Annotated in this window: 59 protein-coding genes, 1 tRNA gene and 1 pseudogene (1 of these 61 running past the window's edge); 40 read left to right on the forward strand and 21 right to left on the reverse strand. The window is 63.1% G+C overall.

Features of this window, described 5'->3' with window-relative positions:
• Window positions 1-862: alpha/beta hydrolase (locus VNH11_01880; protein ID HVA45110.1), on the forward strand; the 862-nt coding region annotated here is incomplete at its 5' end.
• Between the two features lie 264 nt (window positions 863-1,126).
• Here the strand turns inward: VNH11_01880 and VNH11_01885 are convergent.
• Window positions 1,127-1,360, reverse strand: a complete 234-nt coding sequence (locus tag VNH11_01885) for a hypothetical protein (GenBank protein HVA45111.1) — start codon at window positions 1,358-1,360, stop codon at window positions 1,127-1,129.
• Window positions 1,361-1,923: 563 nt separating this feature from the next.
• Here VNH11_01885 and VNH11_01890 point away from each other — a divergent pair.
• The 3 genes from VNH11_01890 to VNH11_01900 all read left to right on the forward strand — a co-directional run bounded on the left by VNH11_01890 (window position 1,924) and on the right by VNH11_01900 (window position 4,357).
• On the forward strand, window positions 1,924-2,319 hold the full coding sequence (locus tag VNH11_01890) for an ankyrin repeat domain-containing protein (GenBank protein HVA45112.1): 396 nt from the start codon (window positions 1,924-1,926) through the stop codon (window positions 2,317-2,319).
• A gap of 368 nt (window positions 2,320-2,687) precedes the next feature.
• On the forward strand, window positions 2,688-3,704 hold the full coding sequence (locus VNH11_01895; protein ID HVA45113.1) for a Gfo/Idh/MocA family oxidoreductase: 1,017 nt from the start codon (window positions 2,688-2,690) through the stop codon (window positions 3,702-3,704).
• Window positions 3,705-3,757: 53 nt separating this feature from the next.
• Entirely contained in the window at window positions 3,758-4,357 is a 600-nt protein-coding gene (locus VNH11_01900; GenBank protein ID HVA45114.1) for an isoprenylcysteine carboxylmethyltransferase family protein, read from the forward strand.
• 1 nt (window position 4,358) lies between these two features.
• Here VNH11_01900 and VNH11_01905 read toward each other — a convergent pair whose 3' ends face one another.
• The 4 genes from VNH11_01905 to VNH11_01920 all read right to left on the reverse strand — a co-directional run bounded on the left by VNH11_01905 (window position 4,359) and on the right by VNH11_01920 (window position 8,134).
• Window positions 4,359-5,465, reverse strand: a complete 1,107-nt coding sequence (locus VNH11_01905; GenBank protein ID HVA45115.1) for a glycosyltransferase — start codon at window positions 5,463-5,465, stop codon at window positions 4,359-4,361.
• Window positions 5,465-6,922 carry a glycosyltransferase gene (locus VNH11_01910; GenBank protein ID HVA45116.1) on the reverse strand — a complete coding sequence of 486 codons (1,458 nt, stop codon included), beginning with the start codon at window positions 6,920-6,922 and terminating at the stop codon, window positions 5,465-5,467. Before VNH11_01910 ends, VNH11_01905 begins: the two co-directional genes overlap by 1 nt.
• 85 nt (window positions 6,923-7,007) lie before the next feature.
• On the reverse strand, window positions 7,008-7,400 hold the full coding sequence (locus VNH11_01915; GenBank protein HVA45117.1) for a DUF309 domain-containing protein: 393 nt from the start codon (window positions 7,398-7,400) through the stop codon (window positions 7,008-7,010).
• 5 nt (window positions 7,401-7,405) lie between these two features.
• Window positions 7,406-8,134, reverse strand: a complete 729-nt coding sequence (locus VNH11_01920) for a Bax inhibitor-1 family protein (protein HVA45118.1) — start codon at window positions 8,132-8,134, stop codon at window positions 7,406-7,408.
• A 156-nt stretch (window positions 8,135-8,290) separates the two neighbouring features.
• Between VNH11_01920 and nth the strand changes: the two genes are divergently transcribed.
• From nth to VNH11_01960, 8 genes are all read left to right on the forward strand, one after another.
• A complete protein-coding gene (gene nth / locus VNH11_01925) occupies window positions 8,291-8,959 on the forward strand; it encodes an endonuclease III (protein HVA45119.1) in 669 nt (222 codons plus the stop codon).
• A 2-nt stretch (window positions 8,960-8,961) separates the two neighbouring features.
• On the forward strand, window positions 8,962-9,540 hold the full coding sequence (dcd, locus tag VNH11_01930; GenBank protein HVA45120.1) for a dCTP deaminase: 579 nt from the start codon (window positions 8,962-8,964) through the stop codon (window positions 9,538-9,540).
• A gap of 3 nt (window positions 9,541-9,543) precedes the next feature.
• Window positions 9,544-10,128, forward strand: a complete 585-nt coding sequence (locus tag VNH11_01935; GenBank protein ID HVA45121.1) for a hypothetical protein — start codon at window positions 9,544-9,546, stop codon at window positions 10,126-10,128.
• A gap of 2 nt (window positions 10,129-10,130) precedes the next feature.
• A complete protein-coding gene (locus VNH11_01940) occupies window positions 10,131-10,865 on the forward strand; it encodes an SMC-Scp complex subunit ScpB (protein HVA45122.1) in 735 nt (244 codons plus the stop codon).
• Window positions 10,866-11,102: 237 nt separating this feature from the next.
• Complete coding sequence (locus VNH11_01945; protein HVA45123.1) at window positions 11,103-15,158, forward strand: chemotaxis protein CheB; 4,056 nt, start codon at window positions 11,103-11,105, stop codon at window positions 15,156-15,158.
• The gene (locus tag VNH11_01950) at window positions 15,145-15,825 is read left to right on the forward strand and encodes a response regulator transcription factor (protein HVA45124.1); all 681 of its coding nucleotides are present in this window, start codon (window positions 15,145-15,147) and stop codon (window positions 15,823-15,825) included. Before VNH11_01945 ends, VNH11_01950 begins: the two co-directional genes overlap by 14 nt.
• A gap of 270 nt (window positions 15,826-16,095) precedes the next feature.
• On the forward strand, window positions 16,096-16,575 hold the full coding sequence (locus tag VNH11_01955) for a hypothetical protein (protein ID HVA45125.1): 480 nt from the start codon (window positions 16,096-16,098) through the stop codon (window positions 16,573-16,575).
• 130 nt (window positions 16,576-16,705) lie between these two features.
• Window positions 16,706-17,770, forward strand: a complete 1,065-nt coding sequence (locus VNH11_01960; protein HVA45126.1) for a hybrid sensor histidine kinase/response regulator — start codon at window positions 16,706-16,708, stop codon at window positions 17,768-17,770.
• 24 nt (window positions 17,771-17,794) lie between these two features.
• Here VNH11_01960 and VNH11_01965 read toward each other — a convergent pair whose 3' ends face one another.
• On the reverse strand, window positions 17,795-18,253 hold the full coding sequence (locus VNH11_01965) for a universal stress protein (protein HVA45127.1): 459 nt from the start codon (window positions 18,251-18,253) through the stop codon (window positions 17,795-17,797).
• On the opposite strand from VNH11_01965, the gene VNH11_01970 reads away from it, so the two are divergent.
• The 6 genes from VNH11_01970 (at window position 18,254) to VNH11_01995 (ending at window position 22,669) form a co-directional block, all read left to right on the forward strand.
• Window positions 18,254-19,018 carry a hypothetical protein gene (locus tag VNH11_01970; protein ID HVA45128.1) on the forward strand — a complete coding sequence of 255 codons (765 nt, stop codon included), beginning with the start codon at window positions 18,254-18,256 and terminating at the stop codon, window positions 19,016-19,018.
• 548 nt (window positions 19,019-19,566) lie between these two features.
• Complete coding sequence (locus tag VNH11_01975) at window positions 19,567-20,139, forward strand: universal stress protein (protein ID HVA45129.1); 573 nt, start codon at window positions 19,567-19,569, stop codon at window positions 20,137-20,139.
• A gap of 36 nt (window positions 20,140-20,175) precedes the next feature.
• Window positions 20,176-20,388 (forward strand): hypothetical protein, encoded by a 213-nt coding sequence (locus tag VNH11_01980; protein ID HVA45130.1) that lies wholly within the window; start codon window positions 20,176-20,178, stop codon window positions 20,386-20,388.
• Window positions 20,389-20,645: 257 nt separating this feature from the next.
• On the forward strand, window positions 20,646-20,999 hold the full coding sequence (locus tag VNH11_01985) for an Hsp20/alpha crystallin family protein (protein HVA45131.1): 354 nt from the start codon (window positions 20,646-20,648) through the stop codon (window positions 20,997-20,999).
• A 740-nt stretch (window positions 21,000-21,739) separates the two neighbouring features.
• Window positions 21,740-22,177 carry a CBS domain-containing protein gene (locus VNH11_01990; GenBank protein ID HVA45132.1) on the forward strand — a complete coding sequence of 146 codons (438 nt, stop codon included), beginning with the start codon at window positions 21,740-21,742 and terminating at the stop codon, window positions 22,175-22,177.
• Window positions 22,178-22,246: 69 nt separating this feature from the next.
• Window positions 22,247-22,669 carry a DUF2267 domain-containing protein gene (locus VNH11_01995; protein HVA45133.1) on the forward strand — a complete coding sequence of 141 codons (423 nt, stop codon included), beginning with the start codon at window positions 22,247-22,249 and terminating at the stop codon, window positions 22,667-22,669.
• Here VNH11_01995 and VNH11_02000 read toward each other — a convergent pair.
• Window positions 22,606-24,273 (reverse strand): PEP/pyruvate-binding domain-containing protein, encoded by a 1,668-nt coding sequence (locus VNH11_02000; GenBank protein ID HVA45134.1) that lies wholly within the window; start codon window positions 24,271-24,273, stop codon window positions 22,606-22,608. The two genes, VNH11_01995 and VNH11_02000, sit on opposite strands and share 64 nt — an antisense overlap.
• 13 nt (window positions 24,274-24,286) lie before the next feature.
• Window positions 24,287-26,251, reverse strand: coding sequence for a hypothetical protein (locus VNH11_02005; protein ID HVA45135.1), 1,965 nt, complete (start codon window positions 26,249-26,251; stop codon window positions 24,287-24,289).
• Between the two features lie 493 nt (window positions 26,252-26,744).
• Between VNH11_02005 and VNH11_02010 the strand changes: the two genes are divergently transcribed.
• From VNH11_02010 to VNH11_02025, 4 genes are all read left to right on the forward strand, one after another.
• On the forward strand, window positions 26,745-26,957 hold the full coding sequence (locus VNH11_02010) for a hypothetical protein (GenBank protein ID HVA45136.1): 213 nt from the start codon (window positions 26,745-26,747) through the stop codon (window positions 26,955-26,957).
• A 32-nt stretch (window positions 26,958-26,989) separates the two neighbouring features.
• Window positions 26,990-27,511: a hypothetical protein gene (locus VNH11_02015; protein ID HVA45137.1), complete on the forward strand. Its 522-nt coding sequence runs from the start codon at window positions 26,990-26,992 to the stop codon at window positions 27,509-27,511.
• 79 nt (window positions 27,512-27,590) lie between these two features.
• A complete protein-coding gene (locus VNH11_02020) occupies window positions 27,591-27,917 on the forward strand; it encodes a hypothetical protein (GenBank protein HVA45138.1) in 327 nt (108 codons plus the stop codon).
• Between the two features lie 72 nt (window positions 27,918-27,989).
• The gene (locus VNH11_02025; protein HVA45139.1) at window positions 27,990-28,358 is read left to right on the forward strand and encodes a universal stress protein; all 369 of its coding nucleotides are present in this window, start codon (window positions 27,990-27,992) and stop codon (window positions 28,356-28,358) included.
• 39 nt (window positions 28,359-28,397) lie between these two features.
• On the opposite strand, the gene VNH11_02030 is transcribed toward VNH11_02025, so the two are convergent.
• The gene (locus VNH11_02030) at window positions 28,398-29,051 is read right to left on the reverse strand and encodes a BON domain-containing protein (protein HVA45140.1); all 654 of its coding nucleotides are present in this window, start codon (window positions 29,049-29,051) and stop codon (window positions 28,398-28,400) included.
• Window positions 29,052-29,207: 156 nt separating this feature from the next.
• On the opposite strand from VNH11_02030, the gene VNH11_02035 reads away from it, so the two are divergent.
• Window positions 29,208-29,927, forward strand: a complete 720-nt coding sequence (locus VNH11_02035; GenBank protein HVA45141.1) for a protein-L-isoaspartate(D-aspartate) O-methyltransferase — start codon at window positions 29,208-29,210, stop codon at window positions 29,925-29,927.
• A gap of 112 nt (window positions 29,928-30,039) precedes the next feature.
• On the opposite strand, the gene aroE is transcribed toward VNH11_02035, so the two are convergent.
• Entirely contained in the window at window positions 30,040-30,894 is an 855-nt protein-coding gene (aroE, locus tag VNH11_02040) for a shikimate dehydrogenase (protein HVA45142.1), read from the reverse strand.
• Between the two features lie 192 nt (window positions 30,895-31,086).
• Here aroE and VNH11_02045 point away from each other — a divergent pair.
• From VNH11_02045 to VNH11_02055, 3 genes are all read left to right on the forward strand, one after another.
• Window positions 31,087-31,160 (forward strand) — tRNA-Arg (locus VNH11_02045).
• A 272-nt stretch (window positions 31,161-31,432) separates the two neighbouring features.
• A complete protein-coding gene (locus tag VNH11_02050) occupies window positions 31,433-32,467 on the forward strand; it encodes an aliphatic amidase (protein HVA45143.1) in 1,035 nt (344 codons plus the stop codon).
• 59 nt (window positions 32,468-32,526) lie between these two features.
• Window positions 32,527-32,940, forward strand: coding sequence for a hypothetical protein (locus VNH11_02055; GenBank protein ID HVA45144.1), 414 nt, complete (start codon window positions 32,527-32,529; stop codon window positions 32,938-32,940).
• Between the two features lie 4 nt (window positions 32,941-32,944).
• On the opposite strand, the gene VNH11_02060 is transcribed toward VNH11_02055, so the two are convergent.
• Both VNH11_02060 and VNH11_02065 read right to left on the reverse strand, forming a co-directional pair.
• Window positions 32,945-33,754, reverse strand: a complete 810-nt coding sequence (locus VNH11_02060; GenBank protein HVA45145.1) for a DUF4058 family protein — start codon at window positions 33,752-33,754, stop codon at window positions 32,945-32,947.
• 75 nt (window positions 33,755-33,829) lie between these two features.
• On the reverse strand, window positions 33,830-35,782 hold the full coding sequence (locus VNH11_02065; protein HVA45146.1) for a sigma-54-dependent Fis family transcriptional regulator: 1,953 nt from the start codon (window positions 35,780-35,782) through the stop codon (window positions 33,830-33,832).
• 299 nt (window positions 35,783-36,081) lie between these two features.
• Between VNH11_02065 and VNH11_02070 the strand changes: the two genes are divergently transcribed.
• Together VNH11_02070 and VNH11_02075 are read left to right on the forward strand one after the other, a co-directional pair.
• Complete coding sequence (locus tag VNH11_02070) at window positions 36,082-36,903, forward strand: enoyl-ACP reductase (protein ID HVA45147.1); 822 nt, start codon at window positions 36,082-36,084, stop codon at window positions 36,901-36,903.
• Between the two features lie 47 nt (window positions 36,904-36,950).
• Window positions 36,951-37,364, forward strand: coding sequence for a (deoxy)nucleoside triphosphate pyrophosphohydrolase (locus tag VNH11_02075; GenBank protein HVA45148.1), 414 nt, complete (start codon window positions 36,951-36,953; stop codon window positions 37,362-37,364).
• Between the two features lie 141 nt (window positions 37,365-37,505).
• Here the strand turns inward: VNH11_02075 and VNH11_02080 are convergent, their stop codons facing one another.
• Window positions 37,506-38,411 carry a hypothetical protein gene (locus VNH11_02080; GenBank protein HVA45149.1) on the reverse strand — a complete coding sequence of 302 codons (906 nt, stop codon included), beginning with the start codon at window positions 38,409-38,411 and terminating at the stop codon, window positions 37,506-37,508.
• A gap of 8 nt (window positions 38,412-38,419) precedes the next feature.
• A complete protein-coding gene (locus VNH11_02085; protein HVA45150.1) occupies window positions 38,420-39,127 on the reverse strand; it encodes a hypothetical protein in 708 nt (235 codons plus the stop codon).
• A gap of 575 nt (window positions 39,128-39,702) precedes the next feature.
• On the opposite strand from VNH11_02085, the gene VNH11_02090 reads away from it, so the two are divergent.
• The 3 genes from VNH11_02090 (at window position 39,703) to VNH11_02100 (ending at window position 41,078) form a co-directional block, all read left to right on the forward strand.
• Window positions 39,703-40,383, forward strand: a complete 681-nt coding sequence (locus VNH11_02090; protein ID HVA45151.1) for a metallophosphoesterase family protein — start codon at window positions 39,703-39,705, stop codon at window positions 40,381-40,383.
• 322 nt (window positions 40,384-40,705) lie between these two features.
• Window positions 40,706-40,909 (forward strand): hypothetical protein, encoded by a 204-nt coding sequence (locus tag VNH11_02095; GenBank protein HVA45152.1) that lies wholly within the window; start codon window positions 40,706-40,708, stop codon window positions 40,907-40,909.
• 10 nt (window positions 40,910-40,919) lie between these two features.
• Window positions 40,920-41,078, forward strand: coding sequence for a hypothetical protein (locus tag VNH11_02100; protein ID HVA45153.1), 159 nt, complete (start codon window positions 40,920-40,922; stop codon window positions 41,076-41,078).
• 47 nt (window positions 41,079-41,125) lie between these two features.
• On the opposite strand, the gene VNH11_02105 is transcribed toward VNH11_02100, so the two are convergent.
• Entirely contained in the window at window positions 41,126-41,350 is a 225-nt protein-coding gene (locus VNH11_02105) for a hypothetical protein (protein HVA45154.1), read from the reverse strand.
• A gap of 173 nt (window positions 41,351-41,523) precedes the next feature.
• Here VNH11_02105 and VNH11_02110 point away from each other — a divergent pair, with 173 nt between their 5' ends.
• Entirely contained in the window at window positions 41,524-42,321 is a 798-nt protein-coding gene (locus VNH11_02110; protein HVA45155.1) for a hypothetical protein, read from the forward strand.
• A 19-nt stretch (window positions 42,322-42,340) separates the two neighbouring features.
• On the opposite strand, the gene VNH11_02115 is transcribed toward VNH11_02110, so the two are convergent.
• Complete coding sequence (locus VNH11_02115) at window positions 42,341-42,529, reverse strand: hypothetical protein (GenBank protein ID HVA45156.1); 189 nt, start codon at window positions 42,527-42,529, stop codon at window positions 42,341-42,343.
• Between the two features lie 34 nt (window positions 42,530-42,563).
• Between VNH11_02115 and VNH11_02120 the strand changes: the two genes are divergently transcribed.
• Window positions 42,564-42,776: a hypothetical protein gene (locus tag VNH11_02120; GenBank protein ID HVA45157.1), complete on the forward strand. Its 213-nt coding sequence runs from the start codon at window positions 42,564-42,566 to the stop codon at window positions 42,774-42,776.
• Here the strand turns inward: VNH11_02120 and VNH11_02125 are convergent.
• The 3 genes from VNH11_02125 to VNH11_02135 form a co-directional block, all read right to left on the reverse strand.
• Window positions 42,773-43,333, reverse strand: a complete 561-nt coding sequence (locus VNH11_02125) for a hypothetical protein (protein HVA45158.1) — start codon at window positions 43,331-43,333, stop codon at window positions 42,773-42,775. The genes VNH11_02120 and VNH11_02125 overlap by 4 nt on opposite strands.
• Window positions 43,334-43,387: 54 nt before the next feature.
• The gene (locus VNH11_02130) at window positions 43,388-43,876 is read right to left on the reverse strand and encodes a hypothetical protein (protein HVA45159.1); all 489 of its coding nucleotides are present in this window, start codon (window positions 43,874-43,876) and stop codon (window positions 43,388-43,390) included.
• A 111-nt stretch (window positions 43,877-43,987) separates the two neighbouring features.
• Window positions 43,988-44,740 carry a GYF domain-containing protein gene (locus VNH11_02135; protein ID HVA45160.1) on the reverse strand — a complete coding sequence of 251 codons (753 nt, stop codon included), beginning with the start codon at window positions 44,738-44,740 and terminating at the stop codon, window positions 43,988-43,990.
• 654 nt (window positions 44,741-45,394) lie between these two features.
• Between VNH11_02135 and VNH11_02140 the strand changes: the two genes are divergently transcribed.
• The 7 genes and pseudogenes from VNH11_02140 (at window position 45,395) to VNH11_02170 (ending at window position 54,389) form a co-directional block, all read left to right on the forward strand.
• On the forward strand, window positions 45,395-46,087 hold the full coding sequence (locus tag VNH11_02140; protein HVA45161.1) for a hypothetical protein: 693 nt from the start codon (window positions 45,395-45,397) through the stop codon (window positions 46,085-46,087).
• A 199-nt stretch (window positions 46,088-46,286) separates the two neighbouring features.
• Window positions 46,287-50,504: a DUF1592 domain-containing protein gene (locus VNH11_02145; protein ID HVA45162.1), complete on the forward strand. Its 4,218-nt coding sequence runs from the start codon at window positions 46,287-46,289 to the stop codon at window positions 50,502-50,504.
• A 225-nt stretch (window positions 50,505-50,729) separates the two neighbouring features.
• Complete coding sequence (locus tag VNH11_02150; GenBank protein HVA45163.1) at window positions 50,730-52,040, forward strand: DUF1552 domain-containing protein; 1,311 nt, start codon at window positions 50,730-50,732, stop codon at window positions 52,038-52,040.
• A gap of 328 nt (window positions 52,041-52,368) precedes the next feature.
• Window positions 52,369-52,599: a DUF433 domain-containing protein gene (locus VNH11_02155; protein ID HVA45164.1), complete on the forward strand. Its 231-nt coding sequence runs from the start codon at window positions 52,369-52,371 to the stop codon at window positions 52,597-52,599.
• A gap of 3 nt (window positions 52,600-52,602) precedes the next feature.
• On the forward strand, window positions 52,603-52,959 hold the full coding sequence (locus VNH11_02160) for a DUF5615 family PIN-like protein (GenBank protein HVA45165.1): 357 nt from the start codon (window positions 52,603-52,605) through the stop codon (window positions 52,957-52,959).
• 179 nt (window positions 52,960-53,138) lie between these two features.
• Window positions 53,139-53,942, forward strand: coding sequence for a hypothetical protein (locus tag VNH11_02165; GenBank protein ID HVA45166.1), 804 nt, complete (start codon window positions 53,139-53,141; stop codon window positions 53,940-53,942).
• A 15-nt stretch (window positions 53,943-53,957) separates the two neighbouring features.
• Window positions 53,958-54,389: pseudogene (locus VNH11_02170) on the forward strand (deiodinase-like protein).
• Window positions 54,390-54,393: 4 nt separating this feature from the next.
• On the opposite strand, the gene VNH11_02175 reads toward VNH11_02170, so the two are convergent.
• Window positions 54,394-54,609 (reverse strand): hypothetical protein, encoded by a 216-nt coding sequence (locus VNH11_02175; GenBank protein HVA45167.1) that lies wholly within the window; start codon window positions 54,607-54,609, stop codon window positions 54,394-54,396.
• A gap of 316 nt (window positions 54,610-54,925) precedes the next feature.
• On the reverse strand, window positions 54,926-55,451 hold the 3' portion of the coding sequence (locus tag VNH11_02180; protein ID HVA45168.1) for a glycine zipper domain-containing protein. The gene runs 74 nt beyond the window's last position; the window shows 526 of its 600 coding nt (coding positions 75-600); the start codon falls outside the window, past its right edge; it ends in the stop codon at window positions 54,926-54,928.

The following is a 55,451-nucleotide window of genomic DNA, read 5'->3' on the forward strand; positions in this document are numbered from 1 at the left end:
GACCTGCATCGGCGCAGAGCCGGACCGCGCGGCGGGCGGGAATCCACCGCAGCGGATTGGGCTTTGGCAAGGCCATGCTGCTGTGGGCAACGGCGAGTTCGAGGACGCCGAGGCCTGGATCACGGTCCATCGCCCGGCCAAGAGCAACGGGGCGGCGATCGTGATCTGTCCCGGCGGCGGCTATGGCGGACTGGTCACCGGCGCCGAAGGGCACGGCATCGCCGACTGGCTCAATCGGCACGGTGTCACGGGCGTGGTGCTCGAATATCGTCTGCCGGCCGGCCGGTCGTATGTGCCGCTGCTCGACGCCCAGCGGGCCCTGCGCACCGTTCGCGCCAATGCGAAGGACTGGTCCGTCGATCCGGCGCGCATCGGCATCATGGGTTTTTCGGCGGGCGGCCATCTCGCGTCCACGGCGGGAACGCACTTCGACGACGGCGACCCGGCGGCCGCCGACGCCATCGACCGCGTCAGTTGCCGGCCCGATTTTATGATCCTCATCTATCCTGTGATCGTGATGGGCGAGAAGACGCACCAGGGTTCCAAGAACAACCTGTTGGGCAAAGATCCGTCGCCGAAGCTCGTCGAGTTGTTCTCCAACGAGAAACAGGTTACGGCGCGCACTCCGCCGACGTTCTTGGCGCATGCTCTGGACGACAAACCGGTGCCGCCCGAAAACAGCAAAGCGTTCTACGAGGCGCTCCAGGCGCACCAGGTCCCGGCGCGGTATCTCGAACTGCCGTCTGGCGGCCACGGCCTGAACGGTTACACGGGGCCCATGTGGGACAGGTGGCAAGAGCAATCGCTGGCCTGGCTGGCCGAAATGAAGTTCATTCCCGCGGACGACGCGTCGCGAAAATAAGGCCCGCGACGCTAATCCGGTAACTTCTTGCCCACCACGGTCGCGTACTCGACGACCGTGAGTGCTCCGACAATCCCGTAGGGCTCGAAAAACGAATGCTCGCTCCGCCGTTGCCGACGCTCCCGCGGCAGCGTGCAAGCCGCGGCGTGCCGTGCTGCTCCGGGGAATCGCCTGGCCGACGCGGGCTTTCGTAAATCGAGGGCTGGGGAAACAGTTCGTCGTGGTGCCGCCGCAGGTCGGCGGTGAAGCCCGACTCGTCGAAGCTCAAAACTTCTTGCCGGCGCAATGGGCGCGGACGGTGGCCAGGTCGGCCGGGGCGTAAAACCCCGCCCGCGATTGCTCTTGGCCGAGCAGCACCACGTCGCCGCGGCCCTGCTTCAGCGCCAGGTTGAGGATGGTCGTCAAAGCCAGCGGGCCGTAAAGACGGTCTTCGGTGATGAAATCGCGAAAGGCGCAGAACGCTTCCAGCACGCGGGCCTTGGTCAAATAGGCGGGCACGTGCGTCTCGAAGTTGTACGCCGGCAGCTCGAACCGCGCCGGCAGATCGGCGGTGTTGGTCGCCCTCCGGGTAGCTTAGCAGCAAGACGGGAAAAGCGGACACTCTGCTCGCCTTCGAAGCCGAAGGTCGCTAAACTAATCTGATCCAGGTCGAGCAGAATAGCAGTCCTTGACCCGGACGCGGCGCCAGATGGCGGAGCGAAGGCCGCGGAGCCGGAGGGAGAACCGGTAGGCCGAGAAGCGAGGTTTGATGCGAAGCGGAACCGGAAAAACCCGGAAAAGGAACCCGGAAAAGGGGATAAGAGATAAGTCCCAGATTAGACCCATTAAATAATGGGACTTATCCCCTTTTCCGGGTCCAGCGTTTACCTGTTCGCTACCGATCCCGAAAAGCTGCGGGGAGACTTGGCACGCGACCCTGCGCTGGTGGCCGAGATTGCTGCCCGCGCCAGTCGCCACGGCGTGGACGTCGACGAGATTCAGGATCTCTGTGGCCGCGTGAGCGAAGTTCGATCGCTTTCCTGGCCGGCAGGCGCCGACATGCTCTCCGTCAACGCGTTTATGTGGATGACGCCGGCGCGCGGGCGGACGCCAAGACAGAGCTTGGCTCTACCGCGATGCACATCGCCGCGGGCGGCGGCAATGTGGAGGGCCTGGAAGTGCTTCATCGGCTCGGTCTGCCGATCGACGCCAGAGACAACGGTGGTTCGACGCCGTTATTGGACGCCATCGAGTGCCACCAAGCGGAAGCCGCCGAATGGTTGCTTAAGCGCGGCGCGGACGTCAATGCCCGCGATAAGGACGGATGGACAAGCCTGCACAACGCGTATGCGACGAGCCTCGATTACGAGGAAGACGGCATTCCTTCCCCTTTAATCGCGGTCCTCGAAAAGTACGGCGCCGACCCGACGCTCAAAGACGACGAAGGGCGCACGCCAAGAGATTTTCCCATTCGCTAGCGTCTGCTCCCCTCGCAGGCAGAAAGAGCCCCGACGGACCGTGCAAATCCTCTCGCCGAAACAATCGTCCTTTCAAGCTGGGTCACGGCCCAGGGCGCCAGGGCACAGAATCCTGGCCCAAGGTCTTTGACGATTTGATTCACGCGGCAAACCCGCTCCAGCCGAAGCCGTCTCCGGCGAAGCGAGAGCTAACGGCGGTTTCGAGGCACGCGCGTGGAAGCCGCCGGCACCGCGCGCCGCCAGCCTTTCCACCAAGACGGTGGTTGCGGAGGCGATTTCCGCAAGCGCGCGGCAAATCGTGCAAAGGCGGGCGTTGCTTGCGGTTGGCGTGAGGCGTCCCCAGAGATTGAAGTGTATAATGTCCGGGCATGGCGAACCCAATTCTTGTGAGCACCGGCAGTTCGAAGTTGCGACTGGGCCTGATCGGCTGCGGCGTGGTGGGACGCCGGCATGCGGGACAACTGCGCGGCGACAGCCGTGTGGAACTGGTCGTGTGTTGCGATCCGGCGATTCAGGCTGCGCGCGGCCTGCGCGACGAATTCGCTCCGCAAGCCGCCGTCGAGACCGACGCCTTTCGCGCCCTGGCCGAGCACCGCTTGCAGGCCGTCGTCATCGGATCTCCCACGCAAATGCACTACGAGCATTGCTGCCGCGCCTTCGACCTGGGTCTGGCCGTGCTCTGCGAGAAGCCCCTGGCAGCCCGGCGGGAAGAGATCGTCGATCTCATCGACCGCAGCCGCGGCAAGGGCCATTTTCTGATGGTCGGCTACCAGAGGCGGTATCGCGCGCCTTACGCCACGGCCCGGCGTGAGCTGACCGAGCGGGCCGAGTGGTACGGTCCGCTGAAGCAGGTCCACGTCTATGTGTGCGAGCGTTGGCAGCAGACGATCCGGGGCACGTGGCGTGACGACCCGCAGGTGGGCGCCGGCTATTTCGGCGATGCCGGCAGCCACCAGATTGATATCGTCAACTTCATCACCGGCCGGCGGCCGGTGAAGGTTTTCGCCGCGAGCGAGCAACGTGGCAGCCAGGTGGAAATTACGACCCAGGTGATGGGCCGGCTCGACGGCGGCGCGGGACTGCTCGCCCATTTCGTCGGCGACGCCAACCATTGGCGCGAAGACATCTACTTCCACTGCCGCGACGGCGACCTGCTGCTGCGGAGCGAGAAGCTCTATCGGGCAAAATCGAACCATACCGAACAGATCTTCGATTTGCTGCCAGACAGTTCGCCCGACCGGGCCTTTGCCGATTGGCTGCTCGACGGCAAGCCGATGGTCTCGCCGCCCGAAATCGCGTTGCCCATGCACGATTGGACCGCCGCGGTGTTGAAATCGGCCAAAGAGGGAAGCTGGGTCGAAGTGGAACCGGCCGTTCCCGCTTGACCCGCCGGGCGGAACTGCGGTATAAGTTGCGGCCCCTTCTGGACGGAGCCCTCATGAGCGACACGACGTTGCCTGCCAGCAGTCCGATTTCAGTCCGCGACTTTCTGGTTAAACAACGAGTTACGATTTCGTTGATTGTCTTCTCGGCGCTGATCGCGAAGGACATGATCACCGGCACGCGCCCGCACGACACGGGCAATTTTCACGATCCGGCGGCCATGACCGGGCTGGTCGCCGTGCTCGTCGGCCTGGCAATTCGCTCCTGGGCGGCGGGCGTGATCAATAAGAGCAAAGTGCTGGCCACGACCGGTCCCTACCGGCTGTGCCGCCACCCGCTCTACCTGGGTTCGCTGTTGATGATGTTCGGGTTTTGCGTGCTGGTGGGCAGCCTGCTCGACGTGTGCGTGGTGTTTGGGCCGGTGCTCGGCATCTATCTGCTGACGATGCAACGAGAGGAGCGACGTTTGGCCGTGCGGCACGGTGCAGCCTGGGCCGAATATGTTGCCGTGGCGCCGCAATTCTTTCCCTACCGGCCGGTGATCGACTGGCGGAGCGAGTGGTCGCTGGCCCAGTGGCTGAACAACCGCGAGTACAAGGCGGCGCTCACCGCCACGACCGCCCTGTTGCTGCTGCACCTCTGGCGATTGCTGTAGCTCACGCCGCCAGCGACAACACCCGCTCACCCAGCACGTCCCAGTTGAACCGCCGGCGCAGCTCCGCCTGGTCGATGGCGCATCGGCCGGCGGCGGCCATCTGCCGATAGGCCTCGTCGAGCGTGGCCGCATCGCAGGGATCGAAGTAAAACACGCCGGCGCTTTCCAACTCGGCCAGCGAGCTGTTGTAGCTGGCGAGCACCGGCGATTCGTGCAGCAGCGAATCGAGCACGGGAAAGCCAAAGCCCTCATACAGCGACGGGTAAACCGTACACGTCACCTCGCGATACAGCCGGCATAGCTCCGCATCGGAGACCATGCCCAAGAATTTCACGCGGCTAAAACGCGGATGATCGTGGACCGCCTGCGGACCGTCCCAAAGCCAACCTTCGGGTCCGGCCCACCACAGCTCAAAATCGTCGGGCAGCACGCCGGTGTTCAGAAACCAGTCGAGCAGGAAGTCGCCGTTCTTGCGTGGCTCGCGCGTGCCGACGATCAGCATGACGTTCGGCCGCCGCACGACAGGCCCGGCATGCGCGTGTTCCGCCAGGCATTGGCTTGGGCCGGGATAAGCAACCTCAATATCGCGTTCGTCGACGGCGCTCAGCCAGGCGGCATCGGCCTTGGTGCAGTGCGAAATGGCCAGCACTTTCTCGCACAGAGCGGTGGCCGTGATTTGCCGATGGAAGCCCTCGCGCAAGCCGGCCGTGTGCGACCACGGCACAATCAGCGGCGTGAAATCATAGAAGATGCCGATCTCGCGGCCGAACCGCCGCTCGGCCGGACGGGTCCAGGTGTAGATGCCCGTGTGCCGCTGGGCTTGCGACTCGTCGTAGGTCCGCTTTGGCCGCCGGCAGAGATCGACCACCCAATCGGTCAAGTTTGCGCTCGGCTCGGTCACTTCGCCCAAGCCGATTTCGATTTCCTGGCCGCGCATCAGGTCGCGATTCAGCTCGTGTACGAGTTGGGTCCGAGGATCGAGAAAGGTCGTCAGCCGTAGCGGAGCCAGCCGGTTGAGGGCCTGCACCAGGCGGCAGGAAAAGCGGCCGATACCCGTCAGCTTCGGCACCAGCAGCGGAAACACTTCCAGGTAGATCGGCGCCGTCATCAGGCTGCCTCGCGATAGACGTGGTCGCTGCTGCCGTCGGTCGAAACGCTCGCCAAGGCGTCGCGCAACCGCGGCCAGACGGCGTCGGCGCTGGCCCAATTTTGCATGCGAGCGCGGGCCTGGGCGGCAAGCTGCTGATAGGCTTCGGGCTCGCTCTTGGCAAGCTGATACGCCGCGGCGATTTGATCGCGCAGCGACGACCAGACAATGCGGTGCCAGCTTGTGTGCAGCCGGCCGCTCTCGTCGTCGGGCCACGGGCAAGGCTCGGGATGCGACTCGACGACCAGCCCCACCCAGGCGTCGAAATAGTCGGCCATCGCCGTGTTGGCCGGAGCGATGCCCGGCCGGCCGGCGGCCAGATGGTCCTGCAGCGGCAGGCAGGCGCCTTCGGCCCGCGAGGCATTCAGATAGAAGGCGCTGCCGCGCACTAACTCCAGCATCTGCGCATCGCTGAGATATTCCGTCACCAGCACGATCCGTGCCCGATGCGGCAGGCCGAGCTTGTTGTAAAAGGCGAGCAGTTCGCGGACGGGAGCCGCATAACTGACCGCCAGCTTGAGCACCAGAGTGGCGTCGTCGCGGTCGCCCACGGCCAACAGGAACGCGGTGATCAGATCCTGCCAGTTCTTGCGTTTGTCGTCGGGATTGAGGATCGCTGTGTACACGACGCCCGACAACTCAATTCGGCTGGCCGCGATGGGCAGTTCGGTCTCGCCCTCGCGCCAGGCCCGCTTGCCGGCGTTCTTGGCGGCCACCAGGGCCTTGCTCAGTCGCAGCGGCAAGAGCGGCTTGATTCCGTCGACCCAGGCCCGCCGGGCCAGCGACCGGACAAAGTTTTTCAAGCGAAAGCCGGTCGAGTCGGGACCGGGCCGCGACTCAGGGTCGGCCACACGGACCGGCGGCACTTCGGGCTGCGTGAGCACGTAAGCCGGGCAAGCCAGCGGCACGGACTGCCCGCGTCGCCAGTCGGGCAGTTCAAAGTAGGCGGGCGAAACGGGCACCGGCACCAAGCGCACCGGCGTCTTCACTCCGGCGCGGGCCAACGCGGCGGCCGTGAAATGGCTGGCCGTCAAGATCAGCGAGGCGCGGTTGGCAATTCGCACCCAATTGTTCCGCGGGTTCTCTTTGTAATCGGTGGCCGGAACATCGGGAAACTCCCAAAACGGAAACACGACATTGGGAGCGTTGCGGCTCAGATAGACGTCGCTGAACGGGCGAAAGCTGAGACTGACCGCTTGCTGGCCGCGTTTCGCCAGCCGGCGGATGGCGAAATCGACCTGGCTTTCGGGCCGCACGATCCGCGTCACCTCGCCGTGCAGCTCCAGCAGCGGCAGAAACGCGCGCAGCACAAACTCATAGGAGTATCCGGTCTCGCCCAGGTCGGTGCTGAACGACTTTCCGCGGGCCAGCGAATTGACGATCAGCGCCGTCCGCCGCGGCGCAGCTTGCTCGGTCATGGTCGTGTTTCACGGATTACGAAGCGGCAATCGGCGCGGTAAGTTAGATGAACGCGCTGATGCGGTCAATGGGAATGACCTGTATTCAGGCCGAAGCGCCGGGCGGCGGAGCGAGATGGATTTCCGGAATGCGGTCGGGCACGATCTCGATCTGTGGAAACTCTTCCTGGCTGGCCACCACTTCGGCGAAGCACTCGTCCATCTGGGCCAGAAAACGATCGACGTCGAGGCCCATGTGGTGCGGACGGTAATGCGCCAGATAGCCGTGACTGCCGTAATAGAGCTTCTTGGCCCCGCGAATGTTGCCGTTGCCGAAGTGGTGCAACGCCACCGCCGCCTGGATCAGCCCTTGCAAAAACTTCCGCGACGGGCCGGCCTCGTCTTTCCACATCTCTTCCCAGGCCTCGTGGCTCTCGAAGAAATCGCAGTTGTTGAAATACTCGATGCCGGCCAGGTAACGCGGATCGTACTCAGACATAGGCACTAACGGCGCGACGACAGGGCCAGCACGATCCGCAGAAGGTAGTAGAACAGCAGGGCCACCGAGGCGAACAGCGCCAACGCGGCCGCCACATGCTGGCCGATGCGGTAGTGGTGCAGCACGTTCGAGGTGTCGTAAAGAATGTAACCGCTGGCCAGGACGATCATGGCCGCGCTGAACCAAATGCCTAAGGCGAACTGCGGAAAAATGACGCCGACCACGATGGCGCCCAGCCCCACCAGGCCGCCCAGCCACAACGCGCTGCGCAGGAACGAAAAATCGCGGCCGGTCAAAAAAACGATGGCCGTCAGGCCGGTGAAGATCACCAGCGTCGCCGCTCCGGCGGTGGGAATGATTTGCTCATCGAACCGCTTGGCGATGTACAACAGCGGCAGAAAGAGCACCGCTTCGGCCGCCACGTAAAGGCCCAGGCCCAGGTATTGCGTCGAGGCCGAGACTGCCGAGCGGGCCCATTTCTCGGCGAAGTACGAAACGAACATGAACGCGCCCAGCACCGCCAGCCAACCGTAGCGCGAGGCCGAAAGCAAGGCCATGTATCGTTCCGACAGGCCGGGCACATTCAGCAGCACCGCCTCCAGGCCCGTGAAGGCAAACACCGCACCGGCCAGGTGCAGGTAGGTCTTGCGGATGAAATCGGCCCGTTCATTCTCCGCCGCCTGAGCGGCAATCGTGAAGATCGGTGCGCGATAGGGGTTTTCGGCGTAGCTCATGGTAAGGGCCTTTAGTGAAAAGTGGGTTGGGGGCGCGCCTGTAAGGAACCTTGTCCTTGAACCCTATCCTTTTGCAGGGGGGCAGTCAAGCCTTGACACATCGCCAGCCACTTCTGAAAATCGACTTCTCCCCCTTTGCCGCCGCACCTGACCATCATGCCGACTGGGTCGAAGACCGTTGCCGCTGCGCCAGCCAAACGTCATGCCGCCCGTGTGGCCAGGCTGTTGGCAAAGACCTATCCGGCCGCCAAGTGCGCCTTGGACTTCCGCTCGCCGCTGGAACTGCTCATCGCCACGATTCTCTCGGCCCAATGCACCGACGTGCGGGTGAACATCGTCACCAAGGACCTGTTCCGCAAATACCGCTCGGCGGCCGATTACGCCAACGCCAACCCCGGAGAGTTGGAGAGCGAAATCAAGAGCACGGGCTTCTTCCGCAGCAAAACCAAGAGCATTCAGGCCGCCTGCCGCACGCTGGCCGAGGAGCATGGCGGCGAGGTGCCGAAGGATATCGAGAGCCTGGTCAAGCTGCCCGGCGTGGGACGCAAGACCGCCAACGTCGTGTTGGGCACGGCCTTCGGCATCGCGTCGGGTGTGGTGGTCGATACGCACGTGCTTCGCGTGAGCAAGCGGCTGGGGCTGACCAAGCACAAGGAGCCTGAAAAAATCGAGCGCGACTTGATGGCCGTCTTGCCGCGCAAAGAGTGGGTCGATTTCAGCCATCGAGTCATCCACCACGGTCGGCGGATCTGCACGGCGCGGCGGCCGAAATGCGACGTTTGCACCTTGAACAAAGTCTGTCCTCGTGTGGGAGTGGAGAGCTAAGGATGATTTTGTCGGGCCGCGAGATTCTCCGTCAGCTTGGAGGCGACGTCGTCATCGAGCCGTTCAGCGAAAGCCAGTTGAACCCCAACAGCTACAACCTGACGCTGCACGACGAACTGATGACCTATGAAGAGCTCGTGCTCGACATGCGGAAGGCCAACCGCGTGCGCCGCATCACGATTCCGCCGGAGGGCCTGGTGCTCAATCCGCACCAGCTTTATCTGGGCCGCACGATCGAGCGTACCGAGACGCGCAACCTGGTGCCGATGATCGAGGGCCGCTCGTCGATCGGCCGGTTGGGGTTGTTCGTCCACGTGACGGCGGGCTTCGGCGACGTCGGCTTCTGCGGCTATTGGACGCTGGAAATGTTCGCTGTGCAGCCCGTGCGGATCTATGCGGGCGTTTCCATCTGCCAGATCTTCTATCACCAGATTTGCGGCGAATTCGTCGAGTATTGCAGCGACAAGTATCAGCACAACCGCGACATTCAGCCGAGTCTGTTGTTCAAAGAGCTGTCGCCGGAGGGCGAGCCCGACCCGCAACTGCAGCTTAACTTCGGCATCGAAAGGTCGAGAGGGTAGGCCATGCGACGGCGCACGATGATTACTGGCCTTGCCGATTTTGGATTTTGGATTTTGGATTTTGGATTCAGTTCCAATCCAAAATCCAAAATCCAAAATCCAAAATTGCGCAAGCTCCCGGATTTGACCCTACGTTGGTTTGTCATACCGGCGTTGCTCTTCGCCGTTGGTTGTGCCCCGTCGCCGCAGCAGACGGCCAAGAACAGCATCGAACAGCTTGGCGGCAAAACGCGCAGCGACAAGGGGCAGGTGGTCAAGGCCGATCTGCGCAAGAGCCGCGCCACCGACAACGACCTGGCCGTCTTGCGGCAGTTCCCGGCGCTCGACCGCCTCTCGCTGCCGCCGGGCATCACCGATGCCGGCCTGCGGCAGTTGGAAGGCCTGCCCAACCTGACCAGCCTCGACCTGCAGAACACGCAAGTCTCCGACGAAGGGCTGGCCGTGCTGAAAACGATGCCCAAGCTGGCTCAACTCTACATTCACGGCAGCCGCATCACGGCCCAAGGCGCCGAGTCGTTGCAGGCAACCTTGCCCAAGTTGACCATCGAGAAGTTTCCCGTGGCGCCGCTCGGCCCCGACTTTCATTGATTATGGCATCCACAGCAGACGACGCCGACGAGGCCCCGCCGGCCGACGGCGGATTGTCTCTCGACGATCTGAATGCCGCTTTCGCCGAAATGTTGTCGAGCGGGCAGGATCCGTACTCCGAGCCGGTGCCCGTTGGCGACCGCGACGCGGAGTCGCCGGACGCAGCGCCGCTCGGACTCCTTTCCGGGCCGGACGAAGCCGACGCTCGCTGCGAGATCACGCCGCGGAGCATTTTGGAGGCGATGCTGTTTGTCGGGGGTGGGGAAAACCAGCCGCTTGGCAGCGAGCGGGCAGCCGGGCTTATGCGCGGCGTGCGGTCGGCCGAGATCGACGATCTGGTGCGCGAGTTGAACGAACGCTACGACGCCGACGGCTGCCCCTACCGAATTGAAAGCCAAAGCGATGGTTATCGGCTGGCGTTGCGTCCGGAGTACGGACCGCTCCGCGACAAGGTTCTGAACCGCACTCGTCAGGCGCGGCTCTCGGCGGCGGCGGTGGAGGTGCTCTCGATCGTTGCTTACAACGGCCCGCAAACGGCGGAAGAAGTGGCCCGGCTGCGGGGCCGGCCCAGCGGCGCCATTCTGTCGCAGCTCGTCCGCCGCCAACTTCTACGTGTGGAGCGAGAGCCGGAGGCGCCGCGTGTGGCACGGTATGCGACGACGCCACGGTTCCTGACCCTGCTCGGGCTGGAGAGCCTCGACGATCTGCCCCGCAGCCAAGAGGCGGAGCCGCGCTAGCGCCCTGCTCGGGACGACGTTGGGACCGGCTTGTACCCCACCGCGCTCTTTTCCGGTAAGCTAGCCACTTGACCCGCGGGACCGATCGTCGGGACGGAATCCGACAATGGCTGTGGGGGAAGCCATGACAAACGCCAAGGAGGATGGGCTTCTGAGCCCGTCGCGCCGAAGGGTAACGGCCTGGGAAGGCCATCCTCCCTGCGCGCCGTTCCAGGGGCGATCTTGAGGATAGCGCTGATGGCTGCGAAGAAACGAACGAAGAAGGCCGCCCCGCCGCCGGCCGACCCGCGCGAACCGGCTCCGCCGACGGGCAAGCCTGGTGGGCCAGAAGAACCAGCAACGGCGCGGTCGGACGCGCCGAGCGCGGAAACCCCGGAACCGCGGTTTCCTGTGGTCGGCATCGGCGCGTCGGCCGGCGGGCTCGAAGCGCTCACGCAGCTCTTGCAGGCGATGAGCCCCGACAGCGGCATGGCGTTCGTCTTCGTCTCGCACCTCGATCCGGAACACAAAAGTGCCCTCGGAGAAATCCTATCGCGGGTGACCGCCATGCCCGTCCGCGAGGCTGACGACGGACTGGCCATCGAGCCCAACCACGTCTACGTCATGCCGCCCAACCGGGACATGATCCTCCGCCGAGGAGCGCTTCGCCTGACGCCGCGCGTGGCGACCCACCTGCCGCAAATGCCCGTCGATACCTTCCTGCGATCGCTGGCCCGCGACCGCGCGAACGGCGCAATCGGCGTGGTGCTGTCGGGCACCGGCACGGACGGGACGCTGGGCCTGAAGGAGATCCGCGAAGCCGGTGGGTTCGCCTTCGCCCAGGACGAGACGGCCGCGTTCGGCGGCATGCCGCGCAGCGCCGTGGCGGCCGGCGTCGTCGATGCCGCCTTGCCGCCCGCCAAGATCGCGGCGGAGTTGCTCCGGATCTCCAAGCAGCCGCTGGTGCTCCCTGTTCCGGAAGCTGCCGCGCCAGAGGGCGGGCCAGGCGAAGAGGCTTTCTACCAAATCCTCCGCTTGCTCAGTGCCACCACCGGCGTCGACGTGGTGCATTACAAGCACTCGACCCTCCGCCGCCGCATCGAGCGCCGCATGGTCTTGCGGGGGCTGAAGACGCTGGGCGAGTATCTGGAGTGCCTGCGCGACGACGTGGCCGAACAGAAGCGACTGTTTGAGGAAGTGCTCATTCCGGTGACCAGTTTTTTCCGCGACCCTGAAACGTTCGAGGCCCTCAAGACGAGCGTCTTGCCTCGGCTGATGGCGCGGCGGCCGGCCCAGGCGCCGTTTCGCGTTTGGGTGCCGGGCTGCGCCACTGGCGAGGAGGCCTATTCCATCGCGATCTGTCTGCTGGAGTATCTGGCCGCTACGGAATCGCCGCTGCCGATCAAGATCTTCGCCACCGACGTCAGCGAGCGCGCCATCGAGGCCGCACGGACCGGCGTTTACGGCGAGGGGATCGCAACCGAGGTCTCGGCCGAGCGCCTGCAGCGTTACTTTCTCAAGACCGACCGGGGTTTTGAAGTCAGCAAGGCCGTGCGCGACCTGTGCGTCTTCGCCCGACAGGATGTGACCAAGGATCCGCCGTTTTCGCAGCTCGATCTCGTCACCTGCCGCAACGTGCTGATCTACCTGGGATCCGTCCTGCAAGACCACGTGTTGCCGATCTTGCACTATGCTCTCCATCCGGGAGGCGTTCTCGTGCTGGGCAGCTCGGAAACGGTGGGCCGCTATACCGACCTGTTCGAAGCGATCGACAAGAAACGCAAGTTTTACCAGCGCACTGCGACGCCCAGCCGGCTGACGTTTGAGTACACGCCCAGAACGCCGGCGCGGGCGCCGATGGTCCGCGAGGGCCCGGCGGAGCACGGCCGCGGCTTGCCGGACGTCTACCGCGAGGCCGACCGCGTGGTCCTGGCCGACTACGCCCCGACCGGGGTCCTGCTGGACGAGAACTTTCGCATCCTGCAGTATCGCGGCGACACCGGGAATTTCCTCAAGCCGGCGCCAGGCCCGCCCACCACCGAACTGTTGCTGATGGTCCGCGAGGGTCTGCTCGGCGACCTGCACGAAACGCTCCATCGCGCCTGGCGAGAGAACGCGCCGGCACGCAAGGAAGGCGTGCGCGTGAAGACCAACGACCACTTCACCGACATCGACCTGCACGTGATCCCGATCGCCGACCCGGTCTCGGCCGTGCGCTACTTCGTGGTGCTGTTTGCCGACCGGGCGGAAGCGGCCGTGCCGCGGCCGCGCAAGCCGCCGACCCCCGAGGAGGAGTCGGAGAAAGACCGCGAAATCAGCCGCCTGAACCACGATCTCACCGCGACGAAGGCCTACCTGCAATCGCTGATCGAGCAAAAAGAGGCCTCCAACGAAGAATTGCGCGCCTCGAACGAAGAAGTCGTCAGCGCCAACGAAGAGCTGCAAAGCACCAATGAAGAGCTGACAACCGCCAAGGAAGAGCTGCAGGCCACCAACGAGGAGCTGACGACCGTCAACGACGAGCTGCAAAGCCGCGTCCGCACCACCAACGAGCTGGCCGACGACCTGGTCAACCTGATCGAAACGACCCGCATTCCGATCGTGGTGCTGGGGCCCGACCTGTGCGTCCGCCGTTTCACACCCGCCGCGCGGACGGTGATGAACCTACGGCCCGGCGACGTGGGCCGGCCGTTCTTGGAACTGAAGACGAAAATCAACGTGCCCGACCTGGAACCGCTCGTCCAGGAGGTGATCGACACGCTGGAGATCAAGCAGCGCGAGGTGGCCGACGAGAGTGGCGCCTGGCACAAGCTCTACGTGCGGCCCTATAAGACGCTGGACCACAAGCTCGGCGGCGTGGTGTTGATGCTGATCGACATCGACGTGCTCAAGCGGCGGGAGCAGGAAATCGAGGAGTCGCGCGACTACGCCGTCAGCATCGTCGAGACGGTGCGCGAACCGCTGCTCGTGCTCGACGGCGAGCTGCGCGTGCGGACGTGCAACCGGGCCTTCTACGAGGGCTTCCATGTCTCGCCCGCCGACACCGAGGGCCGGCTGATCTACGAGCTGGGGGGCGGCGAGTGGGACATCCCGCGCTTGCGGACCTTGCTGGAAGAGATTCTGCCGCAGAACCATCACTTGGAGAACTTCGAGGTAGAACACGATTTCCCCGGAATCGGGCGGCGGACCATCTTTCTCAACGCGCACCGCCTCGTGCAGGGCAAAGAGAACCGGGAGCAGCTCATTCTGCTGGCCATCGAGGACGCCACGGCACGCAAACGTGCCGAGCGGCTGCGCAAGGAGACGGAGGACCGCTTGCGGAGCATGGTCGATACCGCGGTGGACGCCATCATCACCATCGACGCGCGGGGAACCATCAACTCCCTCAACGCGGCCACCGAGCGGATGTTCGGCTACCAGGCCGGCGAGATGATCGGGCAAAACGTGAGAATGCTGATGCCGCCCCCCTATCGCGACGAGCACGACGGCTACCTGACGCACTATCAACAGACCGGTGAGAGGCACATCATCGGCATCGGCCGCGAAGTGCATGGCCGCCGCAAGAACGGTTCCGTCTTCCCGGCCGACCTGGCCGTCAGCGAGTTCGAAGACCAGGGGCGGCGCATGTTTACCGGCGTGCTGCGCGACCTGAGCGCCCGCAAGGACCTGGAGCGAGAGGTGCTGGAAGTGGCGACCATGGAGCAACAGCGCATCGGGCAGGAGCTGCACGACACCTCGGCCCAGGAGCTGACCGCGCTGGGACTGCTGGCCGACAGCCTGGTGGGGACCATGAACGAAGGACCGCCGGCCGAGTCCCGCATCGCGACCAAGATCGCCGAAGGACTCAGGCGCGTGCTCGGCCAGGTGCGGACCATTTCCCGCGGCCTGATCCGGGTGGAAGTCGACGCCGAAGGGCTGATGGCGGCCCTCACCGAGCTTGCCGCTCAGACCACGGAACTGCGCGGAGTGACGTGTACGTTCGACTGCAAACAACCGGTGCGCGTGGCGGATAACCATACGGCCACGCAGCTCTACTCCATTGCCCGCGAGGCCGTCACCAACGCGCTGAAGCACGCTCAGGCCCGCAACATCACCATCCACCTGGAAGGAGACGATCAATCGGTCACGCTGCGCGTGCGGGACGACGGCGTCGGGCTGCCGAAACCCCCGCTCGACACCAAGGGAATGGGCCTGAAGATCATGCGTTACCGTGCCGGGCTGATCGACGCTCATTTGTCGGTCGGTCCGGCGGATGGATCCGGCACGGTGGTCGTCTGTACCTGCAACAAGGGCGCTCCTTATGGCCGGAGCTAGAAGCACGGCGACTAAGCCGCCCGCCAAGGTCGTGATTGTCGACGATCATCCGGCCGTCCGCGAGGCGCTGGCCATCCGCATCGCCAGCGAAAGCGACCTGGAGGTGTGCGGCGAGGCGGCCGATTACGCCGAAGCCGTCAAGCTCGTCGCCGCTACCCATCCCGACGTCGCGGTGATCGACCTGGGGCTGAAGTCGGGCAGCGGCATCGACCTGATCGAAAGGCTCAAGACATCGCACGAGAAACTGCTGATGCTTGTCTGGTCGATGTACAGCGAAGAGCTGTACGCCGAGCGCGCCCTGCGGGCCGGGGCACGCGGGTACATCAATAAAGAGCAAGCCACCAGTCAGATCATCGAAGCCATCCGCCAGGTGCTGCAGGGCAGGGTTTTTCTTAGCCCGGCCATGACCGAGAAACTGCTCGAGCGGCAGGTCGGCGCCGCAGGCAAGGACGCAGGCCGCTCGCCGATCGAATCGCTCTCGAACCGCGAGCTCGACGTTTTCCGTTTGATCGGGCAGGGGGTGAAAACTGCGGATATTGCCGGGCGGTTGCACCTCAGCGTCAAAACGGTCGAGACCTATCGCGACCGACTGCGCAAGAAGCTCGGGCTGACGCATGGTACGGAACTTGCGCACCGCGCCACGCAATGGGTGCTGGAAAATCTATGAGCGAAAAGGAGGATGGCCTTCCCAGGCCGTCCCGTCTTGACCACCGCATTCACCATTCAGGGTTGCCGGGAGCGGAATGACAACTCGTGTCAGGGTTTCCCTTACACCATTTGTCGTAGCAGTCCCGACTGTCGCCGGCGTTCGTGCTGTGGCAGACTAGGTTCCTTGCCCCGTTGGCAAGCCTGTTACGCTCCCACGACCTGGATCTGAAAAAGGAGGAACACGAACCATGTCGATGCTCACGCGACCGGTAGGATAAGGAACGCAACGATGTTCACACAGCTTCTCGTCGCCGATTCCGACACGTTCGTGCTCGACCGCTGTCGGCGCTACTTTGGCAATCGCGGCTACCAGGTGGAGCTGGCCGCAGACGGCCTGGAATGTCTCGACGCTCTGCACCGTGTTCCGCCCGACATTCTGGTGCTGGAGCAGGAACTGCTTTGGGGAGGGGGCGAGGGCGTGCTGGCTTGCCTGCGCGAAGACCATTTCCGCTGGCCGGAGAGCGTGATTGTGACCAGCAATGAACCCGCCGGTGCCCCGTCGCGCCCGTTCGAGCCACCGGTCAAGGCGGTGCTGCAAAGGCCCTTCAGCCTGGCGGCACTTTTCGAGACGGTCCGCCGGGCACAGTACGGCGATACGCAACTCGCCGCGCGCTTCCTGCGGCATGCTCAGGAGCTGGCGGCGCTCGAACGACACCGGCGTAAATGGGGTCCGGCCTTCGAGCCGCCGCGGTTTCGCGGCTTCGCGTAACCATCCACAAATCGTTGATAGTTCGGTAGGACCATGCCGGAGGATGGCCTTTCTAGGCCGTCCCGTGCGGACCCAGACGGCCTAGGAAGGCCATCCTCCAGTTGACTGCGTTTCCATTTCACCGCCCGCGATGCCCCGCATTCTGCTACTCGAAGACGACCTCGACACGCAAGCCAACCTGCGCGACATTCTGGAGCTCGACGGCTACCAGGTCGATGCCGCGGGCGCGATGCGCGAGGCCGCCGAGGGCGCGGATTGGAGGACGTATCAGGCCATCATTATGGACCGTCACCTGGTAGACGGTTTTGCCGACGAGCTGCTCCCCAGGGTCCGCACGCTGGCGCCTCAGGCGGCGGTGATCCTGGTAACCGGCTATCCCGATCTCGACAGCACGATTTCGGCGCTGCGTCATGGCGCCGTCGACTACATCCTCAAGCCGGTGAACGTCGATGCCCTGCGGGCCAGCCTGGCGCGCATCGCCGACCTGGCGGCCTCCGAGCAGCGTGCCCGACAGGCCGAGCGATTGGCGGCCGTCGGCCAAATGATCGCTGCCGTGAGCCATGAAGCCCGCAACGCCTTGCAATTGACTTGGGCAAACCTGGAGATGCTGGCCGAAGAGGTAGCCGGGCAAGATGAGCCGATGAGACTCGTCCATCGCATCTTTGAGATTCAAGACGGACTCACAACGCTGCTCGACGATCTTCGTTCTTCGGTGGCCCCGCTGGTCATCAAACCGCAACGGGCCGACCTCGCCGCAACGGTCCGCAAAGCACACGACGAAGTGCGGGCGGTGGCGAAACAGAAGAGCATCCGATTGCGCGAGGAGTTTGCCGACGATCAAGGGCCGCGCTGCGATTTCGACGCCTTTCGCATCGGCCAGGTATTTCGCAACCTGTTCGAGAACTCGCTGGCCGCTTGCCCGACGCCGGCGGTGGTGAGCGTGCGATATGAGAGCGGCGAGATCGACGGCCGCTCGGCGGTGCGCGTCACCGTGCGCGACAACGGCCCCGGACTGAATGACGAGCAAAAGCTGAGAATCTTCGAGCCGTTTTACACCACCAAACACAAAGGGACCGGGCTAGGCATGGCCATCGCCAAGCGGATTATGGAGGCGCACCAGGGCGACATTTCGCTCGGCAACGGCGACGCGGGAGGAGCGGAGTTCGTTCTCACCCTGCCGAGGTCTTCGCATTGAACCGGGATTGCCTGCCACACAGCCCTACGGCGATGGGCTCGCCGGCAGCACGATCGCGGGCCGCGTGCTGCCGCGTATCACGTGCTCGGCGGTCGTGCCGAACAGATACGGGTCGATCTTGCCGCGCAGGCCAAACTTGCCCATCACGATCGCGTCGGCCTTGAGTTCTTCGGCTTTCTTGATGATTTCGAGGAAGGGCGTTCCCTCGACGACGATCGTCATGACTTCGATGCCCGAACCGGCCGGCGCTTGATAATCGGCCAGCGCTCGTTCGGCACGGGCACGCATCACGTCCAGCACTTCTTCGCGTGCGGCCAGCTCGTGGGCCACGGCGAAGTCGACGTGACGCCGATCCATGACGTGCAAGAGCATGACGACGGGCTCCTTGCCCGACACGAGGTCGATCGCGTAATCGAATGCGCTCCGCGAGGCGGGCGAGAAATCGACCGGTATCAATAAGGGCCGGAAGGAATCGAGGACCAAATGGAAACCATCAACAAGACCTTGTTTGACTCTTTGATGCGATACGGCGGCTGGCCCTGCGTATCGTTTTACCTGCCCGTGCATGCGGGCGGATTCGAAGGGCAAGCCGGTCGCGTTCGCCTGAAGAATCTCGTGATTGAGGCCGAAGAGCGATTGACGGCCCGTGGCATTCGTCCGGTCGAGGCGCGCGATTTCGTGGCGTCGGCCCGTGAACTGGTCGATCGCGACGATTTCTGGAAAAACCAAACCAAGGGCCTGGCGGTATTTGTTTCTCCGGAGGCGACGCAGTCGTTTTGGCTGCCGACGACCGTGCCTGAGCTGGCGGTGGTCAACTCGCGGTTCCATATTGCGCCGCTGCTCCCGTTGGTCGAACAGGAATGCGACTTTTACATTCTCACCGTCAGTGAAAACCATGTGCGGTTGTTGAAGGCCGATCGCTGGCAGGCTGGTGAAGCGGCGGTACCGAAGCTGCCAGGCAGTGCCGCGGAAGCATTGCACTACGATCACCCCACGGACACGCGGCAGTTTCACACCGCCGTGTTGGGCCGCCACATGAGCAAGCTCAGCGCCTATCACGGCAGCGCGGATTTGTTTGAGCAGGAAAAGAACGAACTGCTGGAATACTTCCGGGCAATCGACCATGCGCTTCACCCCTTGTTGCGCGGAGGGCGCGTCCCGCTGGTGTTCATCGGCGTCGATTATCTCTTTCCGATCTTCCGGGCGGCCAATTCCTATCCCCATTTGGCCGAAGCCCACATTCCTTGACAACCAGTGATTCCTCGGATTGGGTGGTTTTAGCCATGATCTTTCTCCTTTGCTTTTCTCGCGATAGACGCGGTGAAACGTTTTTCAACTTGGATCGTACTCCCGATCCCAGCCTTGGCTATAACGAAGATGCGTCGTGACGTCGTGACGGTCGCAAAGGGTATGCCGTCCCCACGTTCGTGCCCCTGGCCCGCGAAGCCATTGCCGTAGAGCCGCAAAGAAATGAAAGCGTTCTGCGAGCCAGGAGCAGCCGCCGAAGGTTTGTCACGCCGTCTCACGGGGCGCCGATCCAACCAACTGTTCCAGAGAGCACACATCGCGTGCGAGCTCGCACGTTCTCGCGAGCATCGACGCCGGGGCAGGCTGCATTCCTCGTTTGCAGTGGCGTATCATGCCGCCGAGACACGCGCGCGTAGACGGTACACGGCTTGCTACGATGCCGAGCCACTGAGAAATGGCGCGCTACTGTATCCGAGTGCATGAACGAGGTGCAGGGCCATATCCTATTGGTCGTTACGGCCATCGAACCTGAGAGAAGGGGACTACGAATGAGCCAGGCAGAAACGGTTCCGGAAGCCCGTTTACGCAATCCTGCCGATATTCCATTGCAGACGATTGGCGTGGCCACCGATTTCAGCGAAACCGCCGGGTTGGCCTTGAGCTACGGTGCGGCAGTTGTCGGGCAATTTGGCGGGTCGCTGCACGTTTTGCACGTGTTGCACGAGGCGGGTCTCAGCGCGCTCCACCCCGACGACGCTGCCTGCTTCGAGTCGGCCCGCGGCTATTTCAACCAGCCGGAAGAAAACGGCCCTCAGGCAGAGCGTAGCCTCCAAGACTCGGTGCGGAACTTTCTCGAGCGTGTCGAGAGAGGAACCAACGAACGTTTGCAGACGTTGACATCGTCAGCGTTGCTGGCAAACCTGAAGATCGTGACGGCCATCCGCTACGGCAGTCCGGTCGACGAAATCTGCGACTACGTCCGGCAAAATGCCATCGACTTGCTTGTGCTCGGAACGCACGGCCACAGGGGGATCAATCATTTTTTGATCGGCAGCGTGGCGGAACGTGTGGTCCGCGCGAGTCCCTGTCCGGTGTTGACGGTACGACTGCCCAGGTCCTAACCCACTGACGTTTTTCTATTCTGGAGGTAAACAGCGATGCAAAGAATTGCCACATTTGGACTGATATTGGACATGGCAGGCGATGTAGCCGCGTTTGTGAGCGATCCGAGCGGGACGGCCTTCACCGCGTCTCTTGCTGCGCGCGTGGTGCCGGTACTGGCCGCGATTTTCCACCACTTCAGACACGCGATTACCGATGCCGCCGACGAAGAGATGGCGGCGTTCCGCGTCGAAACCATTCGTCGCTAGCGCTAATAGCCAATGATGAAAGTTGTGCTCACTTGGCCCGTCAAGCGTGCGAATGAGCGCAGCTCGACGGACCTGGACTGCCGGTTTGTCGGCATTTGCGGCAGCGTTTCGCGGCGGAACGCATCTTGCACCGGCAGGCCAAGAACGTTTGCTTGGCCGATTTGGCCGGGAGGTCGAAGCACGGACGAGGATTTCCGCCGGTTGGAGCGTTTTCAACCGGGGCTTCGTCGTGAACCTAGTGAAGGATGAGGTGATTTATGTTGCGATCGCTGGTACCAGTGCGCGAAAGGCGGCTCGCCCGACCGTTTGAGCGAATCGTCGATGAAATGGAAGACCTGATCGAACGATTTTGGGAAGGAGGCGACGGCGGCCCGTCGAGGCTGGAAACCTACTATCCCAAGGCGAATCTGGCCGAGACCGACGGCAACTTCGAGCTCAGCGTCGATCTGCCCGGCATGAAGCCCGAAGAGATCAAGGTCGAAATGCGAAACGGCAACCTGGTGGTCTCGGGCGAGCGGAAAGAGGAGAAGGAAGAAAAGGGGAAGACGTATCACCGCGTCGAACGCAGCTACGGCTCGTTCTGCCGCACGATTCCGCTGCCGGCCAACTGAGATGTCAAGCTTTGGCGCGCGAGCTTATCTAAAACTCACAATGCGCTCACGCGAGCCGGCTTTTTCTTTTTCGACCCAAGCTGCGAGCTGTGCTCAGAGGGACACACCGCGCGCCCGATCGCTCATTTACCATTCTTTGCGCCCAGCGAATCTGCGGATTGTGCGGAGATTTCCGGGCGGCATGAGCATTGCTTCACCGTGGGCAATGTCTTTCTGCCACGGTGGCGGAGGCGGTGCTTTCAGCATGGAGAAGGTGTTGTGATGAATCGTTCGTTTCTGGTTGCGGCGGCTTTGTTTTTGGCAGTTGTGGGGATGTCCTTGATGTCCGGCGGGAATGTGGCGCAGGCCGGCCATCGCGGCTGCTACGGCTCGGGTTGCTACGGCTGCGATGGAGGTTGTTCGGGTTGTTACGGCGGCTGTTACGGCTGCCACGGGCGTCGGCGGCACGGCTGCTACGGCTGCAATGGATGTCAAGGGGGCAATGGGTGCTACGGCTGCCAAGGGTGCAGCGGCATGAATGGCGGTCAGGCCCAGCCGGCAGCGCCTCCGGCACCGGCGCCGGATACAAGTACCAGTGCTCCCAAGGCGAACAAGGCGGCGAGCAAGAACAATGCTTCGCCGCGCCGCTCGGCGACGCGCGGCTGATGAAACGGAGCCGCTCGGCCACGGGCCACCGCGGCGGAAACCCGCGGTGGCCCGAGCCACGCTGAATCCAAAAGAAGAAAGAAGGGAACGAACCAATGTCCGTCGGTCGAATTTGCAGCCGTGAAGTCCAGCTTGCCGAAACCAAAGACTCGGCCGCCGTTGCCGCGAAGCGAATGCGAGACTCTAACGTCGGCACACTTGTCGTGCTTGATGATCACAAGAAACCAATCGGGATCGTCACCGATCGCGACCTGGTGGCGAGGGTCATGGCCGCGGGCAAAGATCCTCACGGGTGTACGGTTGGCGATATAATGACCCGCTCGCCCAAATCGGTGCGCGACGACGCGCCTATCGAAGATGCCTTAGTCCAGATGTGCGGACTCGGCCTGCGCCGCATGATCGTGGTCGACAAGGAGCATCGATTGGTCGGCATCATCAGCCTCGACGACATTTTGTCGCTGCTCGGCGAAGAGCTCAGCCGCATCGGCCGTTTGCTCGACCATCAAATCGCCGCCGCACGCCGCGACCGATAGCCCCACACGAGGGCCGTGATTCGCAGACCATTCTTGATAGCCATTTCACCTACAACGAGGGAACAGGCCATGAGCCACACGAATGCCGCGTTTGATGCGACGGTGCAGGCGACCAATGCCTGGGTTGCCGACCTGGCGGCCCGCCTTGGTTGGAGCGATCACCACCATGCTTACATGGCCCTGCGGGCGGTCTTGCACGCCTTGCGCGACCGGTTGAGCGTCGAGCACGTGGCCGACCTGTCGGCCCAGTTGCCGATGCTCGTGCGAGGGTTCTATTACGAAGGCTGGCATCCGGCCGGCAAACCGCTCAAAGATCGCAAAGAGGATGACTTCCTCGAACATGTCGCCGACAACCTGCGAGGCGCCCCGGACGCCGACCCGCGCCAAGTCACCCGCGCCGTGTTCGCGCTTCTTAGGCAGCACGTCAGTCACGGTGAAATCGAATCGCTGAGGGCGACGCTGCCGCACGAGCTTAAGCTGCTCTGGAAGTGAGCTTTCCAGCGTTTGACCTGTTCCAAATATGCGGTCGGCTGTTCGACGCGAACGTCAAGTCGGCCCGCATAAACCTCGCCCGATTGGCCGTCGGCTGAGATCCAATCTCCTTCGGCGAACGACCGATCACCGATTTCGCAATGCTGCAAGCCGTCCGGCACGATCAGCTCGCGGCATCCGACCACGCAGGCCTTGTTGAGTTGCCGAGCGACGACGGCGGCGTGCGACGTGCGTCCTCCCCGAGCGGTAACAATGCCGGCGGAGGATGCCAGTCCGGCGATGTCGGCCGTCGTGATATCGCCGCGCACCAGGACGGGCGCCTGGCCCTTGGCGGCGAAGGTGGCTGCTGCCTCGGGCGTCAGCGCGATGGGGCCAATGGCCACTCCTGATCCAGCCGGCGTCCCGCGACACAGCGGCCTTAACCCGTCAGGGGGCGCCAAACGAACCGACTTCAGCTCGTCGAGGTCGTACCCGCTCAATCTGTCGAGCGCGGTCGTTTCGTCGATCCGTCCTTCAGCGACGAGGTTGCAGGCGATACGCAGGGCGGCCAGCGGAGTTCTTTTGGCGGTGCGCGTTTGAAGCACGTACAACCGCCCCTCTTGGATGGTGAATTCGAAATCTTGCACGTCGCCGAAAAGGTGCTCCAGTCGTCCCGCGGTTCGAACGAGTTCGCGATAGACCTCGGGCAGAATCCGCTCCAGGGCCGCGCTGCCCCGTGTGCCACGTCGCCCGCCGACGATATCCTCGCCTTGTGAGCCCGGCAGAAAATCGAAGTAGAGACCGGTTTCGCCGGTGGCCGGGTCGCGCGTGAAGGCCACGCCCGACCCGGAGTTTCCACCCAGGTTGCCGTAAACCATGGTTTGGATTGTGACGGCAGTCCCTGGCAGGTGCTCCAGCCTTCGCAGACGGCGGAACTCAACGGCGCGGGCGCTTTGCCAAGACCGGAACACGGCTTCGACCGCCGCGACCAATTGCTCGCGCGGATTCTGCGGAAAAGCGTGGCCGACTTGCGACGAAAACCATGCCAGCGATTCTTCAGCGATTTCTCGCAGGGCCGCGGCATCGAGCTCCGCCGGCGACGCAACGCGATCGCTCGCCAGCCGGGCATCGACCCGCCGTTCAAACGGCTCCGCAGCCAGCCCGTGGACTGCCTCGCCGTAACTTTGCACCAGGCGTCGGTAGCTGTCCCACGCATGACGTGGGTTGCCGGTGAGACACACCAGGGCCGATACGGTGCGGTCGGTCAGTCCGACATCCAGTACGGTATCGAGCATGCCGGGCATCGAGACGGCCGCCCCCGAGCGGACCGACAAGAGCAATGGCCGTCGCTCGCCGCCGTAGACCAAGCCGGTTGCCTTGCCCAACCGTTCCACCTGTTCCGTCAGCAGCTCGGCAAAGTTCTCAACCAATCGACGACCGCAATCGAAGTAATCGCGGCAGAAGGAGACGGGCAGCACAAAGCCGGGCGGCACGCGAACACCCTCTTCGGCCAGGCGGATCAAATTTGCCGCTTTGCTTCCGACACTCTCGGCCGTGACCGCGGTCCGGTCGACGCCAGGGCAACCGAAGAAGACAATCTGCTTGGTCGAATCGCCGGCGTTCATGGGTCTCCGGCAATCACCTGGTTATCGCATCGCCGAACACATAGTCGCGCAAGTTGAGCGCGGAGCGCATCAGTACGTCGGCGGCCGCCTCGAGATTGTCGGCAATTTCCGTAAAAAGGTGGAGTTGTTTGAAATCACCTGAAAACATAAGGATGCCGGACTTGGCCCGACGATGGGCGTCGTCGGCCTGGTGCTCGGCAAGCTGCGTCCGATCTACCGCTTGTAGAAAATCTTCAATTCGTTCGCGCGCGCTGCCGCGATGCACATAGCGGGCGTTCTCCAGAGCCTTCAGATACTCTTGCGCCCCCTGCACGAGCAGCCACGACAACTCCTCGAGTGCTGCCAACGAACCGTTGGTCGCGCCGTCGCTCGGCAACAAGTTGATCAGAAAGACGGCTTCCTCGAGCTTGTCGGCCGCGTCGTCGGCCGTCCGCACCAGATCGATCAGCGGCTGCGACGATTCGCTCCGCCAGCCGCGAGCCGCCCGGCAGCGATTGAGCAATTCGTCGGCGCGGTGTTCCCAAAGCTTCGCCCTCCGGGCGGTGCGGTCCAAGTAGTCTCGGTCACCCGCCTCGATGCCCAACAACAGGCAATCGCGTGACGCCGTAGCCAGTTCGACGATCAAGGTGGCATGCTCGCCGGCCACCGTCAGAAGTCCCTCTTGGATGGTGTCGAGATTGCGCCGCAGCTCGGCGCGGATTTCATCGCGGATGAGTGCGTCGGAGCGGCCGGCCAGCAAGCCCTCGGCCGTGGTCCGCAGCATGAACTTGAGGAATTCCGCGGTGCGAGACTCGCCCAGCATATCCGCGAGTTGGCCGCCCCACTGTAGCGGCCCCTGAGCGATAAGCCGCAGCGCGTCGAATACAAGTTGCTCGCCGCCCAGCTTCAAAAACGCCCTGTGTCCGAAGCTGTTGGCAGCGGCCCAATCCAGGACATCGAGGCAAACCTCTTTGGGGGCCAGCTTTCGCAGCCGTTTGCGGGCCCGGTTCCAGTCGATCAGGAAGACGAGCCGCGACCCAAGCAACGTGAGATCGCCGGCAAGCGCATCGTGGCCGCCCGCGACGAAGGTGCCGACGCTCAGGTGGTACAGATCCCGTAAGCCAGCCGATCGTTTCGACACGGTATCGTTCCATGCCACGGCGAGCGGTCGCAGCAGGGCCTGGAAAGAGGCCAGCCGTTGAATGTGGATGTCGCTGTAGGTCACCGTCACTTTCGGCGGCTCGATGCGGACCACCAGCACGTGCGCCTCCGTCAAACCGATGTCGTTTTGCAGCACCAGCGCGCCACGGTCGTGAGTGGCCGTCGTACCGAGGCCTGGGTGGTCGAACTTCAGTTTCTCGGTTTGGTGGACGCCCGCCATGAAGGCCGCCACAAGTCCACGATCGTCGTCCGTCAGCCCGTAAACCGCCGCCCCCGCGACCGATTCCGTGGAGATTTGCCGTTGCCGCCGGTTGATCTCCTTGTGCAAATCCATAATGAGGGTGTGCAGACTGTCTTCTTGTCCGGTCGGTGCCAGCGCGACGCGATCAATTGTGTCACCGTCGATCGAGTCGTCGTCCGGCGGACACAAGGAAGCCAGGCATGCGCCGAGACGGTGCTGATAGTCGGCGCCCGGACGACCGTCGTCCGTCGAGGCAGTCGTCGCGTCGACTTCGATCGGCACGAGCATTTGCCGTATTTGGTCGACCAGCAATTCATAGATTTGCCGCGCCCCCGGAATAGCGTACCGGTGGTCGGCCTCCTTGTGGCTTTGCTCGACCACCGAGTCAAATTCGACATCGGTCACGCCGCACGCGAGCCTCTCCGTTTTCAGATCCACGGTGCCTGCGTCCGGACGATCGGCATGGGCTTTTGCGGCTTGCAGCAGTGCGACCAGATACTTGGCGCGGTCGTTGGCTGCCAACGCCGCGTTGACGACGTTGGGCAAGATCAGCGATCTCTCGCCCAGTTCCGACACAATCTGAGATTTGCCGGTCATGATGTTACCTTGTTCCGATTCTACCAAAAAACCGTCGGCGTGGGGGCTGACTACCCGTCATGCTCGATCTTGCGGAGCGACGACGTCATCGCGACGACGGAGCATGGTCGGCCGCCTCGCTTCCACCGGTGCCGGTCGGTCCGCTGCCGCCGGTCTCCGTGTTGAACGCGCTTGCAGCTTGTGTGCCGCGAGGTGTCACGTGCCTTAGTGCGATTCTCAACCGCCGCCTGGCGGCCCGCTGACTCCTCGCGCTGTGCGGCAAGGCGCGCACTGTGTGACAAAAAGCGACACTGGCTCGTCATGACTTGCGATCCCTCGCCACGGTCCGATGTGCGAAGAGTCGCGTGCGAAGCGTAAAAAACGGGCTGCAAAGCCGTTCGGAGCCTTCATTTCAATCGGCCCGGCAAGCCGGCACAGGGAATGCTAAAAAGCCGGTCCGAGTTACTGAGGTCCGCCTTGTTCCACGCCCGGAGTTATCGACCATGTTGCAGATATGCTTGCAGAATTCCACCACGACGCGCGTCGTTCCGACAGCTACGGGCCGTTCGAAGCGGTCAGGATTGTCGGCAACGAGGTCCACGTCAAAAACGGTTCCGACTACGTTCTCGCCCAGTTCCACGACAACCGTGAAGGTTGGCGGTGTGGCGACGATGCCTGGTCGTTGATGGTCGTGACCCAGTCGGCGATGCACGTTGAAACAGAGTAACCCAAGCAGCCACGGGCAAGGAGCGGCCAACGATGAACGAAGAATGCGTTGTGGGCGTGTACGACTCGCTCGACGGAGCCGGCCAAGCGGTCCATATTCTGCGGCGGGGCGGTGTTCCGGTGCGGCAGGTGTCGGTGGTCGCCTCCGGCCCGCTGGACAGGCCCGAATTGGTCCATAACCTGCCGATCGCCGACGATTCGCTTCGCGACGCGGCCATCGGCGCCGGCCTGGGAGGTCTTCTGGGCGTCGTCGCCGGCATCGCGGCGACCGCGGTTGCCGGGGTCGGGGTCGTGTTCGCGCTCGGTCCGTTCGCCGTCGGGCTGACCGGCGCGACGGTGGGCGCCTACCTTGGCGGTTTGATCGGCTGGGGGGTCCACCGCCAGCACATCGAGCACTATGAACAGTGCGTCAAGAACGGCAAGGTGTTGGTCATCGCCAACGGCACTCCTGCCGAGCTGGACGGCGCCAATCGGATGCTCAAGGAAACCAATGCCGTTGAAGTGCGGCTCTATGCGCGGACCTCCTCGGAGTCGCCCGAAGTGCTGGCACGGTAGCGGCCGTCCATGGGACGGGGCCGGAACGGAGAAGCCTCTTATCAATTCGTTAGGTTCTAGCAAAAAGGGAGAGACGACGGTGGTGTCGAACGACGTACAAGAGCGGTTCACGCGCGCGGTCGGAATACTGGCCGACGAAAAAGGAAGAATCAAGGAGCGGCTGCTGATGGCGTATGCCAGCCAGTTGAGCGGCGTACACGTCAAGCAGGACTTGCCGCCGGATCTGGCCAAAGGCTTTTACGAGATGCGCAATGCCATCAGCGACGCGGAAATGCCCTACGGCTACGGCGAGCGGGCGGCGAAGAAGATCGACGCCATGAGCGAAGAGGAAGCCTCGGCCTTGGCCGGCGCAATTTTTCAGATGTTTCTCAAACTCTGCGGCCAGCCGGCAGAGCAGGCGGCCTGAAAGGAACTGAGCACCATGAGTAATCGAGAGAAAGTCGCGTCGAGCGTAATGTCGCACGCCCAGAGAGCCCCCATGTCTGACCTCAGAAGAATCCTCGTCGGAGTCGACCTGCTTGAATCGCGGCAAGGCAACCTGTCGCCGCCCGTCGAACAGGCGGTCAAACAGGCGATTTGGCTGGCCGAACGTCTGTCGAGCCAAGTGCTGTTCCTCGCGGCGGTCGAGTTGCCGAAAGAAGGGGAGATCCATCCACCGGCGATCGATAGCGAGCGGGTGGTGAGTGAGGTCGAGACCTCCGCGCGCGAAGCCTTAAGAAAGCTGGTGCAGCGAACGGCCGAGCGCGGCGTGCGAGCGACGAGCAAGTTCGTCGATGGGCAGGGCTCGCCGACTTCGTGTGCCCGGTGCCTTTGGAATCGTATCACCACGTTCCGCCGATACCCTTGATTTGAGCGCCGACCAAAGAGCGAGCTTGCGCCATATAAATCACGGGGTAACGGTAATCTGATTATCGACGTCGCTGACGCCGGGCGCCGCCCAGGCGGCTTGGGCCGCTTTCTCCTCTTCGGCCCAGGAGTTGACATTGCCGTGCAAGACGACCTTGCCGCCATGCACTTCCACGGTGATGCGCCGGGCATCGAGCTCGGCGCTGCGCCGAAATGCCGACTCGATCAGCGCTTTGATCTCCGACGGACTTGCCTCGGTCTTGACTACGATCGAATTGATAACTTCCTTCACACCCACCAGATTGCGGACGGCACAGCCGGCCGCTTCTTTGTCGTATTGCGAGTCGACGGTTCCTTCCAACACGATCCGCCCGTCTCGCACCGTGACAGTCAGGCGGTCTTGGGGAACGAAAGCGTCCCACTTCAGCACGTGCAGGGCGGCTTCGGCAATTTCCTGGTCAGTCCGCTCAAGCTCGCCAGGAACATGGACATGGATGTCGTTGGCGACTGCTCGCACGCCATAAACACGTTTGGCGACGCGCTCGGCCGCCACCTTTTCGCCAAAGGTGTCCACCACGCCGGTGAGCGTGATCACGCCCTCTTTCGCCATGACGCCAATCTGATTGGCATCGACGCTTGGATCAAATTGCAGCTCGTCCAACACATCGTGACGCAATTGAGTATCGGTCTTCATACGGTTCTCCATGTGCGATCGGGGTTGAAGGGCGTTTCCCTTGAAGCAGCTTCCGTGCCGGCGCCACCAGATTTCCATACCGCCCGGCTTGGTACGCCGGTTGCCACACGCGTGAGGTGGAGAACCACCGACGCCACCCCTATGCCGGTAAAAGTCATGAATGCAATCGTCAATGAAGACAATGTCGACGAGCGGCAGATTCTGATCGACCGCCTGGCCGCCGAGGGCATCAGTTCAGCGGTGCTTTCGGCCATGGCACGGGTGTCTCGCGAAAAGTTCGTACCTCGGCGTCTTAGGAGCATGGCCTACGTTGATTCGGCTTTGCCGATTGAGTGCGGTCAGACGATCAGCCAGCCAACGATCGTGGCAATGATGACCGACGCGTTATCTCTGTCGGGCAACGAGCGAGTGCTGGAAATCGGCACGGGCAGCGGCTACCAGGCGGCTATTCTGGCCGAGCTATGCCGCTTCGTCGTGACCATCGAGCGGCACGGCGAGCTGGCGCGGCAGGCAGCAAGCCGACTGAAAGAGATGGGGTACTCGAACGTACTGGTGTTGCACGGCGATGGCACGCTCGGCTGCCCGGAGCACGCCCCTTTCGACCGCATCATCGTGACGGCCGCGGCCGACGACCTTCCGCCGGCGCTGTTCGCGCAGCTTGCCGAAGGCGGCTTCCTGGTGGCGCCGCTGGGCGACGTCTGGGGCCAGACCCTGGTTCAAATTCGCAAAGTTAACGGCGCCCCCGTGAGACGCGAGCTCTGCGGCTGCGCCTTCGTGCCACTCGTGGCCGACGAGTCGATCGGCCAACTCGAGCAAGCGGGTACGACAGTCGACCGTTGTCGACATGCACAAAGGCCGTCAGGGCGTGTGGCTTGACCGGGCCAGCGCCGAGGATGTCATGTACTTCCCAGCCCCGCACGATAAGCGCATCCGCGATGAGCCGGTCGTGACAACGCCACGGCACCGCCTCGCAGCACATTAAGGCGTCTCACACCCCCAAAAACTCTTCCACCGCTTCCCGCATGACCGCGATGTCGGGCTCGATGCCGGTCCAGAGCTGGAAGGCGACGGCGGCCTGGTTGACGATCATCCCCAACCCGTCGAGCGCGGTGGCGCCGTGCTGCCGGGCTTCTTCGAGAAAGCGCGTGTCGGGCGGGTTGGCTACCACGTCGGCCACCACCATGTTTTTCACCGCTCCGCTGAAATCGACGGGCAACCGGGCGTCGGGGTCGTTCATGCCGATGCTCGTGGCGTTGATGGCGATCTCCGCGTCGCCCGGTAGGGCATAGTCACCCGTCCAAACGACGAGCGCGGCGGCGGTCTGCGTTTTCGAGTTCAACAGATCGACGAGTTGCCGGCCTCGTTCTTCCGTGCGGTTGACGACGGTGATCCCGGCCGCGCCCGCCAATGCCAGTTCGATTCCAATGGCCCGCGCCGCTCCGCCGGCGCCGAACAGCACGATTCGTTTGCCTGCCGGGTCGGCCACGGCGGAGAGCGACCGCATGAAGCCTTTGCCGTCGGTGTTCTCGCCCACCAGCTTGTGGTCTTCGCGCACGATGCAATTGACGGCCCCCATCAGGGCCGCGGCATCGCTGAGCCGGTCGAGAAACTCCACCACCGCCACCTTGTGCGGCCGGGTGATGTTGCCGCCGCGAAAGCCCATCGCTCGCATGCCGCGGACCGCGTCGCCCAGGCCTGCCGGCGCCACTTCCAGCGTCAGATACCGCCATTCCAGGCCGTGGTGCGCGAACGCCTTCTCGATCATGTACTGTGTGGGGTTTCCGGCGACGGGCTGTCCGAAAAGCGTGCAGATTTCCTGAAGCAGGGTGGCGGGCGGCGTCATAGCACGGAACGAGCCAGGAGAAGGGCCTTCGATCGTCGTTCATCTTGATCGAGCGGCCGCCGTGCTGCAAGCACCCGACCCGCGGCGGCGGCGGCACGAAACGGGTTGTCAAACCCTGCTGTCAGCACTACGATAGGATGCCTTCGTGGCGAACGGCCAAGTGGTTGAAATGTCGTTTGCCGCGATTGACTTGCACCCGTAGCTCAATTGGATAGAGCATCGGTCTACGGAACCGAAGGTTACAGGTTCGAGCCCTGTCGGGTGTAGCTATTCACGAACTGAGGGCTGCCTCTTTGCTCGCTGGCCCAATAGCGGTTTTGCAGGCGACACCGCTATTCCGCAGCCGGTTCACCGAAACCAGAAGCAGGTGACGTTTTCGGCACATCCCTCGTGGGTCCACACGTAGACGGCGCCGAAGACGCCGATCGTGGCGATGGCTGACACAGGCCCGCGAACAATGTTGCTGCTTGCAATTGCCGCCCGGCCTGCGTCCAATAGCGTTCGTGACCCTATTCGCTTTCGTCCCACAGAGCCGGCCATGTATCACGGAGACATTTCCAGCAGCGCCGACACGATCGGCGTCGCCGTCGTCAATTACAAAATGCCTCGCCTGCACTCGCGGCGGGAAGTGCTGGCCAACGCCCGGCAGATCGCCAAAATGATCGACGGTTTCAAGCTGGGCCTGCCGGGCATGGACCTGGTCGTATTCCCCGAATACAGCACGCACGGCATCATGTACGACCGCCAGGAGATGCTCGACACGGCCGTCTCCATTCCCGGTGAAGAGACCGAGATCTTCGCCGAGGCCTGCCGCCGCAACCGCGCCTGGGGCGTTTTCTCGCTCACCGGCGAGCGGCACGAAGAGCACCCGTGCGTCGTGCCCTACAACACGCTGATCCTGCTCGACGACCAAGGGCGGCTGGTGCAGAAATATCGCAAGATCATGCCGTGGTGCCCGATCGAGGGTTGGTATCCCGGCAACTGCACCTACGTCTCCGAGGGACCGAAGGGCCTGAAGGTGAGCCTGATCATCTGCGACGACGGCAACTATCCGGAAATCTGGCGCGACTGCGCGATGAAGGGCGCGGAGCTGATCGTCCGCTGCCAGGGATACATGTATCCGGCCAAGGAGCAGCAGATCATGGTCTCCAAGACGATGGCCTGGATGAACAACTGCTACGTGGCGGTGGCCAACGCGGCCGGCTTCGACGGCGTCTACTCCTACTTCGGGCATTCCGCCCTGATCGGCTTCGACGGCCGCACGCTCGGCGAGTGCGGCGAGGAGGAGAACGGCGTGCAGTACGCCGCGCTATCGAAATCGCTGATTCGCGACTTCCGGGCCAACGCCCAATCGCAGAACCACCTGTTCAAGCTGCTGCACCGCGGCTACACGGGCCTGATCAACTCCGGGCAAGGCGACCAGGGCCTGGCCGAATGTCCCTACGACTTTTATCGCAACTGGGTGCTCAACGCGGAGCGGACCCGCGCCGCGGTCGAGCAGATCACCCGCGCGACCGTCGGCACGCCGCAGTGCCCGATTCCCGGCTTGCCGGTGGAGCGGGCGCTGGTGTAAACCAAGAGGCATTGAGATCTAAACGTCGGCGCGTGGGGCAATGGTAAGGAGCGATAGCGGTGGCAAGACCAAGAGAACCGTGGAATATCCGGCCGGCCAAGAAACGGGCCGCCGTGTCGGCCTCGATGAAGGCCGAGGTGGAAACGAAAGCCGGGAATTTGATCGAGAAGGTGTTGAAGCCGAAACACGTTCGGCCGCCGAAAAAAGGCGAGCAGTTCAATTACATCATCGACATCGGGGCGAAGTGGTACAGGAATTATTTCTACTTCATCGCGACCTATGCCTGCCCAAGCCCGGACGCCTTCTCGCCCACGTTCGAGTCGAGGTTTGCTCGGATGGAACCTCTGCGCGACGACACGTTCGCCCTCTATGCCATGCGTCACACGGGCAACGAATGGGTTGGCGTTTTCGATGATCTTTCGGTGGACGAGTGCATGCAGGCCATCCGGGACGATCCGTGGTTCGAGCTGTAAGGGCCTACTCCGGCCCGCTGACCGGCGTCGTGCCTTTTCCATGCGCCGCCGCCGTGAGCTGCGTTGCCCACTCACGATCGGCCCGCGAAAGCCGCGCGCGAGGCGGCGCGCCGTAGCGGAGCCGCCGCTCATAACGCCCGCGCGCGTACGTTTCGGCGAAAACCCGCTGCAGCTCGACGACGACGTCTCGATCGGGCGGATTGAGCGGTATTGGAATGGGAGGCAACGGTTGCCGCACGCTCCAATGATAGACGTCGCAAAACGGCCGGCGGTCGCGGTGGGCCACGAAGGCGTAATAATCGTCAGGAGGAATCGGTTCGGCGGTCGGCAGCCGCTGTCCGCCGACCAAAAGATCGAGCTCGATCAAATGCACGTCCTGGCTAAGGACCGCGTCTCTCTTGATTAAATACTCCTCACGCCCGTGCGAAAGTTTATTTGTCGGCGACAGCACCTCCAACACGGCCACCAAAGTCTGATCCGGGTAGTCGTAAATCTCGATCGAGCTTTGGCGCTCCTTTTCCGGAATAATCAAGGGCACCGTCACCGGTTCGAGAAGGGCCGGCCCCGCGTAGTCCCGCGGCACTGCGGTGGCATGCGCCGCTTCGCGGCCGACGATCGCGTCCGGGACGAACGACTGCGGCGGGATGTCGAAGGACTCGATGACGGTCACGCGCTCTTGAATCCGGGCGTCGTAGTGGTCGGGAAGTCGCTCGCTGAGGGCCTTTCGCAGACAGCTTATGAACTCCAAGTGAAAATCACCCCACGCGCCGGAGTTTTCCAGGTAGGGGTCCATGCCGGGAAACGGGCTAGGCATCTTCGATCCTCGCAAAGGTCAAGCTTTGCAGTATTCTATACCGACGTTGCACGCACGGGAACGCGGTCGACATTTTCATTCGTGGCCGGTCGTCATGCCCAACTGCCGCATCTTGCGATACAGATTCGAGCGGTGCAGGCCGAGCTGCTTGGCCGCGTCCTGCATGTTGCCGCGGGCCCGCGCGATGGCCTGCTCGATGAACTGCGCCTGAAACTGGTCTGTGGCCTCGGCGAGCAGGCCCGCCTGCGCGGCCGTTACGGACTGCACGGCCGACGGCAAGATCACCAAGGCCGGATCGTCGGCCTGGATGACGTCGCTCGACGACAAGTACGCCAGACGCTCCATCAGGTTCCGCAGTTCGCGGACGTTGCCCGGCCAACGGTGCGCCCGCAAGCGGCGACGGGCGTCGGCGGTCAACCGCAGCATCGGCCGCCGCGCCTTCTTGCAAAAGTCTTCCAGAAAATGCTCGGCCAGCAACACGATGTCGTCGGGCCGCTCGCGCAACGGCGGAATCTGCAGCGTCACCACGTTCAGCCGGAAGTAAAGGTCTTGCCGGAACTTCTTTTCGGCCACCATCGTCGCCAGGTCCTGGTTGGTGGCCGCAATCACGCGGGCGTCGGTGTGAATCGGCTTCGACCCGCCCACCCGCACCACCAGCTTCTCCTCCACCACGCGCAACAGCTTCGATTGGCCGCCGGGACTAAGATCGCCGATTTCGTCGAGAAACAGCGTGCCGCCCGAAGCCAGCTCGAACTTGCCGGCGTGCGACTCGTGGGCGTCGGTGAAGGCGCCTCGTTCGTGGCCGAACAGCTCGCTTTCCAACAAGGTCTCGCTGATCGCCGCGCAGTTCACGGCGATGAACGGCTGGTCGCGGCGATGGCTGAGATAGTGAATCAGTTGACTGACCACCTCTTTTCCGGTGCCGTTCTCGCCCAGGATCAACACGGCCAGATCGGTGGCCGCCACGCGGCAAATGGTCGATCGCAGGGCTTCGATGGCGGGGGACTCGCCGATCAACTGCACCGCGCTGGCGGCCTGGTCGGTCATCAGCCGCCGCGATTGCAACAGGGCCTGCCGCTCTTGCACGTTCTCCAAGGCGATGGCCGCCTGCTCGGCCAGCTCCGTCAATGTGCCTTGATCGTCTTCCGTAAAATCGCCGGCCTTCTTGTTGATGGCCTCGAACGCCCCCAGAATCTCCCCGCGGCGGCTGCGCAACGGCACGCAGAGCAGCGTCCGCGTGCGATAGTTCAGCCGCGCGTCGACCTGTCGATTGATCTGCTCCTGTCCGCTGGCCGCGTCGACGCGCCGCGGCTCGCCGCTCTGGACCACCTGGCCGACGATGCCGGCATCGTCCTCGATCCGCAGGTCCTCTTTTTTGACGCCCAAAGCGGGCCGGGCCACAAGCTGATGGCTGGCGCGGTCCCACAGAAAAATGCTGGCCCGATCGGCGTTCATCAGCCGCGTGGCGGCTTCGGCCATGTCGGTCAGCAGGGCCTCGACGTGATGATGCTGGTTCCAACGTCCCGCCACATCGAGAACCGCCTCCAGCCGCGCGATGCGCCATTGTCGATCGTGCCGATCGCGGACCGACTTCAGGGCCACCCCGCAAACTTTCGCCAGCAAATCAACGGCGTCAGGCACCGGCTTGTGCGCCGCATTGCCGGGCACCGTCATCACCAGCAGTTCGCCCGAAGACGACTTCGCCTCCAACAGGGCCGCGCACCAATGACCATCGACACGTGGACTTTCGTCGTCGAGCACATCGGCCAACAGGGCCAGCGGCAACTGCTGTTTCGCTCCGACCGCTGCGATTGTGGTCCATTGGCCGGCCACCGATCTCGCGACCGCCGCATATTCGGCCTGGAATGCCTCGGTCAGAAGCGGCAGAGCGTCAGAAAGAAACGCGGCCGCCGAGTGGTGCGATGCTCCCAGCGCCAACAGTTTCGCCGCGGTTGATGCGAATTCGGGACGTTCAGCAAGCTGGTTTTGCAACCAAGAGAGGTTATCGACCGTCGGTATGTTGCGCATCGGATGCTCCGCCACGCCAAATTGACGTCATGCACGCATAGAAAGTCGCGGATTTGATTCAAGCATAATCTGCGGAGATCAAGATGACAACGGGGGGTTCAGGGTTCAGGGTTCAGGGTTCAGATGAGGGATGAGGGATGCCGCCTGCCCAAGACCCAAGACCCAAGACCCAAAATCCAAGGCCCTGAACCCTGAACCCTGAACCCTTTCCGCACCTACCATCCTGGCGTCCGCTTCGGTAACCTGTTCCCTGTAACCTGTAACCTGTAACCTGACACCTGCCCGGCAAGGAGACGACGATGGCACTGTTCGACGGCAAAAAGGGATTGATCATCGGGGTGGCGAACGACAACTCGATTGCCTGGGCCATCGCCCAGTTCGTGATGGCCGAAGGGGCGGAGTGCGGCTTTACGCATTTGCCCGACCGGGCGGACGACGAACGGCAGCGCAACCGGCGTCGCGTGGCCCAGCTCACCGACAAATATCCGCGGGCGAAGTTTCTGCTGCCGATGGACGTAAACAAGGATGACGACATTCAAGCCGTGATGCGCCAGTCGGCCGAGACATTCGGCAAGCTCGACTTTTTGGTGCATTCGGTCGCCTACGCCCCCTTGGAAGACCTCAAGGTTGATACGGTGCAGACCAGCCGCGAGGGCTTCAAGACCGCGATGGAGATCAGCGTCTACAGCTTGATTGCCGTGACGAATGCCGCCCGGCCGCTGCTGGCGCCGCAGGCGAGCATTGTCACGATGACGTACTTCGGCGGCGAAAAGGCGGTGCCGGGCTACAACGTCATGGGCATCTGCAAGTCGGCCCTCGATTGCACGGTCAAGTATCTCGCTTACGATCTGGGGCCCAGCGGCGTGCGGGTGAACGCGGTCAGCGCGGGGCCGGTGCGGACCTTGGCCGGGCGCGCGGCGGGCGTCGACGATATGCTCGTTCTCTATGAAGGCATGGCGCCATTGGGCCGCAACATCACGCACGAGGAGGTCGGCCGCACGGCCGCCTTCTTGTTGTCGCCCATGTCCGACGGCATCACGGGCGAAATCCTGCACGTCGATGCCGGCTATAACATCATGGGGTCGCCCGGACGGTTGCTCGATCGCTTCAAGAAACCGTAGCCCGCTTGCTCCGCAAGCGGACCGCCGCTTCACGTACTCAACGTCGCATGTCGCTGGAACGAACGCACATAGCCGTGGCGGTGATCGAGCGGCACGGCTCGTTTCTGGTCGGCCGGCGACCCGACGGCGTGCCGTTGGCGGGGTTATGGGAGTTTCCCGGCGGCAAAGTCGAGCCAAACGAGACCGCCCGCCAGGCTGCCGCACGCGAGGCGTTGGAAGAGACGGGTATGGCGGTCGAAGTCGGGCCGGAATATCCGCTGGTGAACTACGACTATTCGCACGATCGCGTGTTGCTGCACTTTTTTGCCTGCACGCCGCTGGAGCCGTGTTCGGCACCGCGGCCGCCTTTTGAGTGGGTGCCTGCTGCGAAGCTGGCCGCTTTGCAATTTCCCCCGGCCAATGCCACGCTGATCGAGCGGCTGGCGGGGAAAGGGGCAGAGATGAGAGACGCCACCGGCTAGACGTAAAGCTTCGCCGAACCCGTTCCCATTTTCACACTAACCCGAAGTGCAAGCGAGGTTTTGTCGTCTTTTTCACGTTCCTCGCTGGCGCTTCGGGTTGGTGTACGGCACCTGCGTACCGGGTTAGGCGAAGCTTTACGATTAGACCGCGCGTGTAGGGAGTACTTTCCCGCCGGCTTCGACGCCTTCCCGTGCCGGCACGAGCTGTTCGACGATGCCGGCCAGGAAACGGGCCAGGCGGTCAGAGGCAACGAGTGCGTCACCCTTGAGCTTGAGCATGTCTTTGACGCTCGATGGGCGGCGGACCAGCGCCGCCGCAACGGCCCCCAGGCGAGAAGCCGTCGACGTCTGCCGCGCCAGAGTCTCCACGTCGGCGGGAAGCTCGTCGTCGATGGCGTCGCTGATTACCCGGATGCAAAGAAAACGGGTCTTCGCCTGCCGGCAAACCTCCGCCACCGCCCACGACTCCATATCGACGGCCAACGCAGCGTGTTTGCGGCCCAGCGACTCCTTGTCGGCGGGCCGGCCCACGATCGTATCGCTGGCCACGCACGCCCCAACGTGCAGGCCCTTGCTGCCGGCGATCGTTTCAGGCGAGACCTTCAAGTCGATCGCCAAACGGCGGCCGTCGGTGCCGATCACGGCGTCAGCCAGCAGAATGTCTCCCCGCTCGACGCGGCGATCGAGGGCACCGGCAAACCCGGCCGAGACGACCCATGCGGGACGGTGCCCGGCGATCAAGGCCTGCGTGCCTCGCGCCGCCGCGGACTGGCCTACGCCCGCCTCGACGATCACCACCGAGCGGTTGCGGAGCCGGCCTTCACGCAGCGTCAGACCCGCGGCCCGCGTGGTGACGACGCCTTCCAGCATGTCTTCCAGCCCGCCGGACTCGATGCCCAAGGCAAATACGAAACCGACGTCGCAGGGTGGACTGGTTCGACCGACCGCCGGCCCGCTCTGCCCCTCTTGCACGGCGTGGACGGCCTGCGAGGCGGCCTGGCGGACCTGCTGTTGAAGCCAAGAGCGAACGAAAGCTTGCCAGACCACGCACGGCCTCATCGGTTTCTGCTGTGGTGCCGCCGCTGCACACTGCGCGGTCCGCGGCCGGCCTGGCGCGTGGGCTGATAGCCGTAGCGAACCGCGAACCACTCGGCAAACCGCTCGCGGTCGATCTGCCGCGAGTTGCGATTGTCGAGCAAGTGCCCCAACTCGTGAATCAAAATGTTGTTGAGGTAGAAGTCCTTGATGCTCTGCTCGTCCCAGATCAGGTTCCAGGCATCGGGGCCTTCTTGCACCCAACGGCCGCCGTACATCCGTGCCTCATTGGCCTGGTTCGGTTTGGGCGGTTGATGGTACCGCTCCACAAGATCGGTCTCGATGGGATACAAATAAATGGCCGCGCCCCACTGCATGCCGTAACAAGGAAACCCCTGCTTCTTGCGCGTCATGCGGCTGAACTGCACCACCTCCAGCGTGCGCGTGAACGTGCGCGGCAACGCCGCGAAGCGCGCGCGGATCTCGTCGGGCGTGACGACGTGGCGGTAGCCCGCGCCGGGCGACTGCACCACAATGCGATAGGATCTGCCGTCTTCGCGAGGTTCGTGCCAGTCTTCCGGCGGCACGAACGGCAGACGTTCGTTGGCCTGACCACCGCGCGCGCGATTGCTCAACGGCGCCGCCCAGGTCACCGACCGAGTGCAACGCACCGGCTTGGTGATGCGCGAGATACGTCCACCTGCATTCAGCAACCGCTTGCGACTCATGGGAACTCCTCGAAAAGACCATCGACGGTGACTCCGCCGACGTTCGGCTTTGCCGGAGAACTCCGACCGTTCCATCCTAGAAAGCCGCGAACCTGGAAAACAAGTGAACACTGCAAGTGCATGTCACTAAAAGGGTTGCGGAAACGCACGCGACAGCGATCGAAAGGCCGCCGCCCGGCCGCTGGCGCAAATCCTGCCCGGCGGACGAGTTGCGGCGCGACCGTGCGTCATGCCTCGAAAAAGCGAACGGCGACGGGATTCCGGGGGGGCGTGGATTCGAACTCGACTTTGGCACCGATTGGGCGGTAGCAGCAACAGGTCTTAGCGAGACAATCGTCTCGAATAGAAGTTGCACAAGTGCTTTCTGTGTAAGCCTTTGTGGAACTAAACGAAGGTCACCGTCTCAAAGTGTAGCTTGACGTTCGCGTTCCGCGTGGACGGGCTGGACGAGATCGTGCATCGGGTGCTTGGCTGGGTCGGGCCGCGCCAAGGTCGTGCGCCCCAACGAGCTGCGCGAACTGGTGGTCGAGCATCTGCGGCAGGCGATAACCTTAAATGGGGGTTCATCCCTCACCATGCCATCACGTCTGATCGCCATCGGCGACATCCACGGTTGCAGCGCCGCCTTGCGCGCCTTGCTCGATGCGATCGACCCACGCTCGGACGACACGATTGTCACCCTGGGCGATTACGTCGATCGCGGCCTCGATTCCCAGGGCGTGCTCGACGAGCTGATTGCCTTGGCCGACCGCTGCCGGCTGGTGCCGATTCTCGGCAACCACGACGAGATGATGTTGCACGCGCGTGACGGCAAGGGCGACCTGCGGTTCTGGCTCGAATGCGGCGGCCAAACGGCCCTCGATTCCCACGGCGAAGGCGCCGGATTGAACGCTGTGCCGCGTGAACACTTTCGCTTTCTCCAATCCTGTCTGCCGTTCTTCGAGAGCGACATTCACTTCTTCGTTCACGCCAACTACCGCTCCGACCTCCCGCTCGATCGGCAAGACGACGAGATCCTCCGCTGGCTTTCGTTGCGTGACCACGTGCCCGGCCCGCACCTCTCCGGCAAGACGGCCATCGTCGGCCACACGCCGCAAAAAGAGGTCTTGAACCTCGGCCACCTGATCTGCCTGGACACCGATTGCTCTCACGGCGGCTGGCTCACCGCGCTCGATGTGGGCAGCGGCCAAACATGGCAGGCCGACGAAGCCGGGCGCCTGCGCTGCTCGCACAATGGAAATTCAGCAGTGCTTTAGAACTCGCAACAAAACGACACGAACCTGAATCGCAAGTATTGATGTTGCGCTATTGCTGCCGCGGAGCGGCAACGGAGTTTAGCCGTGGGTGCCAACCCACGGAAAGACGGGACCTATGCCCGAAAGCCGCGGAGCGGCGGCGGAGGTTTGGACGCGATGCTCCGTTCTCACGCGCCAGATTCCGCCGGAAGAGGCGGGCGTCTTTCCGGAAAACGCCGGCCATGTCGCCGGCACTCGTGGCATGGTAAAATGTGCTGAGATTGACGCATCGGCAGCGATTGGCGGAGGAGACTCCGCTGCACGACACGACAGGGGATTCGACATGCTGAACTCGATTGAAGGTGTTTTTCGCGACGGAAGTGTCGAATTGCTCGAACCAGTGCCCCCGAACGCCGGCGGCCGCGTGATCGTCGCTCTCCTGTCGCCGACCGGTGTGGATCTTCGCCAGCGGGGAATCAATGAGGACCAGGCCGCCGATCTCCGGCGCAGACTGGCTCCTTTTGCTGAGGATTGGGACCGTCCGTAAATGGATGTCTATGATGCCCTTTAACCGCGGCGACGTTGTGCAACCGAAAATCGCCAGCCGGCCGGCGTCCCTGCTGCGCGTGCGCGAACCCGATCGCCCCTTGGTGCGTCCGCTGGCCGGCGACGCGCGAGACGTCGTCGTTCTCATCGCTGACAAGAGTTGGCCGTAATGGGAGGATGGCGTTCCCAGGCCGTTCAGTAGAGGGTTCAGGGGGGTTCAGGGTTCAGGAAGTCCAAAGGCGGCTAGACGATTCGCCGCTTCGGCTTGGCGAATGCAGTCCAAAATGGAAAATCGAGAATCCGGATCTCCTTCATGGCATTCAATCCCGCTGACCTTGATATCAACCAACTCTTCACCGCCGTCGCCTCGCGCGCCCAGCGCGAGGCCGAGCGGCAGCGACTGCGCTAATTGACGCTCGACGCCGCTGGCGGCGCGCCGCAAACCGGCGGCTGGTATTGGGTGCTACCGGAGGTAGGAACCTAGGCAGCCAGGGTTGCCGTCTGCTAAAATCGGCGCCGTCGTTCCGTAGTGATGAATGGACAGACTTCGGTTATTAGGCTCCGTTGGACGCCGGCCGACAGTTCCAGTGCTCGTCTTCGTCAACGATCCCTCAAATGACCAGGCAATTTGATCTTCCACAACGAGTCACGCCGTTTTCTACCGAAACGGATGTCATTGACTTTCACACTGGCGGCTCTTGGTCAGCCTATGATCTTGCGACTGCAATGCGTGCGATGGACGGCGTCTACGCTTCGTTTTTGCTCGCGCGGCACCTCGCGGTCACTGCGAGTGAACAATACGAGAAGGTCGCCGAGCAGCTTGACCAATACTGGCGCCGACTCGATGTGGATGGTCCACACATCGAGATGCTCCTGCACGAATGGCGACGGATTTGGCGCCATTTGGGTCCTGACGCTCTGCAGTTTATGCTTCCCTTCGGCTACCAAGCTGGAGCGACGCAAGCAGTTGAGGCCGAGCGGGCCATCAGCTTTGATCTCGATTATTATTTGTCCAATCCGGAGCAATACGTTCCGCCCTCGCATGAGTTAATGATTGACAGGATCGAGATGGCGTCGCCCGGCGGATTCAGTCTTCGCGGCATCGGCGAGCCGATCCACGAACTCCGCGAGCTCATCAAAGACCTTTGCTACCGCAACCGCCAGGAGCGCGAGCGCGGCGAACTTGAAATCATCAAACAAAAGATTGCGCTCGTGACGCGATTGAATCTGCCGACAGGTCCGAGTCAGGTCTTGGTGCTGGCTGTTTCAGAAGACATCCAGGAAATAAAGCGACTCGTCGAGACCGGCAATCTAGCGTTACCGGGTGAGGAGCCACCGCCCCCGCCGAAGCAGTCAACGACTCGTCGGCGCAAACCTCTCCGCAAACCGCGCCCTGCAGACGGTGACAGGTAGCCTTCATCCTCGGCGCGTCTCAGACAATGCCGTGCTGTGCAAGAAGTTCGAGCCGCTCGGCATCTTCAATGCCTGATTCACGACCCCAGACCGACCACAGCTTTGGGGTCGAGTTACCGCGATCATTAAAGGATTTTTGGCGGTCGTCGCCACGGTCGAGGACGTGAAACACCTTGCCGCCAGAGGCGATACTAGCAACTCTGAGCATGCCAATCACGATACCCGACGCAAGCGTGACAATAATGGCGATTATTTCCTGGTCCCTTTTCCTGGTTCGAGGAGGAGGCGAAGAACATGGCGAGGAAGCCTCAGTTATTGAACAGCTTTTTGGGAATGGCGGCGACGGTCTTTTTCGGCACGGTCTTGGAAAGGGAGTTTTGCGTGACGATGATCGAAACAATGCGCTTATGGGCGAACCGCTGCGAATGCCGCACTACTTTTCGAACTCAATTTAGGGCGGTTCGGCGACTCGATTGCCATCGTCCGGTGGACTTTTTTTGCGGCAGCATGATTGCTTGCCAAGATCTGATAGCTTTGTCATCTCTCCGGGAGGCTCGGCGAGGCTGAAATTGATCTGACGCAGATCGCGGCGCCTCGCATGTTTTGGCAGTCTACTGTACAAATCACTCTTTGGATCCCAAAAGCCAGTCCATTCACCTACTTCGACGTTGAAGTAGTAAACGTTCTGGTCAGGGTCGTCTCGATACTTCCTCAAATACTGTCGCTCGAAAACTGTAACGTCGGTCCCCTTGCGATAAAAGTGCCACGTTTGATAAAAGGGTCCCGTGAAGTTGAAGCGGCTATTCACGCCCGTGGGAGGCGGGGTCGGATTGCCACTGTTAGCAACGTAGTCCCAAACTTTCGTTGGGGTTGGATCCTCGTTGGTAAACTGCCCGTTTGAATAGAACTGACGTGGTGGCGCCGAATATGCGAGCTGCGGCGCGGCAATGACCAGCAGCAGCGCTGCGGGGGCTGATACATAAGCACGTACGATCAGGCGTTGTTCAATCATCAGTTGTATCTCCTATTAAATAACGATGCGACAGAGGCTCAAACCAATGGCGGACTATTTCAATGGACTTTGTTCGCTGTCTTTGGGCCACGGGGGAATAGGCGGCGGACCCTGAAGACCATGCGGCGGCTGCTTCTCGACAGGAGCAACTTCCTTGACGTGCGAATGCGTCATAACATAGCCGGCAATCCCCAGTGCCGAGACTCCCGCGAGAACAAACATGGTAGCCATTTGGCTCGTGATGACGCTAGCCGGCCCAAAGATTGTCCAGAGGCTCACGGTCGTTCTACCCGTCGCTTTGACGTGCAGTGCCATGAAACCAATCACCACACAGTAAAGCCCAACGAGCACAAGAAGGAAGGCAAAGAGAAGCGTTCCCGCCCCCATCATCTTGATCGTGTCAACACCGGGCACGAAAAGCCCTATGCCAATAATGACGAACGGCAGCGTCGCAAGAAGAAGCACGATAACGAGGGCCGCGATGACACCGAAAGGCATTGTATTCTGCTTCGATGGAGCGGCGATTTCGGTGGCCTGTTCCATGGATTTCCGCGCACAAAACCGATACGTCTCGACCAATTGGGGGGATTTTAGTCCCACGCCGCCCATGACGCAAGTGCCCCGTCCACGCAGCTTTCTAATCGGCCGCTTGCGTCACGAGCGGTGCCCGTACCGGCGACGATTGCGGCGATTGATCTCCTCGGCGGTCGAGTAAGCGTCGACCATGCCCCAGACCCACAAGGCCAGCGTGCCGCCGACGAACAGCAACACAAACGCGATCAACGGTCCGTTGTAGATTTGACCCAGGCCGGGATAAAAGAAGGCCAGCAAAACCGCGATGCCCGACGATTTCTCGTTCGGAACGTAAGGCAGTTGCGGCGGCGCCGGCGGCGATTGGACGAAAACCACCCGCGGCACTTCCTGCGCGACGGGATGCAAGGCGTACGCAGTGGGAACGGGCGAAGCGGCAACGGCGGCGGTCGGTGCCGTTGCGCCGTGCGGCGACCCGCCCCATTGGCTGCCGCAGAACGGGCAGATCGTGCGTCCCAAGAACGCCGCGGGCACCTGCACCTGGTTGCCGCAGTTCGGGCACGGAGCCGACGGCGCACCTTGCGCCGCGGCCGGCGCGGAGGCGTGCCGAGGTGCCGCCGCCGCGGCCGGCGGGGTGCGAACGGCGGGCTCGGTCAGGGCGGCGGGCCCGGGCGGTAGGGCATTGGGTGCCGCAAATAAGCCGGGAACGCTCGCGGCATCGCACCAGGCCCCGTCGCGTCCCTGGCGCACGCGGTCGTCCGGCCTGATCTTGCGGTGCCGGGCCAATTCGCGAAGCTGGTCGGTCGTGAATGGTCCGCGAACTTCGCGGCCACGGCGGACAAACCTCTCAGGTGAAAGAGGCGAACCGGCCGGCATAATGGCGCAAACTCCGTGGCAGTGATGCGTTTCTGCCAACAATACGCCTCGCGAGGGACAGCCGTGGGTCAGTGGCCACGGATGAAACACGGATGAAACACGGATTTACGTTATCCGTGTTTCATCCGTGAAAACCAGTGGCTGGGGTGATTTTAGGGAATCCGCAACGACCGGCAGGTCTCCTCGTAGGTCGCCTCCAGTTCCAAGGGGACCATGAGATCCGGAGAAAGCCAAACGGGTAGGCTTGGCAGTGCGCTGCCGACGGCGAGGTTGTGTTCCCAGGACTCCAGCCGCCAGCGTAGGCCGTTGCGACGGCCGCGGCAGGTTGCCGCGTAGATCACGCTCCGCGACACGGCCGTCCGAGGGGCGCCGAGTTCATCCAACAATTCGCCGTAAAGGTTGGCGGCGCGACTGGTGGGCTTCCCACTTGAGAACCGTCGAGTTCGTGTGGAAGTGATCGCGTAGCGGCATGGGACCCTCCGTTTGGAAGTTTTGTAGATGAGCTGGCTAGAAACGGCCATGCCAGGAATTCTTCGACCGCCGGTGGGACGATACGAAAAAATGATTATCTGGACGCTTGACACCTATAATGCTATTGTGTACATTTAACAACGTATCGTTGATAACGAGTTCTTTTTTGCGAAGGAGATTGCCGTGACGAACAAACTGCCCGCCCAGAGGACCGCCGAAGAGGCCCTGACGCCGACCATCTCGCAACGGTTGGAACAGCTTGCCAAAGAAGCCAACGAAGCGCATGCGAACGTGGGCTCCGCCTTCAAAAACGGCCTGGTCTGCGCCAATCAGGCCGGACACGCGCTGCTGGAAGCGAACCGCATTTGCCGCCCGCTCGGCCAGTGGCTCACCTGGCTGGCCGCGAACTTCAAGGCCTCGCGCTGGACCGCCCGGCGCTATATGGACTTCGCCGCCGAGTGCGACCGCCTGGGCGGAATGCATGGTGCAACGTTGCACCATATAACCCCCCAGGAGGCAGGCATCATGTTGAAAAGGCTGCTGGTGCTGCCCAGCGGCAAGAAGAAGGCGGCGGACCAAGGTCAAAAGGCCCTGCCGGGTGCTGCGCCGGTTGGAGCGGCGGCGTCCGGCCAGCCCGCCGTGAACACGGCAGCGCTCGAATTGCGGTCGCGACCGTGGCAGGATGCGGCTGGCGGTCCGTTGCCGCGATTGGTCGAACTGTTCGAGGACCTGTTGGCCGGCCTGGAAGTGGTCGTGCAGGGCGGTGATTGCCATGACGGCCCCTTCGCCGAAATGCTGCTGATGGATCTGAAAACGCCTTACGCCGATCTGGTGGAATACCTCAAGGACCGCGAGCAGCTTCAGCGAGCTTCGTAAAAAGGGCCCTGTTAAGTCGCCTTTCGCTCCGCGAAAGGCAAACGTGTAAGGCGGGGCCAGTCCCGGCGCGCCGGGACTGGTTTCGCCCTGATGCGAGTTTTGTTCCGCGACTGGGGCCTGAGCACGTTGACCCACGCGGGCCGGCGCGATATGGTCGATTCTGGCGGCAGCGGGGTTCCCACCTTACGAGGACCAGCCTTTGCACCGGCCCGTTCTACTCTGTGTTGCCGTCGTCGCGATAGCAATTTGCCTGGCGGCTTGCGGCCTCGCGGCGGAAATTGAGTCGTTCGAGACACTGGCCGAGCAGTATGCCGGCAGCACGCGGCCGATCTTGGTCGCCTATTGCACCGATTGCCATTCGACCGCCGACCATGAGGGCGAACTCGACCTGGAACGTTTCACCGCACTGGCCGATGTGCGACGGGCGGCACGCGTCTGGCAGAAAGTCGCCGAAATGCTGGCGGGCGGCGAAATGCCGCCCAAAAGCGCCGAGCAGCCGTCGCCCGACGAACGGAAGCAACTTCGGGCATGGGTCGAGCGTTATCTCGACGCCGAAGCCCAGGCCAGTGCCGGCGATCCGGGGCCCGTCGTCTTGCGGCGGTTGAACAATGCCCAATACACCTACACCCTTCGCGATCTGACCGGGGCGGATTTGCAGGTTGCCCGTGAGTTTCCGGCCGACGGCGCCGCGGGCGAAGGGTTTACCAACGCGGGCGCGGCCTTGGCCATGTCGCCCGCGCTGGTGACCAAGTATCTCGATGCCGGCAAGGAGATTGCGTCGCACGCGGTGCTGCTGCCCGACGGCATGCGGTTTTCCGCCGGCACGACCCGGCGGGACTGGTCGGACGAGATCATCGCGGAAATCAAAAAGTTCTACGGGCGATTCGCCGACGGCGAGGGACGGATTCCCCTCGAAAGGTATCTGGCCGCGACGCTCGACGAACGCGAGGCACTGACGAACGGGGGAAAAACGATCGAGGGCGTAGCCACCGAGCGAGGACTGAACTCGCGGTATTTGGGTTCGCTCTGGAGTGTGCTGAACGGGGGTGACGCAGGCGGGACGCCTACGCTACGAGGGGAGGCGGGCGGGACGCCCGCACCACACGGTCGATCGTTGCTGCTCGATGTGTTGCGGGCGCATTGGCGAACCGCGAAGACGGGCGATGCGGGGGCGCTGGCCGCGGAAGTGGCGGGCTGGCAGAACGTGTTGTCGCGGTTTCAGAAGGTAGGGCATATCAAGCCCTGGATCGTGCCGGTCGATCCGCTTACCAGCCGCCACGAGATCCGCCTCAAGCTGCCCGAGCCGGCGGATGCCAAGGAAGTGACCGTCTATCTGGCGGCGGGCGATGCCGGCGACGGAAACACCGGCGACGTGGTCGTGTGGCAGGCGCCGCGTTTGGTTGCGCCGGGTCGGGCGGATCTGTTGCTGCGCGACGTCCGCGGTGTGACGCGCGATCTGGTCGCCCGCCGCGAAAAGCTCTTTGCTTCGACCGCCCGTTGCTTGCGGGCCGCGGCCGAGGCCAGCGGCCGCGAGAAGGTCGATGGCGCTGAACTCGCGGAGAAGCACGGCGTCGATGTGGTGTCGCTCTCCGCGTGGCTCGACTATCTGGGCATCGGCTCCGACACCGCCATTCGTCTCGATCATTTCAAGTCGAAACTGGAGCGTTCGGGCAACTACGACTTCATCCAGGGTTGGGGTACCGGCGAAACACCCCTGCTGGTGGCCAATTCGTCGGACCAGCACGTGCGCATCCCCGGAAACATGAACCCGCACGCGGTGGCGGTCCATCCCTCGCCGTCGTTGAACGTGGCCGTGGGGTGGCAAAGCCCCATCGCCGCTCAACTGCGAGTTGAAGGCAAGGTGACGCACGCACATCCTGAGTGCGGCAACGGCGTGACGTGGTCGCTCCAGTGGCGGCGCGGCGGCACGCGACAGCAATTGGCCACGGGCATCGCTCAAGGGAGCAAACCGGTCTCCGTCGGACCCGTCGATAACTTCCCCGTCGAGAAGGGCGACTTGATCTCGCTGGTTATCGGTCCACGCGATGGTAATCATGCCTGCGATCTGACCGATGTCGAGCTGGTGATTCAAGTCGTGGGGCGGGCTTCGAGCCCGTCGCCGGATGTGGGGCCGCTTGAGAGAGACGGCCTGGGAAGGCCGCCCCACGAGTGGCGTCTGACGCGCGATGTCAGCGGCGACGTGCTGGCGGGCAATCCGCACGGCGACAGCCTGGGCAACTTGAACATCTGGCATTTCTATACCGAGCCGGTCAAAGCAGGCGAGACAGGGCCGGTGATTCCCGCCGGCAGCGTGCTGGCACGCTGGCAATCCGCCGGCTCGCCTGACGAAAAACTGAAGCTGGCGGACGAAGTGCAAACGTTGCTCGTCCATGGTCCGCCGGCCGACACGAACCACGCTGACGCCCTGCTTTATCGGCAGCTTGCGTCGCTGAGTGGACCCCTTTTCACGGCCGCGAGGTCGCAGACAGGCGGGACGCCGGCGAGACAAGAGGCAGCAGGCGGGACGCCCGTGCCACAAGATGACTGGGGAATCGATCCGGCGCGGTTTGGCCGGCATCCGGATGGCTCCGCGGTCGATGCCGCGAGTCTCTGCGTGCAGGCGCCGTCGGTCGTGGTCGTGCGTCTGCCGGCAGATTTGGTTGCCGGCTGCGAGCTGGTGACCACCGGCGTGCTGCACCCTGCCGCGGCCGATGGGAGCGCGCAGTTGGCGGTGCTCACTTCCCCGCCTGACCGCCTCGACATGCTGCGGGGCGATGGCCCGGTGTTGGTCAACGACGGTTCTCCGGCGGCCGAGCGTTTCAAAGCCGCGTTCGACGATTTCCGCCGCTTGTTCCCCGCCGCGCTGTGCTACAGCCGCGTCGTGCCGGTCGACGAAGTCATCACGCTGGCGCAGTTCCATCGCGAAGACGGGCCGCTCGTGCGGCTGATGCTCGACGAAGCCCAGCGTGCCCGGCTCGACCGACTATGGGAAGATCTGCACTTCGTCAGCCAGGACGCGCTGACGATCGTCGACTCCTTCGCTCAGCTTCTGGAGTACGCCACGCAAGACAGCGACCCGCGGCTGATCGAGCCGCTGCGCAAGCCGATTTACGACGCCGCGGCCGAGTTCCGCGAACTGCTCGTGGCCGGCGAACCGCGGCAGCTCGACGCGCTGGTCGATTTCGCGGCGCTGGCCTTTCGCCGGCCGCTTGCGCCCGGCGAGGCCGAGGAGCTGCGGGCGTTGTATCAGCGCCTTCGCCGGCAGGAGTTGCCGCACGACGAGGCGTTTCGGCTCACGCTGGCGCGGGTCTTCGTGGCGCCGGCGTTTCTCTATCGGCTGGAAGAGGCGCCGCCGGGCACGCAGTCCGCCCCGGTGTCGGACTGCGAGTTGGCCAGCCGGCTGAGCTATTTCCTTTGGTCGTCCATCGGCGACGCGGAGCTGCGCGAGGTGGCCGCGGCCGGACGGTTGACGGATGCCGACGTGCTCGCCGGGCAGGCCCGCCGCATGCTGCGCGACGAGCGCGTGCGGCGGCTGGCCACGGAGTTCGCCTGCCAATGGCTGCACATTTACGACTTCGACGCGCTCGACGAAAAGAGCGAGCGGCACTTTCCCGCCTTCGCCGCGCTGCGGGGCGACATGTATCAAGAGGCGGTCCGCTTCTTCACCGACCTGTTCCAGCGCGACGGCCCGGTTCTGGAAATCTGGGACGCCGATCACGTGTTCGTCAACGCCTCGCTGGCCAGGCATTACGGCATCGCCGGCGTGGAAGGCGATTGGCGGCGGGTGGATGGCGCGCGGCAGTATGGCCGGGGAGGCATTCTGGGCTTCGCCGCCACGTTGGCCAAGCAGTCGGGCGCCTCGCGGACCAGCCCGGTTCTGCGCGGCAATTGGATCAGCGAGGCACTGCTCGGCGAACGCCTCCCTCGGCCGCCCAAAGACGTGCCCCGCTTGCCCGAAGACGAGACGGCGACCGAGGGCTTGACGGTGCGGCAGCTTGTCGAAAAACACACCAGCGACGCCCGATGTTCGAGCTGCCACGCCCGGATCGACCCGCTGGGCTTCGCACTGGAAGGATTCGACGCCATCGGCGGCCGCCGCGAACACGACCTTTCGAGCCGGCCGATCGACACGCACGCCAAGCTGCTGGACGGGGCTCAATTCGAGGGGATCGACGGGCTGCGCCAGTACCTGCTGACGGCGCGGCGCGAGGCGATCGTACGGCAATTCTGTCGAAAGCTGCTAGGATATGCGTTGGGCCGCGGCGTGCAGCTTTCCGACATGCCACTGCTCAAGGATATCGAACGCAACTTGCAGGAAAACGATTATCGCTTTTCCTCGGCCATCGAGACGATTGTTCGCAGCCGCCAATTTCGCGAGATCCGCGGTCGCGACCGGCAAGTTGAGGAGGCGCTATGATCGGAAGCTGCTGTAGAAGTAAAAACGGTGGCTGGGGCAGAGCCTGGCCGAGCGAGACGTTGAATGCGCGCACGCTTTGCGGCCAGGCGATGCCCCGGTGGTGCCCGCCGGGGCATCGCTTGGCCGCATCGTTGTTTCGGGCTTCGACATCGAACTGGCCAAGCTCTGCCCCAGCCACCGCCCCCCTGAACCCTGAACCCTGAACCCTGAACCCTGAACTCTCTCATGACCCATCACTTTTCGCGTCGTATCTTCCTGCGAGGCGTCGGCGTCTCGATGGCCCTGCCCTGGATGGAATCGCTTTCGGTATGGGGCGACGAGCCGGCCGCGCCGGTCGCCAACAGCGGCGGCAGCGATGCGCCCGTGCGGTTGGCGGTGCTGTTCTCCGGCAACGGTTTTCACAGCCGTGAGTGGTGGGCCAAAGGCGCGGGCCGCGACATGGAGTTGGGCCAGGTGCTGGCGCCGCTGGCTGACTTCCGCGAGAAGATGCTCTTTATCCGCGGCCTTTACAACGCGGAGGCCCTCAAGGGAAATATCCACAGTTCGCAGACCGGCAATCTGCTGTCGGGCGCGCCGCTGGCCTCCGGCGGCGAGATCCGGTCGGGCACCAGCCTCGACCAGGTGATCGCCCAGCGCGCCGGGCACTCGACCAAAGTACCCAGCCTCGTGCTCGGCTGCGAGAAGTCGAACCCCTCGGTCCACAAGAACTACTCGATGCTCTACAGCTCGCACATTTCGTGGAGCTCTCCCACCACGCCCACGCCGCTGGAGCTTTATCCGGCGCTGGCCTTCGACCGGCTGTTCAAAGACGAAGTGCAAAAAGGCGACGAGAGCGTGCTCGACGCGGTGCTGGCCGACGCCCGTGACTTCCGCCGCCGCGTGAGCGCGGCCGACCAGCGGAAGCTGGACGAATATCTCGATTCGGTGCGGGAGGTGGAGCAGCGCATCGAGCAGGCCGGAAAGCAGGGCGAATTGCAAGGCTGGCGGCCGACGTTGGCCGGGCCGAACATGCCGCGGCCCGCCGACGGCATTCCGCAGAACATCGCCGACCACATGCGGTTGATGTGCGACATTCTGGTGCTCGGATTCCAGACCGACACCACTCGCGTGACGACGCTCAAGCTGAACAACGACCACAGCTCGCTGCGTTTTCCGCACCTGGGCGTCGACTACATGATCCACCACTTGCTCTCGCATTCCGACACGGCCGACTGGCTGAAGGTGAACCAGTTCTTCCTGGAACAGGTCGCCTACATCGCCCGCAAGCTGGACGGCATCCAGGAGGGCGAGCGGACCGCGCTCGACAACTCGATGATTCTCTACTGCTCCAGCATGCTGACGGGCAACCACGAGGCGAACCAGTTGCCCGTGGTGCTGCTGGGCCGCGGCGGCGGCAAGATCGATGCTGGCCGAGTGCTCGACTATCTTGGCAAGCCGAACCGCAAGATGTGCAGCCTGTTCCTCTCGCTGCTCGACAAGGCGAGCGTGCATCTTGACCAGTTCGGCGACTCGAACGAGCGGCTGGCGGAGGTGTAACTAGACTGCCCAGAGCGTCGGTCTGCTAATAAAAAACTTTGCGATATACATCCGGATCCGTTTCACATTCCAGACCAAGGGGTTGCGTCAGCGTTCCAGATTTCCAGGCTCATCCGAAACGCATTCGCGCACAATCCCTTCGATCCGAAATGGGAGATTCGCGAAGCCTGGAGGGATCGCTGTTTCACAGTACGAGATGTGATTTCGCTCGACACTACCGGTCTGGATGGGCGGCGCGTCCGGCGTGAGGACTACGGCGGTCCGCTGGCCCTTTTTAAGTTGATCGAATACGCGGAGACCATTCTCGAACAGAAAGCGACCAAACACGATGGACTGGCAAGATCGAATTAGCGTTGACCCGAAAGTGCTGGTGGGCAAGCCCGTAATCAAGGGCACCAGGATCGCCGTCGAGTTCCTGATGGAGTTGCTGGCCGAAGGGTGGTCACATGAGCAAATCCTCAAGAGCTATCCGCACCTGACAGAAGAAGACATTCAGGCGGCGCTGCGCTACGCCACGGAGGCCGTGAAACTGGAACGAGTCTACCCTTTGCCTGTGTGACTCATGGCGGCGTTTCTGGCGGATGAAAACGTGCCACAGGAAGTGGTCGATGCAGCGCGACAAGCGGGCCACGATTTGAAGTGGATCAAGGAGCTGCAGCCCGGTGTTGACGACGATACGGTGCTGCGAACCTCGATGGCGGAAAACCGCGTGTTGTTGACGTTCGATAAGGACTTTGGGGAGATGGCATTTCGCCAGGGAAAGTCAGCAACGTGCGGCGTGATCCTTTTTCGTCCGCGGGTCCATTTTCCCGACTATGTTGCGCGGTTCGTGATCGCGGTGTTAGGGCAGTCCGTGAACTGGGAAGGCCACTTCGCCGTCGCCCAGGAAGGTCGGTTGCGCGTTGTTCCGCTACCTTGACCAGTTCGGCGACTCCAACGAACGGCTGGCGGAAGCATGAGCATCGGGTCGCGCAGCCTGCTTGCCGGCGATCAACCCTGCACGACCGGAAGAGTGCGCATAGCCGGCAATCGCTGTGGTAGACTAGATTCAGTATTTCGCTCGCAACCGTTGTTTCTGCCGCGTTACTTGTGCCACTTATGCTTCTTTGCACTCACTTGCGTCGACTCAGGCGGTTCTTGGTGACGGCGATCTGCGTGCTGGCGTCGGCAGGTATCGCCCTCGGCCAACCGGCCACGCGGCCGGGCAACAAGCGACCGCGCTGGTACGACCCACGGCGCTACCTTGATCGCGGCCTCGAAGCGGCCGACGACGTGCGGCGAATCGAGATCGTCGAGATGCTCGTTGCGCTGGCGCACGGTCAGCCGCCCGACGCCGGCCAGGGGTGGTTCCACGACGGGCAAAGCCGCTTCGGCTGGCAATGGCTCGCCGACCGCTACGACGAGGATCATGACGGCCAGATCGCGCCCGAAGGGTTTCCGCCGGATGCCGCAGACTTGCTGGCGAGGCTCGATCGCGATCAAAACGGCACAATCGAAGAAGACGATTTCGATTGGTCGAGTGAATCGCCCTACGTGCAGCAGATGTCGCAGACGAGGCGGTTGTTCGGGCCAATCGACCGCGACCGCAACGGTCAAATCACCAAGGACGAGTGGCGAGAGTTCTTCGAACGCGCGGCTCTCGACGGCGCTTCGATCACGCCGGCCGAGCTTCAGGCGGCGCTGTTTCCGCCCCAGCCGGCAAACTCAGACGACGGTCCGTCGCCATTCGACTTTCTGCGAGGTTTCGTGACGGGCGAATTAGGCTCCGTCTCGCAAGGGCCGGCCATCGGCGGTCGCGCCCCCGATTTCGAGTTGGCCGACCACAGGCATCAGCGGCGGGTGCGGCTGTCGGACCTTTATGAGAAGAAGCCGGTGGTGTTGATCTTCGGCAGCTTCACGTGAGGCCCCTTCCGGTCCCAGTTTGGGATCCTCGAAGACCTGCACGGCCGCTATGGCGACCAGGCCGAGTTTGTGGCCGTTTACGTTCGCGAGGCCCATCCGGTGGGCGGGGCCTGGCCCGGCAAGTTCAAAAACGAAGCGGGGGCTGCCATCCATCAACCGACGCAGCTTGCCGAGCGTGTCGACGTGGCCGCCGAGTGCTGCAAGGTGTTGGAAATCTCCATGCCGCTGTTGGTCGACGACGTCGACGACCGCGTGGGCCGGGCCTACAGCGGCATGCCCGACCGGCTCTATGTGATCGCTCGCGGCGGCCGCATCGCTTACAAGAGCGGCCGGGGGCCGTTCGGCTTCAAGCCGGGCGAGATGGAGCAGTCGCTGGTGATATTGTTGCTCGACGAAACAAGCGGCCGCGCGGAGGCCGACGTTCCGCCGGAGGCCGGAGGCAGGTAGTTGATCAAGCGACGCCGGCGGCGCGCTCGGACAAATCGGCAATATGCTTTTGGATCGCGGTAAGCAGTTGCTCGTCTTCCATGTCCCAAATCGCCTCGTTCGTCGGTGCGACCGCGAGATAAGATAGGTTGACGATCAACTGACCAAAGCGAACTTGCGGCATCATCGCGCTCAACTGCTCCAAGAGTCGCAAGATTTCCTGACGTTCCGAGGCGATCATGGTAATAGGCTCCCAATTGTCGGCAAGTATCCGACCGGCCCACCGAGGCTGCCGACAACCTCGACTCGAATGAGCGTGCCAGGCGCTAACTTGGCGATCCGAGTTGCCCGCGTCACGCCATCGTAAAGGACCAATTGTCCGTCCGAACCACGAAATACGATCGGCGGCGGCATGCCAACCATTGAATTGCCAAACCCTATGATTTGCCGCTGCAACTTGAACGCATCCGCGCCCGATGGCCGCGACGTGGGCAAATGCAATGTGCGCGGGTCAACATCGACCAACTGCGTGGGCATAGTTCAAGTATACTCCCCGCCTACCGAAACGCCATGCCGTACCCGTAACCGACCGGCGGCGGCGGCGGATAGTAATAGCCCGGATAACCCCAGGGTGGCGGCGGGCCCATCATGACGGGCGGCGGCGCCATGGCGACTCCCGCTGGCGGCGGAGCCGGTGGTTGTTGCATCGCGGCGGTCACACGTGGACTGACGTTGGCCCGCTGCAACGTGATCAGATCGCCCGTCTGCGGCGGCGCCTGAACTCCGTTGTAGCGAATGTGATTGACGATCACCTCTTCGTTGACGCCGGCCTGCGACATCGCGATCACATCGTTGATGCCGACAGCCCCCGGCGGCATCGGCCGGCCCATCGTGGCGGCGATGGCGGCCCGGTTGCGGGCTTCGATTTGATCGAGGCCGTTTCCGACCGCCGCTCCGGACACGGCGCCCACGCCCGCTCCTACGAGGGCCCCGGCGACCGGATGCCGCACGGCTTCGCCCACCAGAGCGCCCACGCCGGCGCCCGTCAGTCCGCCGAACGCGGCGCCGCGGTCGGCGTAATAG

The organism is Pirellulales bacterium (assembly GCA_035533075.1).
Taxonomy (GTDB): Bacteria; Planctomycetota; Planctomycetia; order Pirellulales; family JAICIG01; genus DASSFG01.

What these genes read in the sequence shown, in the direction of transcription:
- VNH11_01895 (HVA45113.1), top strand. Translation starts at nt 2,688, where the DNA reads ATGGCGAACCCAATTCTTGTGAGCACCGGCAGTTCGAAGTTGCGACTG.
- VNH11_01900 (HVA45114.1), top strand. Translation starts at nt 3,758, where the DNA reads ATGAGCGACACGACGTTGCCTGCCAGCAGTCCGATTTCAGTCCGCGAC.
- VNH11_01905 (HVA45115.1), bottom strand. Translation starts at nt 5,465, where the DNA reads ATGACGGCGCCGATCTACCTGGAAGTGTTTCCGCTGCTGGTGCCGAAG.
- VNH11_01910 (HVA45116.1), bottom strand. Translation starts at nt 6,922, where the DNA reads ATGACCGAGCAAGCTGCGCCGCGGCGGACGGCGCTGATCGTCAATTCG.
- VNH11_01915 (HVA45117.1), bottom strand. Translation starts at nt 7,400, where the DNA reads ATGTCTGAGTACGATCCGCGTTACCTGGCCGGCATCGAGTATTTCAAC.
- VNH11_01920 (HVA45118.1), bottom strand. Translation starts at nt 8,134, where the DNA reads ATGAGCTACGCCGAAAACCCCTATCGCGCACCGATCTTCACGATTGCC.
- nth (HVA45119.1), top strand. Translation starts at nt 8,291, where the DNA reads ATGCCGACTGGGTCGAAGACCGTTGCCGCTGCGCCAGCCAAACGTCAT.
- dcd (HVA45120.1), top strand. Translation starts at nt 8,962, where the DNA reads ATGATTTTGTCGGGCCGCGAGATTCTCCGTCAGCTTGGAGGCGACGTC.
- VNH11_01935 (HVA45121.1), top strand. Translation starts at nt 9,544, where the DNA reads ATGCGACGGCGCACGATGATTACTGGCCTTGCCGATTTTGGATTTTGG.
- VNH11_01940 (HVA45122.1), top strand. Translation starts at nt 10,131, where the DNA reads ATGGCATCCACAGCAGACGACGCCGACGAGGCCCCGCCGGCCGACGGC.
- VNH11_01945 (HVA45123.1), top strand. Translation starts at nt 11,103, where the DNA reads ATGGCTGCGAAGAAACGAACGAAGAAGGCCGCCCCGCCGCCGGCCGAC.
- VNH11_01950 (HVA45124.1), top strand. Translation starts at nt 15,145, where the DNA reads ATGGCCGGAGCTAGAAGCACGGCGACTAAGCCGCCCGCCAAGGTCGTG.
- VNH11_01955 (HVA45125.1), top strand. Translation starts at nt 16,096, where the DNA reads ATGTTCACACAGCTTCTCGTCGCCGATTCCGACACGTTCGTGCTCGAC.
- VNH11_01960 (HVA45126.1), top strand. Translation starts at nt 16,706, where the DNA reads ATGCCCCGCATTCTGCTACTCGAAGACGACCTCGACACGCAAGCCAAC.
- VNH11_01970 (HVA45128.1), top strand. Translation starts at nt 18,254, where the DNA reads ATGGAAACCATCAACAAGACCTTGTTTGACTCTTTGATGCGATACGGC.
- VNH11_01975 (HVA45129.1), top strand. Translation starts at nt 19,567, where the DNA reads ATGAGCCAGGCAGAAACGGTTCCGGAAGCCCGTTTACGCAATCCTGCC.
- VNH11_01980 (HVA45130.1), top strand. Translation starts at nt 20,176, where the DNA reads ATGCAAAGAATTGCCACATTTGGACTGATATTGGACATGGCAGGCGAT.
- VNH11_01985 (HVA45131.1), top strand. Translation starts at nt 20,646, where the DNA reads ATGTTGCGATCGCTGGTACCAGTGCGCGAAAGGCGGCTCGCCCGACCG.
- VNH11_01990 (HVA45132.1), top strand. Translation starts at nt 21,740, where the DNA reads ATGTCCGTCGGTCGAATTTGCAGCCGTGAAGTCCAGCTTGCCGAAACC.
- VNH11_01995 (HVA45133.1), top strand. Translation starts at nt 22,247, where the DNA reads ATGAGCCACACGAATGCCGCGTTTGATGCGACGGTGCAGGCGACCAAT.
- VNH11_02000 (HVA45134.1), bottom strand. Translation starts at nt 24,273, where the DNA reads ATGAACGCCGGCGATTCGACCAAGCAGATTGTCTTCTTCGGTTGCCCT.
- VNH11_02005 (HVA45135.1), bottom strand. Translation starts at nt 26,251, where the DNA reads ATGACCGGCAAATCTCAGATTGTGTCGGAACTGGGCGAGAGATCGCTG.
- VNH11_02010 (HVA45136.1), top strand. Translation starts at nt 26,745, where the DNA reads ATGCTTGCAGAATTCCACCACGACGCGCGTCGTTCCGACAGCTACGGG.
- VNH11_02015 (HVA45137.1), top strand. Translation starts at nt 26,990, where the DNA reads ATGAACGAAGAATGCGTTGTGGGCGTGTACGACTCGCTCGACGGAGCC.
- VNH11_02025 (HVA45139.1), top strand. Translation starts at nt 27,990, where the DNA reads ATGTCTGACCTCAGAAGAATCCTCGTCGGAGTCGACCTGCTTGAATCG.
- VNH11_02030 (HVA45140.1), bottom strand. Translation starts at nt 29,051, where the DNA reads ATGAAGACCGATACTCAATTGCGTCACGATGTGTTGGACGAGCTGCAA.
- VNH11_02035 (HVA45141.1), top strand. Translation starts at nt 29,208, where the DNA reads ATGAATGCAATCGTCAATGAAGACAATGTCGACGAGCGGCAGATTCTG.
- aroE (HVA45142.1), bottom strand. Translation starts at nt 30,894, where the DNA reads ATGACGCCGCCCGCCACCCTGCTTCAGGAAATCTGCACGCTTTTCGGA.
- VNH11_02050 (HVA45143.1), top strand. Translation starts at nt 31,433, where the DNA reads ATGTATCACGGAGACATTTCCAGCAGCGCCGACACGATCGGCGTCGCC.
- VNH11_02060 (HVA45145.1), bottom strand. Translation starts at nt 33,754, where the DNA reads ATGCCTAGCCCGTTTCCCGGCATGGACCCCTACCTGGAAAACTCCGGC.
- VNH11_02065 (HVA45146.1), bottom strand. Translation starts at nt 35,782, where the DNA reads ATGCGCAACATACCGACGGTCGATAACCTCTCTTGGTTGCAAAACCAG.
- VNH11_02070 (HVA45147.1), top strand. Translation starts at nt 36,082, where the DNA reads ATGGCACTGTTCGACGGCAAAAAGGGATTGATCATCGGGGTGGCGAAC.
- VNH11_02075 (HVA45148.1), top strand. Translation starts at nt 36,951, where the DNA reads ATGTCGCTGGAACGAACGCACATAGCCGTGGCGGTGATCGAGCGGCAC.
- VNH11_02085 (HVA45150.1), bottom strand. Translation starts at nt 39,127, where the DNA reads ATGAGTCGCAAGCGGTTGCTGAATGCAGGTGGACGTATCTCGCGCATC.
- VNH11_02090 (HVA45151.1), top strand. Translation starts at nt 39,703, where the DNA reads ATGCCATCACGTCTGATCGCCATCGGCGACATCCACGGTTGCAGCGCC.
- VNH11_02095 (HVA45152.1), top strand. Translation starts at nt 40,706, where the DNA reads ATGCTGAACTCGATTGAAGGTGTTTTTCGCGACGGAAGTGTCGAATTG.
- VNH11_02100 (HVA45153.1), top strand. Translation starts at nt 40,920, where the DNA reads ATGATGCCCTTTAACCGCGGCGACGTTGTGCAACCGAAAATCGCCAGC.
- VNH11_02110 (HVA45155.1), top strand. Translation starts at nt 41,524, where the DNA reads ATGACCAGGCAATTTGATCTTCCACAACGAGTCACGCCGTTTTCTACC.
- VNH11_02115 (HVA45156.1), bottom strand. Translation starts at nt 42,529, where the DNA reads ATGCTCAGAGTTGCTAGTATCGCCTCTGGCGGCAAGGTGTTTCACGTC.
- VNH11_02120 (HVA45157.1), top strand. Translation starts at nt 42,564, where the DNA reads ATGGCGATTATTTCCTGGTCCCTTTTCCTGGTTCGAGGAGGAGGCGAA.
- VNH11_02125 (HVA45158.1), bottom strand. Translation starts at nt 43,333, where the DNA reads ATGATTGAACAACGCCTGATCGTACGTGCTTATGTATCAGCCCCCGCA.
- VNH11_02130 (HVA45159.1), bottom strand. Translation starts at nt 43,876, where the DNA reads ATGGAACAGGCCACCGAAATCGCCGCTCCATCGAAGCAGAATACAATG.
- VNH11_02135 (HVA45160.1), bottom strand. Translation starts at nt 44,740, where the DNA reads ATGCCGGCCGGTTCGCCTCTTTCACCTGAGAGGTTTGTCCGCCGTGGC.
- VNH11_02150 (HVA45163.1), top strand. Translation starts at nt 50,730, where the DNA reads ATGACCCATCACTTTTCGCGTCGTATCTTCCTGCGAGGCGTCGGCGTC.
- VNH11_02155 (HVA45164.1), top strand. Translation starts at nt 52,369, where the DNA reads ATGGACTGGCAAGATCGAATTAGCGTTGACCCGAAAGTGCTGGTGGGC.
- VNH11_02160 (HVA45165.1), top strand. Translation starts at nt 52,603, where the DNA reads ATGGCGGCGTTTCTGGCGGATGAAAACGTGCCACAGGAAGTGGTCGAT.
- VNH11_02165 (HVA45166.1), top strand. Translation starts at nt 53,139, where the DNA reads ATGCTTCTTTGCACTCACTTGCGTCGACTCAGGCGGTTCTTGGTGACG.
- VNH11_02175 (HVA45167.1), bottom strand. Translation starts at nt 54,609, where the DNA reads ATGATCGCCTCGGAACGTCAGGAAATCTTGCGACTCTTGGAGCAGTTG.